This window comes from Corynebacterium sp. HMSC067D03 (genome assembly GCF_001811185.1).
Lineage (GTDB): Bacteria > Actinomycetota > Actinomycetes > Mycobacteriales > Mycobacteriaceae > Corynebacterium > Corynebacterium coyleae.
This window is the reverse complement of sequence record NZ_KV803804.1, coordinates 1-51,724: the sequence shown is the minus strand read 5'-3', so window position 1 is coordinate 51,724 and position 51,724 is coordinate 1. Positions and strand designations below refer to the sequence as shown.

The following is a 51,724-nucleotide window of genomic DNA, read 5'->3' as shown; positions in this document are numbered from 1 at the left end:
ACCGCGGGGCAATGGACCAACTCTTCGGCTAGTGCTCGTCGTGCCGCTCAGCGCGACGGAGCAATTTCAGCGCGGCAACAAACAGTACTGCGCCGCCGATGAGCGCCATGATGCCAACACCAATCGCGAGGCCAGCCCAGAAGCCGCCGGCCGTCGCGGAGTTGCTCGTGCCTTCGACGGGCTGCGCGGCATGAATCCCGCTGCCCGAAGCATCGGACGCAGACTCAGGTGAGGGCTCCGGCGAAGGGGCGGAGGTTGTGGCGGGGGCGCTAGTGCTCGTCGATAGTTGCGATGACGCTGCACGGCTTGCCTGCGCACGCCTCGTCGGAGACTGCTTCGCCGAGGATTGAGCCGCCGCCTGACTGCGAGGTGCAGCCTGTGCAGCACGCGCAGTACTCACCGATCGAGCCGACTGGGCCGACTGGGCCGACTGGGCAGTGGTTGCCGGGGCCGCAGGTGCAGCGGTGCGCGAGGGGCGCGAAGTTGCCTGGTTGCTCGGCCGTGTCGTCGGCCGTGTCGCCCGCTGTGTGGTTGCCTGCGCAGACGGCTTCGTGGACGGTTTTGCGGCGGGCGCGATGGCGTCGCCAAACTTCTTGATCTCCTTCTCCACCTGCCGCAGACCCGCCGCCAACGCCTGCGGGACGTTCAGGCTTTTGCCCGCGTTGCCCGTGCTGCCTGCGCTATCGGTGTCATCGGGATTGGTTGGGGCGTTGGTGATGGCGTCGTCGCCAACTGCAAACGTTGCGACGAGTTCCTTCTCAAACGCCTCACCGTCACGCGTGGTGCCGGAATACACGAACGTCGCCGTGTAGATGCCCGGCTCGGTGAACCCAAAGCCCTGGTGGTCGTGAGCGTTAACCGGGTATTGGAGCGTTTTGGAAGGGTCGCCCGAATCCAGTTCGATGCGCAGGCCTCGCAGATCCTCGTGCCATGTCATCAGGCGGCCCGGACCGGTGACGTCGCGCATGCTTACCGTGATCCGGCTGCCTTCCTCAATCGCGCTCGCGGGCACTCCCGTGGTGGAAAAGCCCAGCCATGGCAGGTTCTTGTCCTGTGCTTGCGGCAGGATCCACATCTGCGCTGGGCTGCCAGGGAAGCTGTCGCGCACGCTATCGGGCAGGTCGGTGCGCGCACTGTCGGGCACGGCGAAGATGAAGCTGCCGGAGGGTCGGTGCGCCGGGTGGAGGGGGTCGGAATCATCGATGAGCACTGTGCTTAACGACGACCCCTCCCCCACCAAGGCCATATCCATATGACCCGCCTTGATTAGCGCGCGCTCCTTCGCTGCGGCGTTGGGCGTGGAGGTGCCTGGTGCCGGCTTGGGCTGCGTGCTGGTTGGCTGCGCCGACGTGCTAGACGACGTGGAGGCCTTTGGCGAGGTCGGTGTCGGCGCAAGAGTTGGCGCGGTGGTTGGCTGCGCCGACGTGGAGGCCTTTGGTGAGGTCGGTGCCGTGGTGGTCGCCGTGGTGGTCGCCGTGGTGGTCGCCGACGTGGTCGGTTGCGCGTCAGTGGGTGTGGATGCCGATTTTGGGGTGCGCAGCCCCGTGGTGGTGCCTTCGGGGAGGCCGACGGTGGCGTCGTCGCCGACAAGCCAGTATTGGGTGATGGGTTCGGAGCGTTCGGTGGTGCCGTCGGTACGCTCGGCTCTGCCTTGCCACGTCAGCGCGTAGATGCCTGGTTTGGAAAACGTCCAGGTGAAGTGGCCGTGGCCGCCGACTTCGTAGGTGATGGTGCGCATGTCTGGGTTGGAGGAGTCGAACAGTCGCTCCGGTTCGTAGACGCGGCTGGTGAACATGACGTTGATGTCGCCGGGCGCATCCATGTCGACGAGGTCGAAGTGCATGACGTCGTCTTTGAAGTTGGTGGGGATCGACGTGGGGTCGAGTTCGTGGGCGGGGTCGAATGCGCCGAGGCCTGACCAGATGGGGCGCCAGTTGTCGGTCCAGTCCACGCTTTGTGGCGCTGCCCACACTTCGCTGCCGCGGAGGCCGAGGAAGTCGAGGGTGCCGTCGTCGGGGATGGTGAGTTTGGACAGGTCGTTGCCGTCGGCGTCCGCGTCTGGGGCGAGGCGGAAGCACACCGAGTCTTGGGAGGTGACCTGTTGGCCGTCGACCGCCATCACCGCTAGCTTGCCGCCGGAGCGCGTGCCGTAGAGGGCGTCGTTGTGGGAGTGGTAGAGCAGTTTGCGGCCGGCGCACGGGTGGTCGACGTCCGCGTCGAGGGTCACGCTGTGGCCGGGGTCGCCGGGTTTGTGCTCGCTGCTCGCCTGCGCCAGTGGTGCCACAGCAAACGCAAGCGTAGCGACGACCAGCGTCACAAGTCGGTTCAACTTCATGCCCGCACCACCTTCGCGAACACTCCGCGACGCGGCGCGAACAGCCAGCTCAGTGCGAACAGGGCGGTGACGGAAAGGACGATCGTCGCCCCGGTTGGGGAATCGTAGGCCCACGCCAGCCACACGCCCAGGACGCTGCCAACCACGCCGAATGCGGCGGCGATGAGCATCATCGTGTCGAGCCGGTCGGTGAACAGGCGCGCGGCGGCAGCCGGGGTGATCAGCAGTGCGACGACCAGGATGTTGCCCACGGTCTGTACGGCGAGCACAACGGCGAACGTCACGCTGAGATACAGCGCGAGGTCCAACGCGGCGACGGGCAGGTTCATGGCGCGGGCGGTTTCGCGGTCCAAAGCGACGGCGGTCAGCCACGGGCGCAGGACGACCACAATGGCGACGATGATGGCGCCAGCGACCGCGTTGACCACCAGTTCGCGCACGCCAACGCCGGTGAGCGAGCCGAACAGGAACGAGCTCACGGAGGCGGTGTAGCCCTCGACCCGCGAGATGATCACCAGGCCGATGGCAAACGCGGCGGTAAACACGATGCCGATCACGGAGTCTTCTTTAATGGTGCGGCGTTGCGACATCACCGCGATCAGCACCGCCACCAACGCCCCCGCCACCGCGCCGCCGAGCAGCACCGAGGTCTGCAAGGCGAAGGCGACGGCGATGCCGGGAAACACCGCGTGCGCAACGGCGTCGCCGATGAACGCCATGCCGCGCAGCACCACGAAGCACCCGACCACCGCGCAGAGCACCGCAGCGATCACGGCGGCGCCCAGCGCACGTGGCAGAAATGCCAGTTGTGGGTTCGCCATGTCGGCGAGGAATTGCAGGAAGGAAATCTCAGGCATGGGCGGCCTCCAGGTGTGCGCGCACGCCTCGTAGCCACGGTGAGTCGGGGCCGACGGAGAAGGTGTGCATCCAGGGGGTGTCGTCGTTAAGCAGGCGCGTCGGGCTATCCGCCACGATGCCGCCTTTGAACAGGATGAGACGGTCGCAGGATTCGACGGCCTCGACGATGTTGTGGGTGGACATCACAACGCCCAGGCCCTTATCGACGAGCTCACGAAACAGCCCGAGCAAATGTTCCGTGGTGGGGATGTCGAGGCCGGTGAAGGGTTCGTCGAGAAGCAGCATGCGCGGACGGCGCACCAAAGCACGCGCGATGAGCACGCGTTGGCGCTGGCCGCCGGACAGGTCGCTGATGGGGCGGTCGGCGAGGTCTGCAAGGTTCACCATCTCAAGCGCACGCTGCGCCCACATGCGGTCGCGTTCGCCAGCGCGGCGGTACCAGGGGCGCTTCCCAAGCGTGGCGTTGAGGGTGGCGGTGTAGACGTCGATTGGGAAATCCCACGCGACGTTGTGGCGTTGAGGCACATAGCCGACGACGTCGCGGATCGGACGCGAGTCGGTCGTCTCGACGGTGCCTGCGTCGGCGGGTACGAGCCCGAGCATCGCACGCATCAGCGTCGTTTTGCCTGCGCCGTTCGGCCCGAGCAGGCCGGTGAATTCGCCGCCGTTGAGCGTGACGTCCACGCCCTGAAACACTTCACGTCCCGGGTAGGACACGGCAAGGTCGCGGATTGTGATCACTTACGACGCCCCCACACCACCGCGAACGCCACCAACGCCAGGACGAGCACACCCAAGCCTGCGAACAGGAGCACATTGCTTGACGACGACGCCCCCTCCCCGGCGCCCGCAAACTCCGCGTCGAACGCCTCCTGCGGGTCAACGCCGACCGCAAGGCGTAGCACCTGCTCGTCGGTGTGCACCTGGCCGTCGGTGTCCTCCACCTTCGCGCGCACCTTGATCAGGTGCACGCCCGGCTCGGTGAACACCCAGTTGGCGTGGGTGTGGGTGTTGGGTTCGACCCACATGGACTGGTCGCCTTCGGTGCGGGAGTTCCACAGTTGCTGCGGTTCGTGGAAGCCGCCGGGTTGGACGAAGAGGGAGAAGTCGCCAGGGCCGTCGTGGCCGGCGAATTCGAGGCTCATGCCGGACGTGGAGCGCTCGAGCAGCGAGGGGGCTTGGGAGTTCCAGCCCAGCCATGGCACGCCTGCGACTTCGGTTTGGGGCACGACCCATACGTCGGAGCCTGGTTTGGCGCCGGTGAAGTCGAAGTCGTTGGTGTCGGGCAGGGTTTGCTTGGCGGCGTCGCCGACGGCGAAGACGACGTCGTTGAGGTGGCGCCACATGGCGGGCTCATGGGTGTCGTCGCGAACGAGGAATTGCAGTTTGTCGTCCACGAACATGGGGCCGAGGTCGACGTGGCCTGCGTCGATGACGGTGCGCTCCCCTTCCGGGGCGATCGCTTCGTTGGCGTCAACGACTTGTTGCAGGGCGGGGTTGTTGTCCTGTACCTGGGCGGTTGCTGCGGGTGCGGCCGCGATCATGGCGGCGGTGATGAGGGCTGGAATCTTTTTCATTGTTGTCCTTTCAAGCAGTTACTAATCGACGACCCATTGGCCAGCACAAAGTCCACATACGTTTGCGCCGGCCCCTGACCGGGCGGGTCGAGAGAGTCGCCCCAGATCGGGCACACGTTCACCCCGTGCTGGGCGGCCGTTTGGGTGAGCACAGGCGTTTCTTGTTCGCTGCCGTACTCGACGAACACGGCCGGCACGTCGAGGTTGTCCAAGGTGCGCGAGAGTGCCAGCAGGTCGCGGGGGCTCGGCTCCACGCTCGGGTTCGGGGTGACAAAGCCTGCGATGCGCAGCCCGTAGGCGCGGCCGAGGTAGGCGTAGCCGTGGTGGGTGGTGACCAGGTTGCGGTTGGTTTCGGGGATGGAGTCGTACATGGCGCGGACGGTGCGGTCGGTGTCGTCGAGAAGCGACTGGTAGCGCTTGGCGTTGTCCGCGAACTGGCTGGCGCGTGACGGGTCGATGGCGGACAGTTCGTCGCGCACCACGTCAACCACCGCTTTCATCGCGGCCGGGTCGTGCCAGATGTGCGGGTCTAGCTCGCCGTGCACGTGACGGCCGAGTACCGCCTGCGGCAGCAGGTAGGTCTCGTCGTCCGGGTTGCCGAGGAAGCGGAACTCGCGCTGTGGCGGGATCGGCTGCAGGGTGGTTGTGGGTACGACAACGACGGCATCGGCGGGGTTGATGTCGGTGTGGCCGGGGTGGCTGTGGTCGTCGGTGCGAAGCGTCAGGTGGGTGGTGGTGTCGTCGACAAGCGTGGCGATGTCCACGTGACCATGCTCGATCGCCACCTTCCCAGGCGCGACCTGCGCCGGGTCCTGGCCGACAACCACCGTCACGGTTTGCTCGGCGGAGCTGCGCTCCGGCGCATCGACCGCGTCGCGCACCGACGCGCGCAGCCGCAACTCGTACACACCCGGCGCTGAAAAGGCCCAACTCACGTGCGTGTGCGCACCCGCCGGCAGCATGGTCGAGCCGCCGTCGGAGTCGAAGAGCAACTCAGGTGTGCCAAACGTGCCGAGGATGAAGGCGAAAGCTTTGCCGGGGCCGGTGGCGTCGACAAGCGAAAGCTCGGTGACGGCGGTGGCGGGGAGGTCACCCTCGAAGCGCAGGCCCAACCACACGGTGTCCAAGCTCGCGTCCTCGACCAGCGGGATCGGGGCGTAGCCGTAGCGCTGCGTCTGCTCGGCGAGCGCCACCACACGCGCGTCGGGTCGCGCCGTCGACTCGATCGTGCGGCTCAATGCTTGCGGCTCCAGCAACAGCCCGTTGGTGAACACGGCGTCCGCATAGGCGATGTCGCGCGTGGCGTGCAGGGTCGGCTCATACGAGTGCGGGTCGGCGCCGCGACGCATCAACGGGGTGACGTCAGCGGCATCGCCGGCGACATTCTGCACGACATCCGCGAGAATGCTTGTCGACGCCACCACACGCAGCCGGCCATCATCCACCGCATCGTCCGCCTGCGCGCAGCCCACCAGACCCGCAACCAACCCGAGGGCCGCTATAGCTTTGGCGCGCTTCACTTCGAGGCTCCTGCGAGGGCGATCAGGCGGCGTCGCAAGGCAGTGTCCAGCGTGCACATCGCCGCGCCGAACACCGCGACGCCGAGGCCCAGGATGGCGAACGGCACGGTCATCACTGTGGTGCCGGTCTCTGCGAGGTCACCTGAGCGTGCGGCGTCGCTGCCTTGTGCCGTTGCAGCTCCGGCGCTGCAGCTGCCTTCTGGGTCAAACATGGAGCCGAAATCGAAGTGGCCGCTATCGGCGTTGCCGGTCTCGCCGACATTGAACGTCAGCGTGGCCTCGCCGGAGACCTTCTCCCCGCCTTTTGTGGTGGCGGTCTGACGGATGGTCACCTTGTACGTGCCGGGTGCCCCGAACACCCAATTGGGGTGCACGTGCGAGTTCGCCGGGATCGTGTGGCTGCCGGAGCCGCGACCATTCTCTGCGGTGAACCACTCCTCGCCCACCACTTGCCCCAGGCCGCCCTGGGTGAACACGGTCATTGGGCCGGGGCCGTTGAAGTTTGTTACTTCCCAGGTGACCTCGCCGGTGGTGTGTTCAATGAGCGACTCGTGCTGCGTGTTCGCACCCAGCCACGGCACGTTGTCCTGCTGTGTCGCACCAATCATCCACGCTTTGCCGGCAGGCACTGGGCCGACCGCCTGGGACAGGTCCGCCTCCGCCGCGTTGCCAAGCCCGAACACAAGGTCTTCCGGACGCTTCCAGGTGGCGGGCACGTTGCGGTCGTCCTTGATCATCGGGCGCAGCGCGGGTGTGCATTTCTTCGCCGCAGCTGCAGTGGTCGCGGGCGCCGGCTTGGCCGCGGGCGCTGCTGCGGGCGCCGGCTTCTGGGCTACCGGTTTCGAGGCAGCGGGTGTGGAAACCGCGGCTGCGCTGTTGGTTGCGTCGTTGTGGGACGTGCCGGTGCTCGTGTCGGCCTTGGTTTCGGCGCTGGCGCGGTCTGTACCGGTCTCGGCGCTCGCGTCGCCGACGTGCCACGTGTACACCGCCTCGTTGGACTCGGCGCCGTCCGCGGTTGCCACAACCTTCATGGTGTACACGCCTGGCTGGGTGAACAGCCAGTTCGCGTGGACGTGGGACGGGTCGTCCTGAACAATGCGGGATCCTGAGGAGAGCTGCGGCTGGTCGCTATCAAGCACGGGCTGGAAGGAGCCGAAGCTTCCCGTCTGGAACAGGTAGACGGATCCTGGCCCGGAGACCTCGCGGAACTCGATGTCGACGCGACCGAAGCCACCTTCGCGCACGCCCTGGGTGTCCCACCCGGGCCACAGCAGGTCGGCACGTTGGGTCTGTGGCAGCAGGTAGCCGGGCTCGCCGATCTCTGGGACGTTGGCGGTTTCGTCGGTGTAGGCCGCCTCGCCGACAACCAAATCGACATCCTCGGGTGCGCGGCGCACGTGGGAGCCGGTGACGTCCTCCTGCAGGTCCAAAGTCAGGCTGCCACCGTCGGCGGTGACGTTGAAGACATCGATGTGGCCCCGATCAAAACGGGCGGGATCCGCCAGTGCCACGCCACACGTCAACAGGGTGAGCAAGGCGGCGAGGCAGACAACCACAAGACTATTGGTAACCGTTTTCAACACTTAACGAATACTACTTCCATTAAGCGTTGCGACAAAGCACTACCCCCAGACACGAAAAAGCGCCCCGGTGAACCACCGAGGCGCGAAATCGTTGCGGGAAGACTATGCCTTCTTGGCGTAGTCCTTCTCCACAGAGGTATCAACCGGAACGCCCGGGCCCTGGGTTGCGGACACGGTGATCTTCTTCAGGTAGACACCCTTGGCGGAAGACGGCTTGAGGCGAACGACCTCGTCGAGAAGCGCGCCGTAGTTCTCAGCGAGCTGCTCCGGGGTGAAGGAAGCCTTACCGATGATTGCGTGCAGGTTCGATGCCTTGTCCACGCGGAAGGCAATCTTGCCGCCCTTGGAGTCCTGGATCGCCTTAGCGACGTCCGGGGTGACCGTACCGGTCTTGGGGTTCGGCATCAGACCACGCGGGCCGAGCACGCGAGCAACGCGGCCGACCTTAGCCATCTGGTCCGGCGTAGCGATAGCCACGTCGAAGTCGAGCTGGCCAGCGTTGATCTGCTCGATGAGCTCGTCGGTGCCGACGATGTCAGCGCCTGCTTCCTTCGCCTTGGTGGCGTTCTCGCCCTCAGCGAAGACTGCGACGCGGACGGTCTTACCGGTGCCGTGCGGCAGGTTGACGGTGCCGCGGACCAGCTGGTCGGCCTTGCGCGGGTCGACGGACAGACGCATCGCAACGTCGATGGTTGCGTCGTACTTGTCGGAAGCGGTCTCCTTTGCCAGGGTCACCGCATCCAGCGGGTGGTAGAACGCGTCGCGGTCCACCTTGGCGAGCTGCTCAATGTAGCGCTTGGACTTCTTAGCCATGTTTGATTCCTTTCAGGAGTTGTGGTTGGCGGGCCTGGCTGAAGGCCCTTCCACGTAAAGCGACGAGGTGCGCTTTACTTCTCGACGTCAATACCCATCGAACGTGCGGTACCAGCGATGATCGCGGCGCCAGCCTCGATGTCGCGGGCGTTGAGGTCGTTCTTCTTGGTCTCGGCGATTTCCTTGCACTGCTCCCAGGTGACCTTGCCAACCTTGTCAGTGTGCGGAACGCCGGAGCCCTTCTGCAGGCCTGCAGCCTTCAGCAGCAGGGATGCAGCCGGCGGGGACTTCAGGATGAAGTCGAAGGAGCGGTCTTCGTAGACCGTGATCTCCACCGGGACAATGTTGCCGCGCATGGATTCGGTCGCAGCGTTGTATGCCTTGGTGAACTCAACGATGTTGACACCGTGTGCACCAAGTGCCGGACCGACCGGCGGGGCCGGGTTTGCCATACCAGCTTCGATCTGAAGCTTGATCAGGCCAGTGACCTTCTTCTTAGCCATCGCAATTACCTCCTAGTTACAGCCTCGCCACCGCGATGAACAGCGGTAAGGCTTCCGGATGCCGGGTTTTTCCCAGCCACCGGGGATGAGAAAACGAAAACGTCGCGTGTGCGCAAAACACACGCGACGAGATAGGTTACGCCAGGGCGTCGTCGATAAGCAAAATGCGCTTACATGATGCGTTCGATCTGATCGGCGGTGAGCTCGACTGGGGTCTCGCGGCCGAAGATGGACACGAGCGCCTCGATCTTGCCGGTCTCCGGGTCGATGGCGTTGATGGTGGCGGACACGGACGCCAGTGCACCGGAGAGGATGGTGACGGCCTCGCCGACCTTGTAGTCGTGGGTGACCTTGTTCGGCGCCTCCTCCGCCGACGGCACAACGGTGTCGCCCTCGGCGTCGACCTGCGGCTTCGCGCCGGCCGCGGCGGACTTCGGCAGCAGGAACTTGGCGACGTCGCGGTGCTTCACCGGGGTGGCATTGCCCTCATTACCGACGAACGAGGTCACGCCCGGGGTTTCACGCACCACGGACCATGCGGCGTCGTTCATGTCCATGCGCACGAGGACGTAGCCCGGCAGGAGCTTGCGCTTGACCAGCTTGTTCTTGCCGTCCTTGTTCTTCTCCAGCGCCTGCTCGACAGGCACGACGACCTCGTAGATGGAGTCTTCGACCTCGAGGGTCTGGCTACGCATCTCCAGGTTGGTCTTCACCTTGTTTTCGTAGCCGGAGTAGGACTGGATGATGTACCACTCGCCCGGCTGCTTCTTCAGTTCGCGGGTGTACTCGCGCAGGCGCTTGCGGTATTCAGCGTCGAAGTCGGACGTAGCCTCAGCGTCCTGGGCCTCAACGCCCTCCGCGGCCTCAGCGCCCTCTGCCTCCGGCGCTTCCGCGCCCTCGGTCGCCTCGGCGTTGTCATCCTGCTCGTTGGTGCCGGCCGGGTCGGAGTCGCCGTGGATGACCGGGTCGGTGGAGGGGTCGACGGGCGCGCCTTCGTCGATCATTTCCTGCTCGTTGTTTTCGATCGCGCCGTTGACGTCCTCGTTTACCTCAGTCATGGTTGTTCTCCTCGTATGTTCGCGGGTGTGCCCCAAGGTTACCGGGGCAAAAAGTATCCCGCCTTCCCTCGGTGTTCGAGGAGGCGGGAAACGTTACGCGTGAAATTGTACTTATCGGATGAGAATCCAACGAATCCCCATGGAAGCCAGGGTGTCGGTACCCCAGACAAGGATGGTGAGCACAATGAGGAACGCGAATGTGATCAGCGTGTAGTTCAGCATCTGCTTGCCGGTCGGCCAGATGACCTTGCTCATCTCGGAGACGACTTCGCCCGGGAAGGTTGCGATGCTGGTGGTCTTTTCCTCGGCCTCGTCGGCATTGACGGGGGTGCGCTTTGCTTCGTACCCGTCGGAGGACACGGGCGAGACCCCTCGCAGTTGGCGCTTGCCGGTTGGCTGTGCGGCATTCTGACCGTTGGGGTTAGTCACGAAAACTCCTCCAGGTTGTTTTGGCAGGGGCGACAGGACTCGAACCTGCAACCTACGGTTTTGGAGACCGTTGCGCTACCAATTGCGCCACGCCCCTAGGGCACCTTATTCGGTGCGCCTAACCCTACCACGGGCGCTTGTGGCGTCCGTTTGAGGTGAGTAGCGATGGAGAGAATTGAACTCTCGACACAGCGATTATGAGTCGCTTGCTCTACCACTGAGCTACACCGCCATGTGTTCACTGACGCTCGCACGAAGTGCAAGGACCCCAGCAAACAACAGAGCCCCCTGACAGAATCGAACTGTCGACCTTTTCCTTACCATGGAAACGCTCTGCCGACTGAGCTAAGGGGGCACAGCCTCTTTGTTGTGGATCTTGCGACCCGCTCCGTTGAAGCCTTGAGAAGATTAACCCGATATCGTTTATAAACACAAATCGCCAGTACAGCCCATGTTTTTGCACATGCTTATCGACGACATAAACCGCTCCATAACCTACGCCATAGGCCATCACTCCCTACCGCCCTGCAGCCGCAGAACCACAGCACCGCACAGCGAAAAACCCCGCCGATCCGTGATGGGGATCGGCGGGGTGTGCCTGTGCCAGGTAGAAGATTCGAACTTCTGAAGGCGAATGCCGGCGGATTTACAGTCCGCTCCCTTTGGCCGCTCGGGCAACCTGGCGTGCACGTTTGAAGTGCGGGGATTACCTTACATCACGCCACCGTAATGTAGGCAAATCGCCTGGTTATCCTACGCGTTCGACGGTGAGACGTGTCATAGTGCGCAGCGCTTCGCGGGCGGGAATGTCGGGCAACTCGTCGAGTTCGCGCTCGACGATGTCCAAGTATCCGCGAGCGGTTTCGAGGGCGCGTTCACGGCCGCGTGTCTGACCCAGGAGGTCGAGGGCGCGGGTGACGTCGGCGTCGTCGGTAAGCGGGCCCGTGAGGAGCCCTCGAAGGGCTTCGCCGGCCTCGGAGTCCTCTTCGAGCGCGTAGAGCACTGGCAGGGTGAATACGCCTTCGCGCAGGTCGGTGCCTGGGGTCTTTCCGGATTGTTCGGGGTCGGAGAAAATGTCAATGATGTCGTCGACGATCTGGAACACCATGCCCACGGCGTCGCCGATGCGCGCGCAACGCTGGACCACCTCGTCGGACGCGCCGGAGTGCCGCGCGCCCAGGTAGGCGGCGGACGCGATGAGCACGCCGGTTTTCTCGTCGATGACCTTCAGGTAGTGCTCAACCGGGTTGGTGCCTTGTGCGCCGACGGTTTCGCGCATCTGGCCGGTGACCAGTTCCTCGAAGGTGTCGGCGAAGTGCTCGACGGTGGCCAGGTCCATTCGGCTCATCAGGCGTGAGGCGTGGGCAAACAGGATGTCGCCTGCAAGGATGGCGACGGTGTTGCTCCAGCGCGCGTTGGCGGACTCAACGCCGCGGCGGCGTTCAGCTTCGTCCATGACGTCGTCGTGATACAGCGTGGCCAGGTGCACCATTTCGGTGACGGTGGCGCCGTTGATTACGTTTTGGGCGCGCGGGTTGGGGCCAAACTCGGCGCACAGCAGCGCCATCATGGGGCGGAAGCGTTTGCCGCCGGCTGCGGCGAGGTGGGTGACTTTGTCGGTGAGGAACTTTTCGCCGCGTGAAAGTTCGGCCATGAGGAGGTCCTCCACCGCTTCTAGCCCGGTGTTGAGCCGGGTGTTGAGTGCGTCGTCGCCAAGGTCAATCTTGAATCCGTGGCGGGGTGACGGGGTGGTGCCGTACGTCATCGATAACGTCCTTGCAGGTTGGAGGGGCACATGGATAACGCACCTACCGTAGCCCACATGCCCTTGGTTCTGTAGCAGCGGGTGGCGCTGGCACAATCAGTTGCGTGACTGAGTATTTCGACCTTGTGGTTGTGGGTGCTGGACCGGCTGGTTCGGCGGCGGCGATTGCGGCGCAGCGTTCGGGTTTGCAGACTTTGCTTCTCGACGCCCAGGGTCCCGGCCGCGACAAAACTTGCGGCGATGGGTTGACCCCGCGTGCGGTGGAGACGCTCGAGGCACTCAATCTGGAGGTACCCGCGTATCGCAACAAGGGGTTGAAGTTGCACGGCTACGGCGGCGACGTCGAGGCGCCCTGGCCGCGCGGTGAAGGCTCTGCAGCTCCTCGGACGGTGTTTGACGCAATGCTTGTCGACGAAGCCCGCACCGCCGGCGCCACCATCCGCCAGAACTGCGCCGCGACGGGTGTGGAGTTTTCCGGCGGCGCGATCAGTGCTGTGAAGACGGATCAGGGCTCGGTACGCGCGAAGTGGGTCGTGGTTGCCGACGGCGTGCGCTCCCCCTTTGGCAAGAAACTGGGACGCGAGTGGCACAAAGGGGAGGTATTCGGGATTGCGGCACGCTCGTATTGCGAATCGCCGTTTTCGGACGAGCCGTGGATGCATTCGCACGTGGAGCTGCGCGACGCGGATGGCGTGATTCAGCCTGGTTACGGCTGGATCTTCCCGCTTGGCGACGGCACCGTGAACCTCGGCTGCGGAGCCTTATCCACCGATGCGCGCCCGGCGAAGGTGAACACGAAGAAGTTGCTCGCCGACTATGCCGCACAGCAGCGCGAGGCGTGGAACCTCGGCCCGGAGCAGGCGGTGACCTCTGCGCTGCTGCCGATGGGCGGAGCGGTGTCCAGCGTTGCGGGCCCGAACTGGGTGCTTATCGGCGACGCCGCCGCGTGCGTGAACCCGCTCAACGGCGAGGGCATCGACTACGGGCTGGAAACCGCAGTGCTGGCGGTCGAGTTGATCAACGCGGGTGGCGACCTCACGCTTGCGTGGCCGGCGTTGCTGCGCAGCCACTACGGCGACGCGTTCACGCTGGCTCGCACCCTCGCCCGTCTCCTGACCTACCCGCAGTTCCTACCGCTGGCTGGCCCGGTGGCGCTGCGCGGTCTGGGCGGCCGCTACCTCATGCCTGCAGCGGCGCGCCTGATGGGCAACCTGGTGCAGGAAGACGACCGCGACCTGGTCGCACGCGTGTGGCGCGCGGCAGGTCGCGTGGTGCCGAAGAACGCCCCGCTCTGGGACGTCGCTTAGCGCGGCTTAGTCGAGCGGCTTCACGGCGCTGTGGAGCGCCACAATACCGGCGGTGAGATCTTGCCAGCCGGCGTCTTCCCAACCGTTGGCGTTGATCGCCGCGGCAAGCTCCTCCTGGTTGGGCCATGCGCGGATGGATTCCGCAAGGTACTCGTAGGCCTCCGCGTTGGAGGAAAATACCTTGGCCAGCGCCGGCACAGCACGTGGCAGGTATTCCTTGTACACGGTGCGGAATCCTGGGATGACGGGGGTGGAGAACTCGTTGACCACAAGGCGCCCGCCGGGCTTGGTCACACGCGCCATTTCGCGCAAGCCGGCCTCGAAATCATGGACGTTGCGCAGCCCGTAGGAGATGGTCACCGCGTCGAAGGTGTTGTCGGCAAACGGAAGGTACATCGCGTCGCCGACCACCTTGGGCACCTTACGGTCCTTGCCGGCGGCCAGCATGCCCTGGGAGAAGTCGCACGCCACGACCCACGCGCCGGATTTACCTAACTCGACGGTGGATACGGCGGTGCCGGCGGCGAGGTCGAGCACCTTCTCCCCTGGTTTGAGTTCGAGGCGTTCGCGGGTGCGTCGTCGCCAGTATTTGTCCAGCCCGAACGACAACACGGTGTTGGTCTTGTCGTAGTTCTTGCCCACGTCGTCGAACATTCCAGCAACGTCGAAGGGCTTTTTCTCCAGATCCGCCTTGGCCATGGTTGGTCAGTCTACTTCGGTCTACTTCGCCACCCACAAAAGTAGGCTGTACGCCCTTACGCCACTTGCCAGTTCGGCATACCGAACTTTATTATTCGCCAGCGTGGGCACACAGATTGCCTGCTCCCCTCCACGCTCCCAACGCAAAGGAACGACATGATGAAAACCAAAGTGCTTGCGCTCGTCGCTACGGCTGCTCTCTCCCTCGGCCTGGCGAGCTGCTCTGAAGAAAGCACTGATGCAGCAGGCGGCAAAGACACCCCTGTCGTGCTCACAACGTTCACCGTGATCCAGGACATCGCCGCGAACGTTGCGGGCGATCACCTCAAGGTGGAATCCATCACCAAGCCTGGTGCGGAGATCCACGGCTACGAGCCCACCCCCGGCGACATTTCTCGTGCCGCCGACGCGGACCTGATTTTGGATAACGGCATGAACCTGGAGAATTGGTTCGCCCAGTTTGTCGCCGATCTGGATGTGCCGCACGCCGTGGTCAGCGAGGGTGTCGAGCCGATCGACATCGCCGAGGACGCCTACGCCGGCAAGCCCAATCCGCACGCGTGGATGAGCCCGGTGAACGTGCAGAAGTACGTGGACAACATCGTTGACGCGTTCAGCGAACTCGACCCGGAACACGCCGCAGACTTCAAGGCCAACGGCGAGAAATACAAAAACGAACTGCAGGCTGTGCAAGACGAGCTGGAGACCAAGCTCGCCGCCGTCCCCGACAAGCAGCGTGCCTTGGTGACCTGTGAGGGCGCGTTCTCCTACCTGGCCCGCGACGCGAAGCTAACTGAGCGCTACATCTGGCCAGTCAATGCTGAGCAGGAAGCCACCCCGCAGCAGATCGCCGGCGCGATCGAGTTTGTGAAGGAAAACAACGTCCCAGCGGTGTTCTGCGAATCCACAGTCTCTAACGCCCCGATGATGCAGGTCGTGAAGGCCACCGGCGCGGAGTACGGCGGCACCCTCTACGTCGATTCGCTTTCTGAGGAAAACGGTCCGGTGCCGACCTACCTGGATCTGATTCGCCACGACACGAAGGTGATCATCGACGGTTTGAACGGGGGCAAGCAGTGATCCCCGCAATCGCGGTTGACGATGTTGCGGTGCGCTACGGCGACGTCGTCGCGCTCGACGGCGCAACTTTGAGCGTCCAACCAGGCCGTATCTGTGGGCTGATCGGGATGAACGGCGCGGGCAAATCCACGCTACTCAAGGCGATCATGGGGTTGGTCAAGCCGGATCGCGGCACGGTTCGTATCAACGGCATCGACCCCATGCGCGCCCGCAAGACGCAGGTGCTGGGCTACGTCCCGCAGAGCGAGGACGTGGACTGGCAGTTCCCGGTCACAGTGCGTGATGTGGTCATGATGGGCCGCTACGGCCACATGGGCTTTACCCGCCACGCGCGTGCGGAGGACATTGCGGCTGTGGATCGCGCGCTTGAGCGCACCCACCTTGAGTCGTTCGCAGACCGCCAGATCGGTCAGCTTTCGGGTGGCCAGAAGAAGCGTGCCTTCATCGCCCGCGGTATCGCTCAGGGTGCGAGCATCATGCTTCTCGACGAACCCTTCGCCGGCGTGGACAAACATTCCGAGGCCACCATCACTGAGCTGCTGCGTGACCTCGCGGCAGAAGGCACCACTATTTTTGTGGTGACGCACGATCTGGTCGCCCTGCCGCAACTCGCGCCGGAGACGGTGCTGTTGAACCGTCGGGTGTTAATGCACGCCCCGACCGAAGTGGTGTTAGAGCCGGACAATTTGGTGCAGGGCTTCGGTATGGGGGTGTCAGCATGATTGCGCTGCTTACGGAGCCGTTTGGTTACGAGTTCATGATGCGTGCGCTTGCGACCTCGCTGGTGGCGTCGATTGTCTGCGCGCTGTTGTCGTGCTGGCTGGTGTTGGTTGGCTGGTCGCTGATGGGCGATGCGGTAAGCCACGCTGTCCTGCCCGGCGTGGTGCTGGCCTACATTCTGGGCGTGCCGTTTGCCGTCGGCGCGGTGGTGTTCGGGTTCCTTGCGGTGGCACTGATCGGGCTGGTGCGCGATACGTCCCGGGTGAAGGAGGATGCGGCCATTGGCATTGTGTTCACCACCATGTTCGCGCTGGGGCTCGTGCTCATTTCGGTAACCCCTTCGCACACGGATCTGAACCACATCATCTTCGGCAATCTGCTTGGTGTGTCCCGTGGGGACCTGCTGCAGGTGGCCATCCTGGGAGCGATCGTGTTGAGCGTGCTGGTGCTCAAGCGGCGCGACTTCACCCTCTACGCGTTCGATCCCACCCATGCACACGCGATTGGGTTGAATCCGCGTCTGCTCGGTGCGGCACTGCTGGCGCTCCTGGCACTGACGTCCGTTGTGGCGCTACAGGCTGTGGGTGTGATCCTGGTGGTGGCGATGCTGATCATCCCGGGCGCGACCGCCTACCTGCTCACCAACAAGTTCGGCACAATGCTCATCATCGCCCCGACCATGTCGGCGGCGTGTGCAATCGTGGGGTTGTACTGCTCCTACTACCTAGACACAGCCTCTGGCGGCATGATTGTGCTCGCCCAGGGTGTGGTGTTTGCCGTGGTATATCTGTTCGGCCCGCATGGGGTGCTGCGCGGTCGTCGTTACGCATCTACGCGCACGAAGACGGAATCTGTGGCTTCCTCGCCGAGCGGCACCGCCTCCGCCGCGCCGGCAAGCCGCACCGCCACCGCGCCGGAGTAAGGGGCACCCTCTCCCACCTCGAGGGTTGCGCCGACGACGAGCCCGTGACTGTCGAAGAATTGCAGCAGTTTCGGGTCGTCGTCGGCAATGCGTTCAATCGTGGCTTTCTGGCCCGGCTGCACGCCGGTCAGTGGGACGGCCTCGGGGGCATCAACACGCCCGCTGGCTGAGGGGATGGGGTCACCGTGGGGGTCGCGGGTGGGATGGTCAAGAAACGCGTCGATGCGCTCCACCATGAAGTCGCTCACGGAGTGCTCGAGATTTTCCGCCTCGTCGTGCACTTGGTCCCAGGTGTAGCCGAGGGCTTCCACCAGAAACGTTTCAATGAGACGGTGGCGGCGGATCATCGCCACCGCATACGTGTGGCCGAGTTCGGTCAGTTCGATCGTGCCGTAAGGCTTGTGTGTGACAAGCCCCTGCTCGCCAAGTTTGCGCACCCCGTCCGACACCGTGGATTTCCGCAGCCCAAGGTGCTTTGCCACTGACGACGACGTCACCGGCGCATCCGACCACTCCGAAAGGGCCCAAATGCCTTTGAGGTAGTTCTGAGTGCTGGTAGACAGGTCGCCGACAGACATGCCCGTCAGTCTACTTTGCGCTTCACCGGCACCCAGCGAGGCAGTGCAACATCGCGGCCGAACAGGTGGATCACCTTGCGCTCGTAGGAGCCAAGCACCTCGGTGTAGTAGCTAAGGAGTTGCTGCCCAAGCGCCTCCCAGGTCTTATCTGCCACGGACTCCCGGGCGGTGGTGGTGAGTTCGGGGTGGCGGGTGTCGTCGAGAAGCCAGCGCGCTGCGTCGGGGAGCTCCTCGGTGAAGGTGGCCACGTCGAGCAGCAAACCGTTGACGCCGTGCTCGATGAGGTCAACGGGGCCGCCAGCGCGGGGGCCGATCGTGGGCACGCCCGAGGCTTGAGCTTCCTGGATGGCCTGGCAGAAGGTTTCAAACTCGCCGGTATGCACGAACAGGTCGAGCGATGCATACGCGCGGGCGAGCTCCTCGCCAGAAAGCGGGCCGGTGAACACGGCGTTGGGCAAAACCTCTTCAAGCGCCTCGCGCTCCGGGCCGCCGCCGACGATGACCAACTGGATGGACGGGTCCGTAACCAGCGGGGCGAGGCGGTCAACGGACTTCTCCGCGGCGAGGCGGCCGACGAACCCGACGATCTTCTTCGTACCGGTCGGGTCCCACGAACGGCGCAGGATGTCGGAGCGCTTCGACGGGTGGAACAGTTCCGCATCCACGCCACGGCCCCAATGGCGGATATTTTTGATGTTGTGCTCCTCCAGCGCCTTGATCGTTTCCGACGACGGCGCGAGCGTCATCTCGCACATGTTGTGCACGGTGCGGGTCCAGTCCCACGCCATGGTAGCCAGGGTGGACAGTTGGTACTTCGTGGCAAAGCCAGCCACGTCCGTCTGGTAGAGCGCGACCGCGGGCACACCGAGTTGGCGGGCCGCGAACGCCCCCGCTCCGCCAAGCACGAACGGGCTGGCCAGGTGGATGATGTCCGGCTTGAACTGCGACAGTGCTGCTGTGACGGTGGTGGTGGGAACGCCGATGGGCAGCGAATCGATCAACGGCACCATAACGGTGGGCACCCGAACGATCTCAAAGCCAAGGTAGTCAGGAACTTCGTCCTGGAACTCGCGGGCGCCAGGCGCGATCACGATCGCGTCGTGGCCCTCCCGTTTGAGGTGCTCAAGGACGCGAAGGACGGAGTTGGTCACTCCGTTGACGTTGGGCAGAAAGGACTCGGCGACGATTCCCACTCGCATGCTGTTTACTCTCCCAGTTGACGTGAAACTTCGGTCGAATTCCGGCTGAACCGGACGTGAATTTTTCCTACGGCGAGCCAGGCCAGGGCGGCGATAATCGTCGCCACGGCCAGCACCGACAGGGCGGGGATGAGCGAGAGCGCCCACCCGCGGCCTTCCACCTTGACCAGCTCGGTGTTGTTCTTGGCGTAGGTCACCCACACCTGTTGGCCGGGGCCAAGCCCGGTGGGATAGAGCACCCCGTCCCTCGGCGAGACGAGCCGGCCGTCTTCGGTTTCGTACTCCACGTAGGTGCGGAGTCGGGTTTGGTCGGTGACGGTGGCTACGCCGCGGCCGGGGTTGGCGTGGATTTGGGCGTCGTGAAGCGCGGGCCCTGCGACCATGGCGACACAGCCGAGCACGGCGCATCCGTAGAGCGCCATGACGGCTTGGTGTGCGCGTCTGCGCCAGCGCATTACTTGGCCAGTCGCTGCGCAAGTGCGCGGCGGGTTTCGCGGGTGGTCACGGCCTCCACAATCGTGATGCCGTCGGGCTGGGCCTCAAGTTCAAGCAGCACCTCGTGCAGCTCTGCAAGCGATTCGGCGCGGCGGTAGTTCGCCCCATACGCGAGCGCTTGCTTCTCGACGACCACCCCATGCGGCGTCCCAAACGCCCGCTCAAACACGTCGCGGACCGGCTCAGCGGCGGGCTCGAGGGTCTCAAAAATGCCGCCGCCGTCGTCGTTGGCCACGACGATGGTCAGGTTGCCAGGGCGTGGCTCGTCGGGCCCGATGAGCAGGCCGTTGATGTCGTGCAGGAACGTCAGATCGCCCAGCAACGCGACGGTGCGCGGTGCGCGGATCTCGTCCGCACGCAGTGCCTGGGTGGCAAGGGCGATGCCGACAGCTTGGGAGACGGTGCCATCGATACCCGCGGCACCGCGGGCGGCGTAGGTGTCCACGCCGTCGAACGGCATGCCGACAAAGGAGGCATCGCGCACCGGGTTCGACGCGCCGAGCACCATCGTGTCGCCCACCGCGAGGGTGTCGCACACGGCGGCGGCGACGTGCAGGCCGGTGAAGCCGAACTGCTCCTCGGCGAGGGCTTGGCGCACGGTGTCGGCGCCGACCTCGCCGGCTGCCTCACAGATCTTGATCCAGGTATCCGTCGGCTGGCCCGTGGCGTTGACGCGCGAGCCGCGCAGATCCGGCTGGCCGGTAAACGTGTCCGTGCGCGACAGGCCAATGACTGTGATGTCCGGATCCGCCAGCAGCGCCATGACGTCGCGGTGCAGCGTCGGGTGCCCCACCACAACGACCTGTTCCGGCTTGGTGGACGCGGCGAAGTCACCCCCGTCGTGGGAGATGGCCACCTCCGACTGCGCGAAGAACCGCGCAGCCAACGGGTGGACCTGGTGGAACGGGGTCGGCGCCGTCGGCTCAGCGATGGTGGGCACGTGTTCCAGGCCGGGTACTTCCCAGGCCTCGTCGCCGGCGATGACCAGCGTGTCGCGGGTCAGGTCGATGTCCACGACTCCATGGTCGACGAACCCGGCGCCCGAGCCTGCGAGCGCACCGCGTGCGAGGACGCCCGGGCCGACCCGGCGCGGCTCGCCAACCGGCTCTAGCAGCGCGTCCGGCACGAGCGGGGTGTCCAGCGCAACGTTGATGTGTACTTGGCCGGCGTCGAACGAGATCGCTTCCGCCGCCGCCTCGTCCGCCACCTGTTGGGTCTCGGCGTAGCGGCCGAAGATGCCCTGCTGCCAAATGGTCTGGCTGGCACCGGTGCCCACGAGGCGCTCCGGGCGGTCGGCGCTGATCACGGCAAGCGGCGTGTGCGACATATGCGCCTCGATCATCGCCGGGTACGCGTTCGCCACCGCCGTGCCCGAGGTCATCACCACGCCAACGTGTCGGCGCTGCACGCGTGCGAGGCCGAGGGCGGTGAAGGCGGCGGAGCGTTCGTCGATACGCATATGCACCGTGATGTCGCGACGCGCGAGCAGCGCGTACGCCAGCGGCGAGTTGCGCGAACCCGGGCTCATCACCACATCAGTGCAATGCTTTGCGACGACCCCCGCCACCGCCGTAGCCAATTCCATAGCCGTTGCCATCTACCTACTGCTCCTGGAGAAACTGGTCCGCGCCGTCGCGGATCTGGTCGAGAATATCGCGGGCACTGTCCCGAACATCGCGCGGGATCTCAACATCATCCGGCAGCGGCTCCGGCGGCAACATCGAGGTTGCTTCCTCGCGGTCGCGGAAGATCGACGGGAACTTCGTCGTCGTCGTAGTCGTGGTCTCCGTCGCGGTGGTCGTCTGGGTGACCGTCTCCGTCAACGGCTGCTTTTTGGCATCCGCTGCCGCCCCTTGCCACAGGAAAAACAGCACCACAGCTGCAATGAACGCCAACGCTGCGAACACACCCAGCGCAATCGACGCGGCACTCGAGCCCTTCTGCGGCTCCGGCTGGTACGGCTCCTGATACTGGGGCTCGTACGGGGGCTCGTACTGCTGGTATTGCGGCTGGTAGTACTGATCGTCGTACTGGGCCTGTTGTTCGGACTGGTCCGGGAAGTACTGCCTCGGGCGCGGGCGCTGCGGCTCGTCGCCTGGACGGCCGTACTGTCTCGTCTCGTTATCCATGGCAAATAGACTAGCGCCCCGGCAGGAGAACTGCCGGGGCGCGTCGTCGATAAGCAGAATGCTCCTAGAGCACCAGCCCAAACACAGGTACTGCGATGAAGTACGTAGCCAGGGAGATGAGCACCAACGCAATCGCGTTGAGCCACACACCACCCTTGATCATCTCGCCCATGGTGACGTAACCGGACGAGTAAGCGATCGCGTTCGGCGGAGTTGCCACCGGCAGCATGAACGCACACGTTGCAGACAGCGCAACAGGGATAGCCAGCAGCAGAACGTTCATCTCGGTCGCCTCGGTCAGGCCGATACCAACGGCCACACCACCCATGATCGGCAGGAAGGTCGCAGCCGTTGCGGTGTTGGAGGTCAGCTCCGTCAGCAGCAGCACCAGCGCAGCGATGGCGAAGATGAGCAGGAACATCGGCAGGCTCGCCAGGCCCTTCGCCTTCTCACCGATCCACAGCGACAGACCGGTTGCGGTAAACATCGCCGACAGGGACAGGCCGCCACCGAAGAGCATCAGCACGTCCCACGGCATCTCATTCGCCGTCTTCCAATCCAACAGACGCTTGCCGTCAGAGGTACCCGGGATGATGAACATGAGCATGCCGGCGATGATGCCGACGATCGCGTCATCGTACGGGAAATCCCAACCAAAGTGATTGCGGCCCAGCGGGATGAAAATCCAGGCAAGCGCGGCGACGAGGAAGATCACACCCACAGCAACCTGCGGGAAGGTCCAGGCACCGAGCTTCTTCAGCTCATCGTCGATCAGCTCCTTGCCGCCCGGAATGGTGTCAACCTCCGGCTTGAACACCGTGATCAGCAACCACCAAGCAATGAAGGTGAACACAACCGCGACCGGCAGGCCGACCAGCATCCACTGACCGAAACCGATAACGATGCCGTGGGCCTCCTCCATGTAGCCCTTCAGCAGCGCGTTCGGCGGAGTACCGATCAGCGTTGCCAGGGAGCCAATGGAAGCCGAGTACGCGATAGCAAGCATGAGCGCGGTAGCGAACTTCTTCTGGTTCTTCATGCCACCAACCGTGTCCGCGGTCAGCATGAGCACCGACGTACCAATCGGCAGCATGACCACAGCGGTAGCAGTGTTAGACACCCACATGGACATAAAGCCAGTGGCCAGCATAAAGCCCAAAATGATGCGCTTCGGCGAAGTACCGACAATCTTGACCACCACCAGAGCCAGACGGCGGTGCAGGTTCCAACGCTGCAGACCCAGCGCCATGAGGAAGCCACCCATAAACAGGAAGATCGTCGCCGAAGCGTACGGCGAGGACACTTCCTTAAACGGAGCCACACCTGCGATCGGGAACACCGCAATCGGCACCAAGGCGGTGGCGGCCAGCGGGATGGCCTCCGTCATCCACCACGCACCCATCAACACAGTGGTGGCAGCGACGATGCGCATCGTGTCCGCGGAGTACTCCACCCCCTCCTTCGCACCGGAGGACTGCAACACCGTCTCAGCAGCGTTGGCAGGGAACAAGAAATACACCAAAACAGCCAGCACCACACCGGTGATCAGGCCGATAAGTTGGCGGCGCCACTCGCCAGGTTCGGGCGCTTTTGCCAGTTCGCCTTCTGAAAGCGAGGCAGATTCGTGCATCACGGGAGTCGACATGGGCGAAAGATTAGCCGACTGCCCCCGGATCCCACATGCGAATGCAACAAGAAATCGGACAATTACACCCGGAAAGAGGGATCCCGCTCCAGCACAGCCATGCACGCACGGACCCTGGCGAACCACCAATCCCTGCGCTCACCTGGGGCGCGAAGCCCGTGGAGGCGTTCCGGATCGGGGGTAGTGCGGGTGATAGCAAGTTCGCCGTTATCCATGACGCGGGGCTCCGCAACGTCCTCCACGAACAGGCGCTGGGTTGCCAGCCCCGCCGCACGCGAACCGGTGAGCTTCGCCGCGATCAACCCCGCATCCATCCCAACAGCGGTATCCAAGGCGCTAGCGACAGTGACATCGAGGTGCAGGTCGCGCGCGATGGTGACCAGGTTGGCCACTCCCCCAAGCGGGGCGACCTTGCACACCGCCACGTCCGCCGCGTTCAGTTCAGCCACGCGGTACGGGTCGGCGGCACGCCTGATCGACTCGTCCGCAGCAATCGGGGTGCTGGTGCGGCGGCGCACCTCCGCAAGTTCCTCCACCGTGGCGCACGGCTGCTCGATGTACTCCAACTCGCCGAGCTTCTCCGCCGCTTCGACGGCTTGGTCGACGGTCCAGCCACGGTTGGCGTCGACACGCAAACGCGCGTCGGGGCGGAGGCGACGGACCGCGGCGACGCGGCGGATGTCGTCGTCAAGCGACTGCGAAGGCTCAGCGACCTTGATCTTGAACGTGTTAACCCCCGGGTAGCGCGCGAGCACAGGCTCGACGTCCTCGACCGCGGGAATCGTGCCGTTGACCTCCACAGTGCCGTGGGCTTCGGGCAGGCCGGTGAACGCCGCCTCGAGCCCGGCGCGCAGCCAGGCGGCGGACTCCTCGGGTGCATATTCGATGAATGGGGAGAATTCGCCCCAGCCGGCGGGGCCGTCGATAAGCAAGGCCTCACGCGTGGTGATGCCGCGGAACTTCACAGCCATGGGCAGCGCGACAACGTGGGCGCGCTCGAGGATCTCGTCAACGGATGGGGTCATGGGTGCTTTATACCTCTTTATAGGTTGGGGTAGTTATAAAGAGGTATAAAACGTCAACCACGAGCCTCACGCTCCTGCCCGCCCCGCTCGTTTCTCACGAATTCGGCGAACCCCGGAACAGTGAACCTCAAGTAGCCGAAACCACTTTCCTCGATTAATCCCTTGTCAAGCAAAGATCTACGGACCATGCTGATTCCGGTTGTAGGTCGGCCCATTCTCTCGGCGATATCGCCTCGCTTCACCTGTGGCTCTAGATCCTCAGCCATTGCGCTAATGAATTCCCTCTCCACGTCGGTAGCTTTGTGCCACCGGGAGCGGAACATGGTCAACTGAGTTTCTTGGAATCGATCCGCTACATGTTTGAGGTTTGCTAGGCCAATAAAAGTGCCAGGGTCCGGAAAATCGGCCGCTTGCCACACCAGATCGCCTACAACCTGAATGAAATACGGGTAGCCGCCTGCTAAACGGACAGCTTCCTGGAGCGTGGCCGGAGACCAATTCACGCCCTTCTTCTTCGCCGGTTGTACTAATGCTTCCTCAGCGTGTTCTCGGTCCAGAGATTCAAGATGCACATAACTAAAGCGCTCTGCAAAACTCACAGCATCGGTAATCACATCCTGACTATGACTGAGCCCAGCTGCAAAGATGGCGAGAGGGAGCTCAGCATTTTCTGCCTGCATCTGCTGCCACGCGTACGCAAGCGAGCGCAGGCCATCTGCATCAGCCGACTGAATCTCGTCAATACAAACAACCATTCCACTAGCCCTGCCCCGGATCGTTTCCGCTGCATCAACAAGCGCGCGCTGCATTTGGTCTCCATATCCCGACGCATCTGGCCTCAGGCCTTCAACTGGTTGAGATCCTCCAACCGAAACACCAAACGCTTCAACCCGCAGCGACGACAACAGCCCGAGCAGCTTTTCTCCAGCCTCATCCTTCCAGCTGCGAGCAATCTCGCCGATTTTGTCCAAAAGGGCATTGAAAAGTGGCCGGTCCCCCGCTGTAATCCAGGCGGTTTCAAAGCCTTCAGCCTTAGCTTCTGCTTCAACTGCTCGAAGCAAGCTGGTCTTTCCTATGCCGCGGGGTCCCACGTAGACCTTCACCTGCCCCATCAGCCCAGGATCATGAGCCATAAAGAAAAGCTCGCGCTTCGCCTCCCTAAGAACTTGGTCTCTGCCATAAATGGTGGAGGCCACCACGCCAGGTGTGTACGGACTGCGCTGAACCATAGCCTCTTTATACCTCTTTATAGGTTGGGCTAGTTATAAAGAGGTATAAAGCGGACGCGTGAGTACGATTACCCCCATGCAGTACTCCACCGCCCAGCCCTTCGACCCCAGCCAGTGGCGCGAGGTCGAGGGCTTCGATTTCACGGACATCACCTACCACCGCCACGTGGGCGACACGCGTGCCGACGGCACCGTGCGCATCGCATTCGACCGCCCCGAAGTCCGCAACGCGTTTCGCCCCCACACCGTGGATGAGCTCTACCAGGCGTTGGATCACGCCCGGCGCGATCCGTCGGTAGGCGTGGTGCTGCTGACCGGCAACGGGCCTTCGGAGAAGGATGGCGGCTGGGCGTTCTGCTCCGGCGGCGACCAACGCATCCGCGGCCGCTCCGGCTACCAATACGCCGGCGGCGAAACCGCCGAAACCGTCGATGAGGCGCGCGTGAAGGCCGAGGGCGGACGTCTTCATATTTTGGAGGTCCAGCGCCTGATCCGCACCATGCCCAAGGTAGTCATCGCGGTGGTCAACGGCTGGGCCGCCGGCGGCGGACACTCACTCCACGTCGTATGCGACCTCACCATCGCCTCACGCGAGGAAGCCCGGTTCAAGCAGACCGACGCGGACGTGGGCTCCTTCGACGCCGGCTACGGCTCCGCCTACCTAGCCAAGATGGTCGGCCAGAAGTTCGCCCGCGAAATCTTCTTCCTCGGCCGCACCTACTCAGCCGAGGAGATGCAGCGCATGGGCGCGGTCAACATCGTTGCCTCGCATGCTTCATTGGAAGAAGAGGCGATCCAGGTCGCCCGCGAAATCAACGGCAAGTCCCCCACCGCGCAGCGCATGCTCAAATTCGCCTTCAACCTTGTCGACGACGGCCTCATGGGCCAACAAGTCTTCGCCGGCGAAGCCACCCGCCTGGCCTACATGACCGACGAAGCCGTCGAAGGCCGCGACTCGTTTTTGGAGAAACGCCCGCCACGCTGGGACGACTTCCCCTTCTACTACTAGGCTTCTTGGGGGTACGGCGGTACTTTGCCGGGCTGGCGGCCCGGCGGCCCTGCGGCCCCCACCCAAAATAGTTCCCCGCTCGGGAACTATTTCGGGTTTTTGGCTCCACCGCGGCGGCGTTCTCCCAGGTCGGCTGTCTTGGGAGGCAAGAAAGTTCCACATCCCGGCCCAACCACGGGAACTATTTTCGCCGGCCCCCTCTTCCACTGACAGATTCTGCAGAATCTGTCAGGGGCGATTTCTGACCAGGCGCGATGCCGGCGACTGACAGATTCCGCCGTGATCTGTCAGGAACGCGCCGCCACGCTTGCCTCAGCCAACCTCAACTAAGCCAAGCTCAGCCTCGTCTCCGGAGACTCCAACCCGCTCGTCAGCAGCCAGGGGAACAGGTTCTTTTTCGGGCGTCGTAAATGCCGTGCGGCGGCGGGCCAGCAACCGATCGGCAACAAGCATCGCGGCGAAGGTAAGGCCGAGTAGCGGCAGAAACAGGCCGACCGGGATCGCTACGACGGCGAGGATGGCCCAGTCGCGGCCGGTGAGATCAGCCTGACCTGGGACGCCGGCGATGGCGTTCTTTGTTGGGCGGCGTCGCCACCAGAGGATGTAGCCCATCACGACCATGGCGCAGATCGCGAGCGCGCAGATAGCGAGCAGGATCTGCAGAGGCAGGCCGAACATGATGCCCATGTGCAGGTAGATGCCCCAGCTGGTCAGTTTTGAGAACAGTGGCAGTTCAGAGAATGGGAGCTTGTCTACAAGGTCACCGTTTTGGCCGTTCACGCTCACGGCGTCGGAGGTGGTGCGCCACGGCACCCAGCGCTCGCTGGCCTGCCACGCCTCGTCGGTGTTCTTGGGGACGAAGAGGCGCACTGATCCGGTGAGGCCTTCGGCGCGGGCGGTTTCGAGGACGGTGGCGGCTTGGTCGGCCACCTCGTCCTTGGTCAGGCCTTCGGCTCCGTGTGCGCTGGCGGGGTGGTGGTCGGCGTGCTCGTCGGCTGGGGCGGCTTCCGCGTCGGCGACCAGGGAGGTTTCGATCGGTTCTGCTTTGCCGCCCAACCAGGTGATTGTGCGGTCGACGTTTTCGCCGGCGAATACGGACCAGGTGATGCCTGTGGCGGACAGTCCCAGCATGGCCACGAGCAGCCAGGTTCCGGCTACGCCGTGCAAGTTCAGCACTTTACGACGACGCCCCGTCGCATTCTCCAACCCAACCAGGGCTCGCTTCCGGGCCATCCGCCACCACAGGTACAGGCCGCCCAGGGCGACGACCCACAGCCAGCTGGCTGCCACCTCTGCGTAAAGCTCGCCGACCTCGCCGAGGTGGAGGCTCTTGTGTAGCGACGAGATCCAGTAGCGCAGCGGGAGTTCGCCGAGGCCGGAGTAGGTTGGCTCGTCGCCAATGACGTCACCGGTGTGGGGGTTGACGAAGATGCTGCGGAGTTGGTTTGTTTCGGTGAGGGATTCGTCGATAAGCAAAACGCGCGTTGCTTCATCGGGTGTCGACGACGGCCACACCTGCGCCACATCCATGTCCGGGTGTGTGTCCTGCGCGGCCCTGATTTGGCTGGCCAGCGGGGCGTTGGTGTCGGAGGCGGGAACGGTCAGCACGTCTTTGTAGACGACGTTTTCGAGCGACGGAGCGACCGCGTAGAGAGCGCCACTTAGCGCGGCGACAAAGATGAACGGGGCAATGAACAGGCCCGCGTAAAAATGGATTCTTCTGGTCAGCGCGGGCAGGCCGCTGCGCCGTTGGACAGTACTGGACACACATACACCTTTCGGTTGATACAGGGACGCATTTTTAGTCGGATGCGTTGGCCCGCCAGTTCCCAACAGATGTCGATTTTCCAAAGCGCCTGGCAGATCCTGTCCTGATCTGTCGGATAGCCCAAAAGACGATATCGGGTTTTAGCACCTTTCCGACGCCGTTTCCCCAGGTCGTGCTCCGGCGAGAATGCCAAATCCCGATATCGTCTTTTGGGCTTTCGGTAGCGTGGTGCCATGAAACGTCACGTACCGATCCTCGCCACCACTCTCCTGCTGGCTGCCTGCGGCACGGAGACCGAACCAACCCAAACGCCTGCACCGGAAACAACGACGGTCGTTTCTCACGAGACGGTCAGCGCACCGACTAGCGCACCGGCCAACGAAACGTCAACCGACGCGACCACGGCGTCAGCGACACCGACCGCTTCGATCCGTGACCTGTACGCGGAAGCGATCGCAGACCCGGCGCGCTTCTTCGCGGACCTCGCGGATCTCGACGGCACGTTCACCTACGACGTTTTGGACATCAACGGCGATCTCGAACCCGAACTGCTGCTCCGCGCAGGCGTCAGCGCAGCCCCAGACGCAGCCCCAGACGCAGGCGCGGCCAACGGCAACCCATCGCCGGTGCGCGTGCTGCGGGCCCAGAACGGCGAGGTCACCTGGACGAAGGACTACCTCGTCGACTCGGACGAGCCCTACCCGACAGTGTTCACCAACGGCACGCAGCCGGGCTTGGACCAGTACGAAACGGACGGTCCCCGCCTCAACGTGACGCACTTCGAACTGCGGGGTCAGCGTCTGGAAAAGGTGTGGGGCCCGGAGGAGACGGTCGTCGGCAATCCGCTCAGCGATGTCACACGGATCACCTGGCACCCGACGACGGACGCGGCGGCGCTGGACAAAATCGGCAGCGCAACACTGCGTGGTCCGTTGGAGGGCACGATGGGGCAGGTGTCCAAGGTGGAGCACCTGCAGGGTGAGCAGTTCCGCGTCCGGTTCGAGCCGACCGCCGACGGCATCGCGGTGACGTACCCGGACCTTGGCTGCGCGGGCCACCTCGCGAAAACCGAGGATGGCTTCCGCGAGACGATCACCGAGGGCACCTGCGATAACGGCGGCACGTGGCATTTGCTTATCGACGACAACCACGCCCACGCCTTCTACAACTCCCCCGATGGTCGCTACACGGCAGATGGACGCCTGACCCCGGCGGGTTAGCGTCGCACTGGGCGCATGCCGCGCAGCACCCGCATCAGCGCCGCGACAACGACTGCCAGCAGCGCTAACCCCACCGCAGCCGCAATCCACACGCGTGCACCGGTGGCGGTGATTGGCCATGCGGGGACGGCGAGGATCCATAGTGCGGACTGTGCGAGGACGTCGCCGCCGATCGTGGCGGAGACGATCGTGACCAGGATCGTCGTGGCCAGCGTCCACGCCACGCCGAAGCGGACGGTGATGGCAAGTGCGGTGAGGGCCAATACGCTGCCTGCGAGGAACGCGAGGAGTCCGAAGCGCGCGTCGCCAACCACGGCCGCTCCGAACGCGCACACGAGGGCGACGACTCCAACGCACCAAGTGGCCAATGCGGCGCGGACGTGTGGGTGTTCGACCTGCATGAGCGCCCAGGCGGGACGCAGTTTCGGCCACACGAGGGTGGGCAGCACGCCGGCCCCAACCGGCAGGATGGCGTAGGCGAACAGCGCCTCGCGCACGTCCACCGGGTATGCCAGCGAGAACAGCAGCACCAGGGCGGTGAGCAGGAGCAAGACGCTTATCGACGACACCCTCGCCGCCATCGCAACCCCCTTCACCGCAGCCACGTATCCGGTGGTTTCGGGGCGCGGCGTTGCCGGCCCTGCGGCCAGCGGTGCGGTGACGTGGTGGACTCGGCGGCGGCGCAGTATGGGTCGGGTGCGCGGTGGTACGAGGGCGGCCACTACAAAGCCAATTGCTGCGAGTAGCAGTGTGAGGGTGAGGGCGGGAATGGGAGATTCCCCCGCCATGGGGTCGGTGGCGTCGAGGGGTAGCAGGTTGAAGTGCAGGCCCATGGTCGGCAGCGCCAACCGGGTTGGCCAGGCGCCGGGGTTTATCCACCACCAGTCGCGCTCGGCGAAGTAGCCGAGGCCGATGGTGAATGCGAAGCCGAGGATGATGGTTGGCAGGATCCCGATGCGTCGCGTGGCAGCGGCGGCGAGGCCTGCGGGTCCGAGCATGCCCAGCCACACAAATAGGCCGACGAGTGCGATCGAGGCCGTGTTGTCCAGGTTGAATACGAGGCCGGCGGCAAACGGCACGACAAAGTCGAAGGCGACGAACGCGGCCAGCGCCAGCCACACCACGACTATGCGGGCGGCGCGGGTGCGCATGGGTGAAACCGGCCGCCACAATGTGCCGCCGCCGCGGGCGTCACGCTCGCGGGTTTCGGCCAAACCGGCGAACAGTGCGGCGGCGGGCGCAGCCATGCCGGTGACTAACAGGCCTTGCGGGTAGAGCAGGTTCGTCGCGGTCTCGACGTTTCCGGCCAGGGCGAACAACGTCAGCAGCACGCCGACCAGCAGGCCTGCTCCGGCGAGCCACCACAGCATGGAGCCGCGCGCACGGATCCATTCGGCGTGTAGGAGGTTCATCGGTCACCACCGGAGGTGAGCCGGAAGAACGACTCTTCTAGGTTGGGGCCGAGTTCCGCGAGCTCGCCTGCGAAGCGGACGCCGCCGCCTGCGATCACGGTGGCGTCATCGGCCATGTGGAGTACTTCGCCGAGTTGGTGGGAACTGACCAGGACGGTGCGTCCAGCTCGCGCGTATTCGCGGAGGTAGTCGCGCAGGTGGGCAATGCCTTCAGGGTCGAGGCCGTTTTGTGGTTCGTCGAGAATAAGCACCTCTGGCTCGCCGAGCAGCGCTTGGGCGAGCGCAAGGCGGCCTTTCATGCCGGTGGAGAAACTGCCGGCTTTCTTCTTGCCCGCGGTTTGGAGACCGACCAGTTCGAGGACTCGGTCGGCTTCGCTGTCCGGAAGTCCCAAGAGCGTGGTGTGGACGCGGAGGTTGTTGCGGGCGCTGAGGTGGCTGTAAAAGGCGGGGTCGTTGATGGAGGCGCCGACATGGCGCAGTGCCGAACGGTCAAACGGCTGCCCCATCAGTGTCACCTCGCCGGCATCGGGTTCGATCAGGCCGAGCAGCACCGACATCAGCGTCGATTTACCCGCGCCGTTGGGGCCGAGCAGTGCGTGGACTCGGCCCGGGGTGGTGGTCAACGACACGTCGCGAAGTACATGGTGGTCCCCGAAGGACACGACCACGCCGCGGCAAGCAAGTTGGGTATCAGTCATGGCATTCATGGTCGTCGCCGAACAAGGCGACCACATCGGCCGGCGGGACCACACTGCCTCCTCCTCTAGGAGGAGATCCCGGCGCGCTGGGCGATCAAGGCAAGCGCCACCCGGTCGCGCGCGCCAAGTTTGGAAAGCAGGTTGGAGACGTGCGTTTTCACCGTGGTCTCTGCGATAAACAGCGTGGCGGCGATTTCTGTGTTCGTCGCGCCGCGGCCAATCTCCGCGAGCACGTCGCGTTCGCGTTGCGTCAGCCCCTCCAGCGCAGCTGCTGATTCTGAGGTGGCTCCCCCGTCGCGGACCCACTCCATCACGCGGCCGGTGACCCCGGAGGCTAGGACCGATTCGCCGCGGGCGACGGCGCGTACGGCGTTGGCCAGGACGTCGGGGTCGGCGTCTTTGAGGAGAAAGCCGTGCACGCCGGCGTCGATAGCTGCATGGATCAAGGTGTCGTCGTCGAAGGTGGTCAGCATGATCACGCGTGGGCCCATCTCCATGATCGTGCGGGCGGCGGTGATGCCGTCGAGCACCGGCATGCGGATGTCCAGCACCGCCACGTCGATGCGGTGGGCGCGGGTTTTCTCCACGGCTTCGGCGCCGTCGGCGGCGGTGGCGACGACGGTGATGTCGTCCTGGGCGTCCAAGATGGTGCGGAGGGCGCTGAGGAGGAGCGGTTGGTCGTCGGCAAGAAGCAGGCGGATCATGCTGCCAACTCCGCCCGCACGGTAAACGTCTCCCCGGACTGCCATGTCTTCAGCGTGCCACCGGCGCTCGCCGCGCGTTCACGCAGCCCCTCCAGCCCGACGCCGGTGCCTGGTTGGGGTCGAATCTGGCCGGTAGAAACGACTTCTACCACCACGGTCTCGCCCGGTGCGACCCGAACCGTCACAGTGGGATCGACTTGGTGGCGCGCCGCGTTTGCCAGTGCCTCAGCCACGATGCGATAGGTAGCAAGCGAGGTCACCGGGGAGACATCCACTGCTGGTGCTTCCAGCGATACTTCCACGCCGGCGTCGCGGTAGCGCTGCACCAACGACGGCAGGTCAGGGATCCCCGCCGCCGGGGAAAACGCATGGTCGCTCTCACGCAAACCGCGCACAAGCAGGCGAATCTCCGACAACGACTGCCCTGCGGTCTCGTTGATCTGCTGCAGCGCCTCCCGCTCCTGCCCCACCGCCAAACCAGCATTGGCCTGCGCTTTGATCAGGGTCAGGGAGTGGCCGAGCAGATCGTGAATATCGCGGGCAATGGCGCGGCGTTCCTCCTCGCGCGCCGCTGCGAGGCGCTGCTCTTTCGCGTGTGCTTCTCGACGACGCACCTCATCCTCAGCCGCCACATTCGCCCCCAGGAGATACCCCACCGCACTCGCACCCCAGTGCAGCGCAAGCGTGATCCCGAGATCGACCCCGTGCCGGTAGAACAACACAAAGTTGTCGTCCCACGTCCACATGAACGGTGACAGCAGCGCCCACCCGCACGCGGCGGCGAGGACAACTAGCGCGAAGCGTTTTCCTGTAAACCGCCCGGCGATAAAGGTGGCCACCGGGACCGCCAACACCCACGGCGAAAAGCCAAGGTTTACCGGCGCGGCCAGCCACATCGTCGACCAGGCAACATTCAGCGCGATAAGCGCAACCGAGGAGAACTTCGGCTTGCTCGTGAGCACCACGCACACCGCGACAAAGCCCCACGACAGCACGGCCTGGCCCCAACCTGCCGCGTCTATGGGTTGGGTAAACGCACTCGCGGTGTACACCGCCGCCAAAATGGCGACAGCGACCGCGAGCACAAGGTCACCCGGTTTGTAGCGCATGGGCGTAAGCCTATCGACGACCCCCGCCCCGCACCTCCTCCCCGAGGAGGAGATCTACTTGTTCAGGCCGGGGATCTGGGGCAAGTCCGGCACGTTGAAGCCGGCGGTCTTCAGCAGGGCGAACAGGGCGCCCAGTGCGGTGAGCACGGCGGCGATGATGCCGATGATCTCTGCAAGCTTCGCGTCGAAGGTCTTCGGCTGCTCCGGCGTAGGGGTGTCAGGCGCAGGGGTGCCCGGAGTCGGCGCCGGCTTATCCGGATCGGCAGGCTTGCCGGGCAGCGTGTTCTTCAGCTCCGGTGCGGCGGGCAGTTCCGCGTTCTGCATGCTGAAGAGCAGCGGCGGATTGTCGTCGCACTTCTTTGCCCTGCTCAGCGGGTGGTAGTAGCGGGACTCGAGCGAGTCGAAGGCTTGACCGAAGTAGGTCTTGGACATGTTGGAGGCGAACGCGTTTCGCTGCCATTCGGGCATGTGTTTGAGGAAGCGGGCGGTGTTCGCGCCGGTGCGGCCGAACTCGTAGTCCGGGCCAAGGTCGTTTACTTCTGGCACGGAGCCGTCGATGCCGATGTACCAGCCCGCCGAGCCCTTCAGCGCCTTGCCTGCTGGTGAGAGCGGGATCTGGGAGCCCTGCTTCATGTCCAGGTAGAAGTCGGCGTCGGTGGAGGTCAGGCCTAGTTCTGCCAGTTTGGCCTTGGTGGCGGCGCGGGCGGCGTCGTAGTCGGGGCGGGCGCCGGGTTCCTCGCCTGCCAGGCGGATTTCCTGGACGGCGATGATGGCCGGTTGGGTGAGGTGGTCGTCGCCAAGCGGCTTGAGCCCCTCGAAAGTTGCCTCGAATGCTTCGGTGACGGCGGTGGCGTACATGCCGTGGGTGAGGGTTTTCGCGATGCGCTCGGCTTGCCAGGCGGGGCCGCGCTCCGCGTCGTTGAGGGTGACGCGGCACTGGCCGTTGTCCGCAGGCGTGAGCGTGGCGGCGTGGGTCGTAGGGACAGTGACGGTGAAGGCGGTCGCCGCGGCGACGGCCGATGCGATGAACTTCTTCATGCTTGTTCTATCGGTGGGCTCGCAAACAGGTGTTACACGTCACGGCCTTCGCGGCGCGCGGAATCCCACCGGCTACGCTCGTACGCTGTGACCAACCTGCTCGAACTTCTGCCCGTCGATCCCGCGAATCCGCTGGCTATCATGCCCGCGCTCGAGGAGGCGTTGACCGGCCAGCGCACGCTTTTGCCGGTGCCGACGAACGACCCGGCGCGCACGAACCTGCTGCGCAACACGTTGGAGCCCGGCGCACCTATCGACGACGACATCGCCCTCGTCGTCTCCACCTCCGGGTCCACGGGCAAGCCGAAGGGCGCGATGCTGACCCCGGCGAACCTGATCTCGAGCGCGGACGCGACCCACCAGGCGTTGGGCGGCGAAGGCCAGTGGCTGCTGGCCATGCCGGCGGCGTACATCGCGGGCCTGCAGGTGCTGGTGCGCAGCATGGTCGCGGGTGTGGAACCGGCGTTTGTGGACCTCACGAACGGTTTCGATGTCGCTGAGTTCGCCCACCACGCCCACGACCTGGCCAGCACCGGCGAGCGCACCTACACGGCGTTGACCCCGATGCAGCTGGCCAAGGCGACCTCGACGCTCAAGGGCATCGACGCGTTGCGGACCTTCTCCGCGGTGCTGGTCGGCGGGGCGGCGACCAACCCGCGCCTGCTCGAGTCGGCAAAGAAACTGCGCATCAACGTGGTCACCACCTACGGCTCGTCGGAAACCTCCGGCGGCTGCGTCTACGACGGCGTGCCCATCGCCGGTGCACGCGTAAAAATCGTCGATGGTCGCATCCACCTCGGCGGCCCCATGGTCGCGCGCGGCTACCGCGGAGCCGGGTTGCAGGCGCCCTCCGATGATCTCAAGGACGGCTGGTTCCTCACCTCCGACGCGGGCTCACTTATCGACGACCACCTCACCGTCCACGGACGCATCGACAACATCATCGACTCCGGCGGCCTCAAACTCCACCCCGAAGTGCTGGAGACGTTCCTGCTCAAGGTGGATGGGGTGACGGGTGCGTGTGTCGTCGGTAAGCAAGATGCGCGCTTCGGCGAACGTATTTGCGCTGCGTACACCGGGTCTGCGAGCGTGGCGGACATCATGGACGCGTTTGCGGACGCCGAGGACACCGGTGAAATCGCACGCTGGCAAGTACCGAAGGAACTCAAGGTTGTGCCGGCGCTACCCCAGTTGGGTCCGGGCAAGGTCGACCGGGCTGCGGTGCGGGAGCTGTTCTAGCGGTTAGGCAGACTGGTCGCGGGGCTGAATGATCGGCCCGGGTGGCTCGTCAGGGGTGCCGTAGTTTGCAACCCAAAGCAGAAACGGCGACAACTCGCCGTCGCTTCTTCCCTGCTCAATCTGTTTGACCAGAAATCGCGCAGCGGCAATCTCTCCCATATGTGGCGGCCGCGAAATGCTCACACCGTCGAGAGATTTCAACTCCTCGTACCTAGGTCTCATCGTGCGCACTCCTTTCCGCAATGGGATCAATTTGGTTGAAAAGGCCACCTACAACAGCCTCTCCAATCCTGTTGACCATGCTAGCTTGCTCCGAATTGAGAAACCTATGCTCGCTGAGCTCATCAAGCACCGACGTGCCAATCGCTACCTCTAGTGGCTTCTCCGAAACACACAGCTCTGATGCCCACCTCAGGTCGTGATGCCATTCCTTGGCTGTGTCCTGCACCCGCGTGTTCATCACTGTGTGGGAAACACCTGCCCATGCAATGAGTGCTGCACCCACTGGGCCGATAACCTTTGCAGAAAAGTCCAGTACAGGCACGGTCATATTTGGTGGCCCCAGAGCAAGCACAATTGCATACCCCACTGATGTGGCGACAGCCAACCCTGTAAGCAGCCACGGTAAGTAGATCGAGTTCTTCATATTGAGTTAGACGTGACGAAGCCGCCTACGGTTCCATCGCAGCCACCTCAACCTCAAACTCGTCGGCACGAAGTCCGGACTGGAACGCAATTGCTTCGCGCATTTCCGACTCAGCCTGCTCCAAGTTCTCGGTTTGAGAGACCACGCCGAGCTCCTTGCATCCGAACACCCGACCGACTCCCCACCTGACCGCGTCGGCGCGTGCCTTAGGTTGATGGTGGCGTCGAAAATCGCGCTTACACAGTTCGGATATAAGGAGCAGGAATGGACCGGCAGCACGGGTTTGCGGTGGTCGATCTGGAGACGACGGGGTTGAGCAACCTCGATCGCATTGTGGAGATCGGCGTGGTGCTGCTGCGTCCCGACCTCACGGTGGAGGGCACGTGGGAGACGTTGATCCAGCCGGAGCGTGATATTCCGAACAGTTACATCCATAAGATCACGGCGACGGACGTCGTGGATGCGCCGGTGTTCCGCGACGTCGCCGCGTATCTTGGTGCGCTGCTGAACGGCCGCACGTTGGTGGCGCATAATGCGTCGTTTGAGCGCCGCTTCCTGGCCAACGAGTTCGCGCGCGCCGGCGCTGAGGACGGCATGTGTGAGTGGTTGGACACGATGCGCCTAACCAAGCAGCACCTTGGCGTGGGCAAACTCAGCGAGGCGCTTACCATCGCGCAGATCCATAACCGTTTCGCGCACTCTGCGCTTGCGGATGCCCAGGCCACCGCCGATCTCCTCGCGTACCTGCACGCGAACCACCACGCGGACATCGCCCACTATCCGGCTGCGCTGTTTACCACTCCCGCGCCCGAGGTCCGCACGCTTCCCCGCGGCGGCGCACCCTCCTGGGCGGGCCAGCTTTCGCGTACATTGCCGACGACTGGCACCAAGGATGAAGCCGCCTACCGTGCCGAACTGACCCGCGCGCTTGTAGACCGCGAAATTTCCCGTACCGAAATGCGCCAACTCGAATCCACCGCCATCGCCGCAGGCCTAAGCGCCGATGATGTCGAGGCCATCAACGAGGAGTTCATCCCGCCAACTCGCCGTCGAAGCCTGGTCAGACGGCATAATCACCGACGAGGAACGCGCAGCTCTGCTCAGCATCGCAGAAGCGCTCGGCGTTGATCCCGCTCTCGTGCATTCGCTTCTCGACGACCCCCTCACCGGCCCAACCCCTTCCACCTTCACCCTGCACCCCGGCGATCGCGTCGCCTTCACCGGCGCCCTGACCATCCCGCGCGATACCTGGGCAGCGCGGGCTGCGGTGCGGGAGCTTTTCTAGCCGGAGTGCTCGTCCTGACGTCCCAAACCGTATATATTACGTCATATATACGAGGAGGTGTTCATGACTGAGGCTGCAGCAGACTCCGTCGAAACCACGGTCTTCATGTCGGGCAACAGTCAAGCAATCCGAATTCCTAAGGACTTTCGTTTCGATTCTGAAACGGTTTGGCTGAAAAAGATTGGGGGTAAGCTTTACGTCTCCCCTGAGCCGCTCTCGGCTCTCGATGTGCTCGATGTGATCACTGCCGATTTACCGGATGGGTGGGCGGACGAGTTCGAAGAACCCTCTGATCTCCCCTTAGATCCGATCCCAAAGTGGGATGAATGATGCGCTTCCTCCTAGACACAAATGTGTGGATCGATGCCCTTCGTCGCAGTAACGCAAATATCCTCGAACGCATGCGCGTAACTCGAGCCGACGACATCGTGCTGTCTTCCATTGTCCTTGGAGAGCTGCGGGTTGGTGCGGGTAAGTCAACGTCGGTTCGTCGGACCGATGCTGTCAAGCAACTCGAGCAGGCGTACCAGGTAGTCGGAACCGGAGCGCCCGAGGCAGCTCTTTACGCTGACATCCGTTTGGAGCTAGAGGCGATCGGACAGCCAATCGGTCCCAACGATTTGTGGATAGCAGCTCAGGCACGGGCAAACGACTGCGTTCTCGTTACCGCCAACACCCGGGAGTTCTCCCGTGTCCCATTGCTACAAGTAGAGGACTGGCGGTTGTAACCCCGCGCACCGTTTCCGAGGGGCAGCTCCGCTTAACGACGACACCGTCTCCGGTCGATCTAAGATTTCACGCATGAAGCGCACCATGATCGCCGCCCTAGTTCTGACTACCGTCCCCACTGGTTGCGGCGACTCCGACAAGGTCACCGAGACCCCAAGCACGACGGAAACGACGCCCGTTGCAGAATCCGCTCCTGCAGGAGAGCCGACCGTCGTCGAGTGCCTAGCTGGCACACCGGGGGCCACACGCTGATCCGACGGCAGCGTTTCGTACTCCGAGTGGTGTTTCAACCAAATGGGCGGCGCGACCTATCTAGAAGAAGAGAACCCTCCTGGGGCTCCGCAAGGCGCTGCAGTAACCGGCTACGGCACTGCGCCGAACGGTGCACGAAACCCCAGCTCAGGCGAACTACAAACCCAATGGGGATGCCGGCAGGGATACATTGACGACCCCGCGCTGTGCGACGCAGTGGAGGAAGTCATCCACTCCGCAGATCCAGAAGGCGAGATCTACCAATAGCCGGCAGCGCCCAAACATCTCTTTTTTTATACGCCGCGCGCTGCGTCAATGAGGCGCATCAATTCGCTCACAGGAACAGTAGCCCCCTCGTCACCATGCCGGTCGACACCTACTTCAATAAGCTTCCGCAGCACGTCGTTGGTAGAAGTTCCTTCCTTTGCAGCAATACGCGCCGCGACCGCAGCAAGACCCCACCGAACTGTCCCCAGAAGAACTGCTCGCCGCAGCGCATGCCCCGCGCTACACGCCGGTTCCCGCCACTCCTACGCAGTACAACGTCGCCCCGATGGAACCCTCTACCCCACTGCGGAAGCGCCCCAACCCATCCACAGTGTTCAAGTGGTCTGCCGCCATCGCCCTGGCGTCGTTCTTCCTCTTCGGCCTTTGCACTGAGACGTTCGATCCAGACGCTAAGTCCTTCATCACCGGTGTGTTCGCTATGGGATTCCTCATGGGAGGGCTGACCGCTGCAATTTCTGGCGTTATGGCTTTGATCAGCAAGTTCCGGAGGTAGGTCGTTCGTCCCGAACAGCTTCAACCCTTGTGCGTGTCTGATATTCAGTTAGACTTAGCCACGACATGACCTCCACTCATGTCGGCAAAAACGGTTGAACCCCTGCGCGGGCTGGTTTACCAGCGCAAGGGTTCGGCGAGACTAGCTATCTGGCCAGTCAATCAACTTGCGGATCAAATCCGCAAGCAGTCTGGCTAGCAGCCCGCCTAAGGCTCGGATTGTGATCTCTTCCATCACTTTCCGGGCCTTTCGCTTGTCCGGCTGGTTACCGGAATCAGCTTCTACAGTTTTGGAAGTTCAAATCGAAGTCGCGGGTATTGCCACGGTCATCCAAACGACACGGCACAATAAGCCCCATGTCGTCATTCAGCGAAGTCCTCGATCAGCTCCGTGAGAATCAGCCCCAGGGCAAGTACGGGATCGCGTTTGAGAAGTTGATGGTCAACTTCTTCAAAACCGATCCCGTTCTCTCTGCGCAGTTCGATGAGGTTCAGCGTTGGGATAAGTGGCGCTACAACGGTGGCAAGGCCGATACGGGCATTGACTTGGTTGCGCGCCGCAAGGATGACGGTAAATGGGTGGCAATCCAGGCCAAGTTCTACAAGCCGACCACGAGCATCCAGAAGCAGCACATCGATTCGTTCTTCGAGGCCTCCGGCCGCTCGTTTGAGACTGAGTCGAGCGTCGAACACTTCGTTCACCGCTACATCATTTCGACGACCGATAAGTGGTCGAAAAATGCGGAGGACGCTCTAGAAAACCAGCAGATTCCCACAAGCCGTATCGGCTTTAATCAGATCGCAGAATCACCCGTGAACTGGGATGTTGTGTTCCCCGGCTCCGAGATGCAGGTTCGCCTCACCCGGCGCGAAACCTTCGAGCCGCGTCCGCACCAGCAGCAGGCGATCGAGAACGTCATGGCTGGGTTCAATACGCATGACCGCGGCAAGCTCATCATGGCCTGCGGCACAGGCAAGACGTTCACTGCGCTCCGCCTAGCTGAACAAGTTGCAAAGGACAAGGGGGGGGGCCGCGCCCGCGTCCTCTTCCTCGTTCCTTCCATCGCACTGCTCGCACAGACACTTCGCGAGTGGACTGCGCAGGCTCGCCTAGATCTGAAGAGCTTCGCGGTTTGCTCCGATAACAAGGCCAGCCGCCAGGCCGAAGACATTGCCTCGTACGATCTCGAGGTTCCTGTCTCCACTGATGGCGACGACGTCGCTACTCTTTTCTCGCAGGGTAAGCGCGCCAATGGTCTGCACGTCGTCTTTTCCACCTACCAGTCCTTGCCCGCTGTTCATGATGCTCAGGCGAAGGGTCTCGACGATTTCGACCTCGTTATCTGCGACGAGGCTCACCGCACCACCGGCGTCACACTCGCCGGAGCGGATGAATCCAATTTCGTTCGAATCCATGATGCCGACTACATCAAGGCTGCTCGTCGTCTGTACATGACCGCGACACCACGGCTTTTCGACGACTCCGTCAAAACCAAAGCCGAAGAACACTCAGCCGAACTGGCTTCCATGGACGACGAGGCCATCTACGGTCCAGAGTTTCACCGACTCGGATTTGGTGAAGCGGTGGATAAGGGCCTGCTCACCGACTATCGCGTCTTGGTGATGACCGTGGACGAGGACGTTGCTGCCGAAGCACTGGTTCGGCACACGCAGGAAGGCATGAACCTGACCACCGCTTCAGCGATGATCGGTGCGTGGAACGCACTCGCAAAGCGCTCCGGCAAGTTGCAAGGGCAAAAAGGCGGATTTGAGGAAGATGCTGCACCGATGCAGCGCACCGTTGCCTTCGCGAAGGACATCAAGACTTCGAAGCTGATCGCGGAAACGTACCCGGGACTCATCGCAAGCCACCAACAAACGCTTCGCGAGCATGCTGCGACCAACGATGTTTCTCTTCACAACGTGGATTTGTCCGTCGCGGTACAGCACGTCGACGGCAGTATGAACGCGATGGAGCGCGGCAACAAGATCGCATGGCTCGAGGCATCCATGGAGCCGGACGAAACTCGCATCCTCACCAACGCGCGGTGTCTCTCTGAGGGCGTTGACGTGCCTGGTTTGGACTCGGTGATCTTCTTCAACCCGCGCAATTCCATGGTCGACGTGGTTCAGTCGGTCGGCCGCGTGATGCGCAAGTCGGAAGGCAAGGACTACGGCTACATCATCCTCCCCGTCGCGGTTCCTCCAGGGAAGTCACCATCCGAAGCGCTGAACGACAACGTTCGTTTCAAAGTGGTTTGGCAGATTCTCAACGCACTGCGTGCGCACGATGACCGCTTCAACGCCAAGGTGAACTCGATCGGTTTGAACGGTGACAAGCCTGATGAGCTCCCGATCGATGTCACTCACGTCGAAGTCGAAAAAGCAAAGGCAGAGCTCGATAAGAACGACTCCACCCCTGGTTATGAGACCTCGGAGCTCACCTCCGAGCAAGTTGCACTCTTCTCCCTAGAGAAGTGGCAGGAGGCGATCTACACCAAACTCGTGGACAAGGTTGGTACCCGAACCTACTGGGAAGACTGGGCCGACGATGTGGCGGTGATCGCGGAAAACCAGATCACCCGTATTCACAAACTGCTGGAACACGCGAGCCCGAAACTCCAGCGCGAATTCGAGACCTTCGTGGAAGGCTTGCGCGGCAATCTCAACGACTCGATCTCCGAGAACGAGGCGATCAGCATGCTCTCCCAGCACCTGATCACCGCCCCGGTATTTGACGCGCTGTTCAGCGATCACGATTTCGCAGCCCATAATCCGGTCTCCCAGGTCATGCAGCGCATGGTTGATGCCCTCGACGATAGTGACCTGGATGCCGAGACTGATTCGCTGGAGAAGTTCTACGCCTCGGTGCGTGTGCGCGCTTCTGAGGTCACCAGCGCGTCCGGGAAGCAGCAGGTGATCAAGGAGCTCTACGAGCGATTCTTCCAAAAGGCGTTCAAACGCGACGCTGACAAGCTGGGCATTGTCTACACCCCAGTCGAGATCGTGGACTTTATTCTGCGCGCTGCCAATGACGTGTCGAAGAAGCACTTCGGCCGCGGGCTTACGGACGAGAGCGTGCACATCCTGGAAACTTTCATGCCACGACGGATACAAACGCGCGCGAACTACGATTTAGCTGCCTGACTGGTTCACCGACGTAACCTCGCGCTTCATTGGACGTCGAAAGTCTTCGACTGTTTTTCATTATCTTCGACCCAGTGAACGGTTAGCTTTGTGCCTGCGGTGCCCATCGAATACGAGACTGGCACTTTCCAGATGACCCCAGGTTCCAGCGTGATTGGCTGATCATCCACAAGGAGTCTCATAAGGCCCGATGCGGCTTGGCCTTCGAAGGTCACCGCTTCAGCAGCGAGATCACCAGTATTGGTAACCTCAAACCAGTGTTTCGTTTCCTATTTGATCTTGCCGCGCTTGTCAATTTCCTTTTCGTGTCGCTCGCTCTTTGACTCGACGCGGAAGCGGACGCCGAGCGGCTCATGGCGCACCCCGACCACGGAGAGATCGATTTTGACTAGGTCATGCTCGACGGCAGCCCAGACTTGGTTCTCCAGTTGGCGGATGTCATCGAATTCTCCGAGCAGTCCCCGCTCCTTGATTTCATTCTTGAAATTTCGGAGACCCTCGAGTTGCGCAGTATCGACGTCATGAGGCAGTGGGGCTCTTGAGAAAAACAGGTGTACCGGTTTCCCGCTGTTTACTGCTCGCTCAATCTCTTCAACTGTTCCCGACACTGCATCTGGTGTTGGTGAGCCGAGTCGGCTGCCGAAGAGCGCGACCACGATGTCGGCTCCGTCGACTCCCTGGGTGTTGATGATCTCCTGAGAGTGACCTCCGAGCAGCGGTACAGAATTGGTCTCCCACCGCCACGGCAGTAAGACTACATTCCGAGTCGTCGCGTGGAGTCGATTCCATGAGTGCAGAGCGCCCTCGACTGCATCTCGGGCATCGGGTACGTCGGATGGGGAGGCGACGAGAACGCGCAGAACGGTTGCCGGAAAGCTCATGACTTTATTCAACGTGTCTAACTGCCCGGGTGACGAGAGGAGAGTCCTAGGACCACAAGGAACTGGTCGCGATTGTCTGTTCGCTGCCGTCGCGGCGCAGGCCCTGTCGCGCGCGGCCAAGGCGGGCGATACCTCTCCCGGGGCCGTGACGGCGGCGATCAAGACGACGGCCGAGTGGCTACACAATACGCCGGCGATCGCGCGCGATTCCTATATCAATCCGCGGGTGATCGAGCTGTTTGAAAAGGGCACGGTCATCTCGGGTAAGGCGACCGACGCGAAGGTGCGGGCCCTGCTGACCTAGGCTTCGTCGCTCTCCGGCCACGTGATGGGCGTGGGCGACACATCGCGGGCGGCGAAGCGCTCCGAGCCGATTCCGGCGGCGACGACGAGCACGATGCCAAGGACCTGGATTGGCAGCGGTACTTGGGCGAGGACGATCGCGCCGATAAGCACGCTGATCGCGGGCTCCAGCACATGAGGGTGCCGAAGGCGGCCGGGGCCATGGCACGCAGCGCGACGATTTCGAAGGCGAGAGGGATGACCGGCATCAGGAGTGCGAGCCCGAGCGCCGTGGCGATGACCGGCAGGGACAGGTACGGCAGCGCCTCGGGTAGCCCGATGGGCGCGTAGGCGATGGCGACGATCGGGATGGTGTAGGCGAGGGCGCTGATGCCGGAAAACCGATCACCGACGCGTTGGGTTAAGACTATATACAGCGCCCACCCGAGCCCGGAGCCGAGGGCGAACAGGATGCCGACGACGTCGACGTTACCGATCCAGGGCCGGGTCAGTAAGACGACGCCGATCATGGCGAGGGCGGGATAGGAAAGGGCGCGCCGCGAGGTGCTTGTGAGCGCGGCAAGGACGAGTGGGCCGAGGAATTCCAGAGCCACGGCGGTGCCGAGTTAGATGCGCTGGATTGCGGCAAAAAGAAGAAAGTTAGCGAGCCGGTGGTGACGCCGAGGGCGGTGACGAGACCGGCGTCACGCCAGGTCATACCGCGCAGGCGCGGGCGCGCGATTGCCAGGATGAGGACGGCGCCGGCGGCCACGCGCAGCCAGGCAGCCCCGCGCGGCCCGACGTCGTTGATCAAGCCAACGGCGAAGGCTTCCGAGAGTTGGACCGAAAGCATGGCAAGGACGGCGAGTAGCCAGGGCGGCACCTCGGCCGCACGGGCTTGCTGCTTGTCGCGCCATAGGCTCACCCTTCCAGGCTAAACCCTGCCTTGGCCATTGCCCACGCCTGCGGTTCAATGGTGCTATGACCCGACCCACGATCATGTTTGTGTGCGTTCACAATGCAGGCCGTTCCCAGATGGCGGCGGCTTTTGCCAAGACGCTGTCCGGCGGACGCATTGAGGTCCGCTCCGCGGGCTCCGCCCCCGCTGATTCGATCAACCCCGTGGTACGAGAGGCGATGGCGGAGGTCGGGATCGATCTAGCCGCGGCGCGCCCGAGGGTGCTGGTGGCTGAGGACGTGCAATCCTCCGACGTCGTCATCACGATGGGCTGCGGCGATGCGTGTCCGTTTTTCCCGGCACGCGCTATGAGGATTGGCAGCTGGCCGATCCGGCTGGGCAGGACCTTGCCACCGTGCGCGTGATCCGCGACGAGATTCAGGCTCGGGTGCGCGAGCTGGTGGCGAGCCTGCAGCCCTAGGCGCCGCGCCGACGCATTTGACCCCGCCCTCGACTTAGGTTAGGCTCACCTCAATTTGTGGTGCGGCGCAGGAGGGAATGCACATGGCGAAACGGGGTTTTGAGGGCGTGCTGACGCGCGGATTTGGAGCGCGCGACCACAGCGCAACAGTCACGGCCGTGACCTACCTCGCCCCGCATTTCGTGCGAATCCACCTGGTGAGTGCAAGTCTGCTTGCCGAGGTCGTTCTCGCGCCCACGGCCTGGCTGCGGTTCTGGTTCCCCGATCCGGACGGCAGCGACCAGGAACATCAGCGCGGCTACACCATCGTCGAGGCCGACCCGGATACCGGTGAGTTCGCGATCGACGTGGTGCTGCACGAACCTGCCGGGCCGGCCTCCAGCTGGGCAAGCCAGGCACAGCCGGGCGATACCATCGCGGTCACTACGCTCGGCTCGACGGGTTTCGTCCTGCCCGAGGAACTACCCGACGGATACCTCGTCATTGGTGATGCCGCGTCGCTGCCCGCCATCAATTCAATCCTCGAGGTGCTTCCATCCGAGCTGCCGGTCGAACTGTACCTGGAAGAGCACACGCTCGATGACCACATGCTGGAAATCCGCACGCATCCGCGCGCGCGAGTGCATTGGGTGCCGCGCGTCGATGAGGCGAGCCTGGCGGCGGGACTGGCTGCGCGGGACTGGTCGAACTGGAGCGCGTGGGTGGCGTGTGAGTCCGACAGCTTGAAATATGTGCGTCGCCGCCTGATGAACGATTTTGGCTTCCCGAAGTCCGAAATCCAAGCCCGCGCCTACTGGTGTTATGGGCGGGCATTCGGCAAAAAACGCCCCAAGGATCTGCCCGAGGCTGCCGCCGCGCAGGTACCTGCGGCCGGCGAGGCTGCGCCTATCAGCGGGACGTGGCGGGCTGAGGCCGGTCGGCGCCTGCTCGCCCCGCTGCGCACAACCTTCATCCTGGCGGCGATCGTGCAAGCGCTGGCCACACTCGCGCAGCTGGCCCCCTACGTCCTGCTCGTCGAACTCGCCCGGCTGCTGCTCGTCGGCGCCGGCACCGACGCGCTCATCCGCCTGGGCTGGTGGGCCGGCCTGGTCCTTATCGCGGGCGCGCTACTCACGACCGGGCTGATGACCTGGCTGCACATCGTCGATGCGCGCGTCAGTCAGGACCTGCGCACCCGACTGCTGATGACGCTCGGACGCGTGCCCCTCGGGTTTTTCGATACCCGCAGCGCGGCGCACATCAAGCAGCTGGTGCACGATGATCCGCTGGCGATGCACTACCTCATCACGCATGCGGTGCCCGATGCGGTCGGCGCCATCGTCGCGCCTGTGGCCGTCTTGGGCTACCTGTTCGTGATCGACTGGCGGGTGGCGCTCACCCTGCTGCTGCCGGTGCTCGCCTACCTGATCGGCATGTACATCATGATGACGCAGTCGGGCCCGCGCGTAGTGCAGGCGCCGCAGTGGCGCCAGCAGATGGCCAGCGCTGCTGACGCCTACCTGCAGGGGCAGGCCGTCGTACGCGTCTTCGGGGGTGCAGCCGCCGCGCCCTTCACCCGGAGCCTGCGAGACTACCTCGATTTCCTGCGATCCTGGCAGCAGCCGCTCAGCGGCCGCAAAACCTTCATCGATCTGGTCACGCGCCCCGCGACGTTCCTGTTCCTCAGCTGCGTGGTGGGCACCGCGCTCATCACCGCGGGCATGATGGATCCGATCTCGCTGCTGCCCTTCCTCTTTCTTGGCACGACGTTCGGTGCGCGGCTACTGGGCGTCGGCTACGGTCTGCAGGCGCTGCGCGACGGTATGCTCGCGGCACGCCGAATCCAGGTCATGCTCGACCAGGAGCAGCTGTCCACGCTGCCTGAGGTCGAGCATGCGGCGAGCGCGCCGAGGCCCGCTGGTCTCGTCGAGTTCGATGATGTGAGCTTTGGCTACGACGCGTCTACCCCCGTGCTGTCGGGCGTCTCGCTGCGCCTGGCGCCCGGTACCATCACTGCGCTCGTGGGCCCGTCCGGTGCGGGTAAATCCACCCTGGCGAGCCTGCTTGCCCGGTTCTACGACGTGACCGACGGCGCAATCCGCATCGGCGGCCACGATCTTCGTACGCTCGAGGCATCACAGCTGTATTCGCGGGTTGGCTTCGTCTTCCAGAATCCGCAACTGGTGCGCGCCAGCGCCCACGAGAACATCGCGCTCGCCCGCCCGGATGCCAGTCGGCACGAGGTGGAGCAGGCTGCCCGCGCCGCTCACATTCACGAGCGCATCCTCGCCCTACCGGACGGCTATGACACGATCCTGGGCGCTGACATCGCCCTATCCGGCGGTGAACGCCAGCGCATCACCATCGCCCGTGCGCTGCTGGCCGACTGCCCAATCCTCGTGCTGGACGAGGCGACGGCATTTTCCGACCCCGAATCCGAATACCTCGTCCAGCAGGCGGTCAGCCGCCTGACCGCCGGACGCACCGTGCTGCTCATCGCTCACCGCCTGCACACCATCACTGGCGTCGATACCATCGTTGTGCTCGATGGCGGCCAGATCATCGAGCAGGGTCGGCACGAGGAACTGCTCGCACGCGGCGGTCGCTACGCCGAACTCTGGGCAGCCGCCGAGACGAAGGCCACCTCATGATCCGCACGCTCATTAACCTGCTGCCACCGGCCCAGCGCCGCCATATCACCCCCTACCTGGCGCTCACGGCGCTAAGTATCGCGCTACGCGCCGCAGCGGCGCTCGCCCTCATTCCGCTCATCTCGGCCCTGTTCAGCTCGCAGCCGGGTGATGCCTGGCGCCCTCTGGCCATGATCGCGATCGCTACGGCGCTTGGCTGGGGGTGCGATAGCGCCGCGGCCCGCCACGCCTACGCTGTTGGCTTCGTGCTGCTGGATCACGCTCAGCACACCGTCGCCGAGCGCATCACCACCATCCGATTGCAGTGGCTGACCGGCGATAACCTGGCCACCACGCGTCAGGCGGTCGCTGCCACCGGTCCCGAACTCGTCGGGTTGATCGCCTACCTGGTGACGCCGCTGCTGAACGCCCTTATTCTTCCGGCCGCGATCGGCATCGGCCTGCTGTGGTTTTCTCCGACGCTCGGCGCTGCAGCGCTGGCGTTCCTGCCGCTGCTGCTTGGCGCCCTCGTCCTCTCGATGCGCCTGGCGCGCAGCGCCGACGCCGCCGCGGATCGCGCCCACGCCCAGCTGTCCGAGCGCCTCCTGGAGTTCGCCCGCACCCAGCAGGCGTTGCGCTCCGCCCGCCGCGTCGATACCGAGAGCAGCCATGTCGGCCAGGCACTTGCCGCGCGCACTCATGCGATGAGTCGACTGCTCGCCTACCGCGCGCCCGAGCAGCTGGTTTTCACTCTGCTGACCCAGCTCGCCCTCATTGCGCTCGGCGCCCTCGCGGTCAGCCGCGCCGTCACCGGCGAGGTTTCCCCCGCCGCCGCGATCGCGCTCATCGTCGTCATCGTCCGCTTCTTGGAGCCCCTGGCGCTCGTGGCCGATATCACCGCCGGCTTGCAACTGACCACGAACGCACTGCGCACCATCCACGCCGTGCTTGCCGCACCGCGCGAGCACCCCGGAACCGCGACACCAACCCTCTCAACCGCTCCCCAGATCGAGGTCGCCGACGTCACCTTCGGTTATGACGCCACGCGCGAGCGCCCCGTGCTTGACGGCCTGAACCTCACCTTCCAGCCGGGCACCACAACCGCGATCGTCGGGCCTTCTGGCTCGGGCAAATCCACCCTGCTGTTCCTGCTGGCCGGGCTCCACCAGCCCACCTCCGGAAGCATCCGTATCCAGGGCACGGACCTCGCCGAGCTCACTCCCGCCGCCCGCCGCGCCCTCATCGCCGTCATCTTCCAAGACCCGTACCTGTTTGACGGCACACTGCTGGACAACATCTCCATCGGTAATCCCCACGCCACCGGCGAGCAGATCGAGCGCGCCACCGCACTCGCGCGCGTGGATGCCGTTGCCGCGCAACTCACCGACGGCATGGCCACAATGGTCGGCGACGGTGGCACGCTGCTATCGGGCGGGCAGCGCCAGCGCGTCTCGATCGCCCGCGCCCTGCTCAGCTGCGCCCCCGTGCTGCTAGTCGATGAGGCCACCAGCGCGCTCGATACCGAAAACGAACGCGCCGTCGCCGCTGCCCTGAGCTCGGAGACCACGCCCCGCACCCGCATCATCGTCGCGCACCGCCTGTCCTCCATCCGCCAGGCCGACCGCGTCATCTTCTTCGATGCCGGCCGCGTCATCGAGGACGGCAGCATCGAGGACCTGCTCGCCCTTGATGGCCGCTTCGCCGCATACTGGCGCCAGCAGCAGGCCGCCAGCGCTTGGCGCGTGCGCTAGTGCTCCCGCCAAGCCCTACGGTAGATTCAACGCCCTAGCCTACGTGACCCAGCTCACCGCCGGGTTGAAAGGATGGCATCAAGAAACGCTGTGCAGCAATGGCTCTGGTTTTTGCAGCTACGCTCGCCGGTTGTGGCGACGAGACCGCACCTGAGAGTTCGGCCTCGCCTGCCACGAGATCACCCCCCGACCACCTCAGCTCCTTCCATCAGCGCAAAGCTCAGCGTTGACAGCACGGATAAGCCCCTGACATCTGCCGCGTGCGCCACGATCGACGGGGAATCAACGATGTCATTCGAAACACCGGATCAGCCGCAGTCGTTGCTCACCGTCAAGGTTGCCGATGGCGCCGTCAAGGATGTGATATGGCAAGCCGGCAACACCCTGCACTCCTGGGGAGGCGACTACTTTGGACGTGACCCGCTCGTGAGTGTTGACGCAGACCGCTGGCGGATCGAGGCCTCCGTGCGTGAAATCAGCGGCGACGGTGCGGCCGAACTCAAGGCTATGGAAATCCAAGCGGAGATCGACTGCACGTCTGACGAGAGCCATCATCGCGACGACCCGTATCAGTCGGTAGCCAACGGCCAGTACGCACCGAGCCCTGAGCGCAAAGCTCAGCTCGAGCCACTCGATGCTCTATTCGCCAAGACTCAAAGCGAGGTGATAATCGACGGGCAGGCAGCGACCGTCACGAAAACGTCATGTGACCCCAGCTTCGTCGCTAAAACCAATGTGAGGGCCGATCTTGAGATCGGCGGAGAATCAGCATCCCTATCGTGGGACTTCACCGATCCCGCCGTGCCAAAAGCCGTGGAGTTGCGTCTAACGGGCAACCAGCTTGGCTGGCAGCACGAAAAAACGTCCTACCCGCACACCGGGTCGAGGGCAAAGCCCACGCACTGCGCGGCACGGTCTATTCCGATGACCTGTCCAAAACCAGCACCATCGAGCCCGTCATTTTCTGCGAAGCAAAAGTATGGACACATCGTCTTGGGAACCTACTGCTGCTCAATCGCCGGAAAAACTCCAGTGCTTGCAATTATGACTTCGATGTTAAGAAGGAGAGGTACTTCAAGTCGGGGAAAGGCGTGGCGGTGTTCGCACTCACCACGCAGGTACTTGGAGAACCGGTGTGGACTCCGAGTGTTATCGAGCGACGTCAGAAAGAGCTTTTGGAGATCTTGATTAAGGAGTGGCAACTCTAATCACACCCTGGCGCCTGCCCAATGTCCGCCTTGATGGCTACTACTTGGGTGCTGCCGTCGCGGAAGTGGAAAGTCACCGTACCGTCGATGTTAACGGTGCCTTTGTCGAGCAAAGCTACGCAGAGGTATGGGTTGAAGGCCAACTGTTCAAGTTCAAGGTTGGCGGTCTCTTGCCTGTAGTAGTGGTAGGCGGCTAGTCGGTTGTGCTTGTTGTGGATTTCGTCGACCACGGCAGCGTGCTCAGCTAACAGCGCCTGGTGCTGTTCGTGGCTAGCGTTGAACGCCTTCTCGTAAACCTGTTGGTCTTGCGCGACGCGTGCGTTGTGGGTGATTAGTGATTCGAGCTTTTTCGCTACCTGGTCGATCTGGGCGATCAGTCCGGCTGCTTCGACTTCGAGGTCGCTGGTGTCGAGCGCGTCGAGTACGGCGTGGTTGACGGTGTCATCGGCAGGTGAGCCGAAGCGGAGGCGGATAGCCTCGAGGAACATGTACTTGAGTCGTTGATCGCTGATGTGCCCGGTGGCGCATTTTTCCTGGCCTGCGTATTTGTGGCCGCACCGCCAGATGACCTTTTCGTACTTACTGCCCGCGTGCCAGGTTTTCGAGCCGAAGAAGTGCCCGCACTGGCTGCACTCCAAGGTCGATGAGAAGGGCCTGGTGCGATGCTGGGTTCGCTGATCTCTAGCCCCTTTAGCTATTTCGGCTTGGACGAAGTCCCACACTGCCGGGCTGATGATCGCCTCATGGCTGGCGGTGACGTAGTACTGGGGTACTTCGCCTTGGTTGATGACTTGACGTTTCGTCAGGTAGTCAGCGACGTACGACTTCTGCAGGAGAGCGTCACCCTTGTATTTCTCGTTGGTGAGAATCGCTCGTATGGATCGGTAATACCAGGTCTTGTTGCCTGCGGCGGTGAAGGTCTCTGGTTCGTCGGTGAGGGTGCGGGCGATCGTTCCGATGGACATGCCACCTAAGTACATGTTGTAGATCCGGCGCACGAGTTTGGCTTGCTCGGGGTTGATGACGAGGCTGCCGTCTTCGCCTTTGTCGTATCCGAGGAACCGAGAATATGGGACGGTGGGCTGTGTCAAATTTTGTGGACGGGTAAA

The 51,724-nt window shown here is 63.5% G+C and carries 49 protein-coding genes, 4 tRNA genes and 2 pseudogenes; 19 read left to right on the top strand and 36 right to left on the bottom strand.

The features are described from left to right. Positions 1–28: 28 nt before the first annotated feature. The 15 genes from HMPREF2785_RS03390 to HMPREF2785_RS03320 form a co-directional block, all read right to left on the bottom strand. The gene (locus HMPREF2785_RS03390) at positions 29–2,335 is read right to left on the bottom strand and encodes a choice-of-anchor M domain-containing protein (RefSeq protein ID WP_070614258.1); all 2,307 of its coding nucleotides are present in this window, start codon (positions 2,333–2,335) and stop codon (positions 29–31) included. Further along, on the bottom strand, positions 2,332–3,192 hold the full coding sequence (locus HMPREF2785_RS03385) for an anchored repeat-type ABC transporter permease subunit (RefSeq protein ID WP_070452416.1): 861 nt from the start codon (positions 3,190–3,192) through the stop codon (positions 2,332–2,334). Before HMPREF2785_RS03385 ends, HMPREF2785_RS03390 begins: the two co-directional genes overlap by 4 nt. After that, positions 3,185–3,934, bottom strand: coding sequence for an anchored repeat-type ABC transporter ATP-binding subunit (locus HMPREF2785_RS03380; protein WP_070482140.1), 750 nt, complete (start codon positions 3,932–3,934; stop codon positions 3,185–3,187). Before HMPREF2785_RS03380 ends, HMPREF2785_RS03385 begins: the two co-directional genes overlap by 8 nt. Beyond that, the gene (locus tag HMPREF2785_RS03375) at positions 3,931–4,770 is read right to left on the bottom strand and encodes a choice-of-anchor M domain-containing protein (RefSeq protein ID WP_070614257.1); all 840 of its coding nucleotides are present in this window, start codon (positions 4,768–4,770) and stop codon (positions 3,931–3,933) included. The genes HMPREF2785_RS03380 and HMPREF2785_RS03375 overlap by 4 nt, the downstream gene beginning before the upstream one ends. Continuing rightward, a complete protein-coding gene (locus tag HMPREF2785_RS03370; RefSeq protein ID WP_070614256.1) occupies positions 4,767–6,290 on the bottom strand; it encodes an anchored repeat ABC transporter, substrate-binding protein in 1,524 nt (507 codons plus the stop codon). Before HMPREF2785_RS03370 ends, HMPREF2785_RS03375 begins: the two co-directional genes overlap by 4 nt. Beyond that, a complete protein-coding gene (locus HMPREF2785_RS03365; RefSeq protein WP_070614255.1) occupies positions 6,287–7,873 on the bottom strand; it encodes a TIGR03773 family transporter-associated surface protein in 1,587 nt (528 codons plus the stop codon). Before HMPREF2785_RS03365 ends, HMPREF2785_RS03370 begins: the two co-directional genes overlap by 4 nt. Positions 7,874–7,975: 102 nt before the next feature. Continuing rightward, the gene (rplA, locus tag HMPREF2785_RS03360; protein WP_070452428.1) at positions 7,976–8,686 is read right to left on the bottom strand and encodes a 50S ribosomal protein L1; all 711 of its coding nucleotides are present in this window, start codon (positions 8,684–8,686) and stop codon (positions 7,976–7,978) included. Between the two features lie 74 nt (positions 8,687–8,760). Then, positions 8,761–9,189, bottom strand: coding sequence for a 50S ribosomal protein L11 (rplK, locus tag HMPREF2785_RS03355; protein ID WP_070421765.1), 429 nt, complete (start codon positions 9,187–9,189; stop codon positions 8,761–8,763). Between the two features lie 170 nt (positions 9,190–9,359). Beyond that, the gene (gene nusG, locus HMPREF2785_RS03350) at positions 9,360–10,247 is read right to left on the bottom strand and encodes a transcription termination/antitermination protein NusG (RefSeq protein WP_070421764.1); all 888 of its coding nucleotides are present in this window, start codon (positions 10,245–10,247) and stop codon (positions 9,360–9,362) included. Between the two features lie 111 nt (positions 10,248–10,358). Then, the gene (gene secE, locus HMPREF2785_RS03345; protein ID WP_070421763.1) at positions 10,359–10,676 is read right to left on the bottom strand and encodes a preprotein translocase subunit SecE; all 318 of its coding nucleotides are present in this window, start codon (positions 10,674–10,676) and stop codon (positions 10,359–10,361) included. Between the two features lie 21 nt (positions 10,677–10,697). Next, positions 10,698–10,773 (bottom strand) — tRNA-Trp (locus tag HMPREF2785_RS03340). 63 nt (positions 10,774–10,836) lie between these two features. Then, a tRNA-Met gene (locus tag HMPREF2785_RS03335) sits at positions 10,837–10,908 on the bottom strand. 50 nt (positions 10,909–10,958) lie between these two features. After that, a tRNA-Thr gene (locus HMPREF2785_RS03330) sits at positions 10,959–11,031 on the bottom strand. Positions 11,032–11,277: 246 nt separating this feature from the next. After that, positions 11,278–11,360 (bottom strand) — tRNA-Tyr (locus HMPREF2785_RS03325). Positions 11,361–11,424: 64 nt separating this feature from the next. Beyond that, positions 11,425–12,441, bottom strand: coding sequence for a polyprenyl synthetase family protein (locus HMPREF2785_RS03320; RefSeq protein WP_070614254.1), 1,017 nt, complete (start codon positions 12,439–12,441; stop codon positions 11,425–11,427). Positions 12,442–12,536: 95 nt separating this feature from the next. Between HMPREF2785_RS03320 and HMPREF2785_RS03315 the strand changes: the two genes are divergently transcribed. Then, positions 12,537–13,748: a geranylgeranyl reductase family protein gene (locus HMPREF2785_RS03315; protein WP_210386089.1), complete on the top strand. Its 1,212-nt coding sequence runs from the start codon at positions 12,537–12,539 to the stop codon at positions 13,746–13,748. A 6-nt stretch (positions 13,749–13,754) separates the two neighbouring features. Here HMPREF2785_RS03315 and HMPREF2785_RS03310 read toward each other — a convergent pair whose 3' ends face one another. Next, positions 13,755–14,447 (bottom strand): demethylmenaquinone methyltransferase, encoded by a 693-nt coding sequence (locus HMPREF2785_RS03310; protein WP_070452438.1) that lies wholly within the window; start codon positions 14,445–14,447, stop codon positions 13,755–13,757. 159 nt (positions 14,448–14,606) lie between these two features. Here HMPREF2785_RS03310 and HMPREF2785_RS03305 point away from each other — a divergent pair, with 159 nt between their 5' ends. Genes HMPREF2785_RS03305 through HMPREF2785_RS03295 form a run of 3 tightly spaced genes read left to right on the top strand, consistent with a single transcriptional unit; the run spans position 14,607 to position 17,169 of the window. Beyond that, a complete protein-coding gene (locus HMPREF2785_RS03305) occupies positions 14,607–15,527 on the top strand; it encodes a metal ABC transporter substrate-binding protein (protein ID WP_371325693.1) in 921 nt (306 codons plus the stop codon). Beyond that, positions 15,524–16,249 carry a metal ABC transporter ATP-binding protein gene (locus tag HMPREF2785_RS03300; RefSeq protein WP_034997179.1) on the top strand — a complete coding sequence of 242 codons (726 nt, stop codon included), beginning with the start codon at positions 15,524–15,526 and terminating at the stop codon, positions 16,247–16,249. Before HMPREF2785_RS03305 ends, HMPREF2785_RS03300 begins: the two co-directional genes overlap by 4 nt. After that, positions 16,246–17,169 carry a metal ABC transporter permease gene (locus HMPREF2785_RS03295; protein WP_070452444.1) on the top strand — a complete coding sequence of 308 codons (924 nt, stop codon included), beginning with the start codon at positions 16,246–16,248 and terminating at the stop codon, positions 17,167–17,169. Before HMPREF2785_RS03300 ends, HMPREF2785_RS03295 begins: the two co-directional genes overlap by 4 nt. On the opposite strand, the gene HMPREF2785_RS03290 is transcribed toward HMPREF2785_RS03295, so the two are convergent. The 8 genes from HMPREF2785_RS03290 to HMPREF2785_RS03255 all read right to left on the bottom strand — a co-directional run bounded on the left by HMPREF2785_RS03290 (position 17,070) and on the right by HMPREF2785_RS03255 (position 25,469). After that, positions 17,070–17,747, bottom strand: a complete 678-nt coding sequence (locus HMPREF2785_RS03290; protein WP_070614252.1) for a metal-dependent transcriptional regulator — start codon at positions 17,745–17,747, stop codon at positions 17,070–17,072. The two genes, HMPREF2785_RS03295 and HMPREF2785_RS03290, sit on opposite strands and share 100 nt — an antisense overlap. A 5-nt stretch (positions 17,748–17,752) precedes the next feature. Next, a complete protein-coding gene (locus HMPREF2785_RS03285; RefSeq protein ID WP_070614251.1) occupies positions 17,753–18,946 on the bottom strand; it encodes a glycosyltransferase family 4 protein in 1,194 nt (397 codons plus the stop codon). A gap of 5 nt (positions 18,947–18,951) precedes the next feature. Continuing rightward, positions 18,952–19,368, bottom strand: coding sequence for a DUF3592 domain-containing protein (locus HMPREF2785_RS03280; protein WP_246815457.1), 417 nt, complete (start codon positions 19,366–19,368; stop codon positions 18,952–18,954). Between the two features lie 32 nt (positions 19,369–19,400). Continuing rightward, a complete protein-coding gene (gene menD, locus HMPREF2785_RS03275) occupies positions 19,401–21,038 on the bottom strand; it encodes a 2-succinyl-5-enolpyruvyl-6-hydroxy-3-cyclohexene-1-carboxylic-acid synthase (protein WP_070614250.1) in 1,638 nt (545 codons plus the stop codon). A 4-nt stretch (positions 21,039–21,042) separates the two neighbouring features. Further along, a complete protein-coding gene (locus HMPREF2785_RS03270; protein WP_070421753.1) occupies positions 21,043–21,570 on the bottom strand; it encodes a hypothetical protein in 528 nt (175 codons plus the stop codon). A gap of 64 nt (positions 21,571–21,634) precedes the next feature. Next, positions 21,635–23,215 carry an SLC13 family permease gene (locus tag HMPREF2785_RS03265; RefSeq protein ID WP_070614249.1) on the bottom strand — a complete coding sequence of 527 codons (1,581 nt, stop codon included), beginning with the start codon at positions 23,213–23,215 and terminating at the stop codon, positions 21,635–21,637. Positions 23,216–23,277: 62 nt separating this feature from the next. Then, positions 23,278–24,240: an o-succinylbenzoate synthase gene (locus HMPREF2785_RS03260; RefSeq protein WP_070614248.1), complete on the bottom strand. Its 963-nt coding sequence runs from the start codon at positions 24,238–24,240 to the stop codon at positions 23,278–23,280. A gap of 53 nt (positions 24,241–24,293) precedes the next feature. Continuing rightward, positions 24,294–25,469 (bottom strand): AAA family ATPase, encoded by a 1,176-nt coding sequence (locus HMPREF2785_RS03255; RefSeq protein ID WP_070614247.1) that lies wholly within the window; start codon positions 25,467–25,469, stop codon positions 24,294–24,296. A gap of 76 nt (positions 25,470–25,545) precedes the next feature. On the opposite strand from HMPREF2785_RS03255, the gene HMPREF2785_RS03250 reads away from it, so the two are divergent. Beyond that, positions 25,546–26,478, top strand: a complete 933-nt coding sequence (locus tag HMPREF2785_RS03250) for a 1,4-dihydroxy-2-naphthoyl-CoA synthase (protein WP_070614246.1) — start codon at positions 25,546–25,548, stop codon at positions 26,476–26,478. Positions 26,479–26,790: 312 nt separating this feature from the next. Here the strand turns inward: HMPREF2785_RS03250 and HMPREF2785_RS03245 are convergent, their stop codons facing one another. After that, entirely contained in the window at positions 26,791–28,245 is a 1,455-nt protein-coding gene (locus HMPREF2785_RS03245; protein WP_070421748.1) for a PepSY-associated TM helix domain-containing protein, read from the bottom strand. 234 nt (positions 28,246–28,479) lie between these two features. On the opposite strand from HMPREF2785_RS03245, the gene HMPREF2785_RS03240 reads away from it, so the two are divergent. Continuing rightward, positions 28,480–29,466 (top strand): hypothetical protein, encoded by a 987-nt coding sequence (locus tag HMPREF2785_RS03240; protein WP_070614245.1) that lies wholly within the window; start codon positions 28,480–28,482, stop codon positions 29,464–29,466. Here HMPREF2785_RS03240 and HMPREF2785_RS03235 read toward each other — a convergent pair. From HMPREF2785_RS03235 to HMPREF2785_RS03215, 5 genes are all read right to left on the bottom strand, one after another. Beyond that, complete coding sequence (locus tag HMPREF2785_RS03235; protein WP_070614244.1) at positions 29,463–30,878, bottom strand: ABC-2 family transporter permease; 1,416 nt, start codon at positions 30,876–30,878, stop codon at positions 29,463–29,465. The two genes, HMPREF2785_RS03240 and HMPREF2785_RS03235, sit on opposite strands and share 4 nt — an antisense overlap. Further along, complete coding sequence (locus tag HMPREF2785_RS03230) at positions 30,875–31,576, bottom strand: ATP-binding cassette domain-containing protein (protein ID WP_070452480.1); 702 nt, start codon at positions 31,574–31,576, stop codon at positions 30,875–30,877. The genes HMPREF2785_RS03235 and HMPREF2785_RS03230 overlap by 4 nt, the downstream gene beginning before the upstream one ends. A 65-nt stretch (positions 31,577–31,641) precedes the next feature. Then, positions 31,642–32,280 carry a response regulator transcription factor gene (locus HMPREF2785_RS03225; protein WP_070614243.1) on the bottom strand — a complete coding sequence of 213 codons (639 nt, stop codon included), beginning with the start codon at positions 32,278–32,280 and terminating at the stop codon, positions 31,642–31,644. After that, entirely contained in the window at positions 32,277–33,389 is a 1,113-nt protein-coding gene (locus tag HMPREF2785_RS03220) for a sensor histidine kinase (RefSeq protein WP_070614242.1), read from the bottom strand. Before HMPREF2785_RS03220 ends, HMPREF2785_RS03225 begins: the two co-directional genes overlap by 4 nt. Positions 33,390–33,443: 54 nt before the next feature. Continuing rightward, positions 33,444–34,427 (bottom strand): hypothetical protein, encoded by a 984-nt coding sequence (locus HMPREF2785_RS03215; RefSeq protein WP_070614241.1) that lies wholly within the window; start codon positions 34,425–34,427, stop codon positions 33,444–33,446. An 87-nt stretch (positions 34,428–34,514) separates the two neighbouring features. Between HMPREF2785_RS03215 and menE the strand changes: the two genes are divergently transcribed. Further along, complete coding sequence (gene menE / locus HMPREF2785_RS03210) at positions 34,515–35,666, top strand: o-succinylbenzoate--CoA ligase (protein WP_083284858.1); 1,152 nt, start codon at positions 34,515–34,517, stop codon at positions 35,664–35,666. Positions 35,667–35,669: 3 nt separating this feature from the next. Here the strand turns inward: menE and HMPREF2785_RS03205 are convergent, their stop codons facing one another. After that, on the bottom strand, positions 35,670–35,888 hold the full coding sequence (locus tag HMPREF2785_RS03205; protein WP_070421742.1) for a hypothetical protein: 219 nt from the start codon (positions 35,886–35,888) through the stop codon (positions 35,670–35,672). Next, positions 35,878–36,312: a hypothetical protein gene (locus tag HMPREF2785_RS03200; RefSeq protein WP_070614240.1), complete on the bottom strand. Its 435-nt coding sequence runs from the start codon at positions 36,310–36,312 to the stop codon at positions 35,878–35,880. The genes HMPREF2785_RS03205 and HMPREF2785_RS03200 overlap by 11 nt, the downstream gene beginning before the upstream one ends. Before the next feature lie 264 nt (positions 36,313–36,576). On the opposite strand from HMPREF2785_RS03200, the gene HMPREF2785_RS03195 reads away from it, so the two are divergent. The 7 genes and pseudogenes from HMPREF2785_RS03195 to HMPREF2785_RS03175 form a co-directional block, all read left to right on the top strand. Next, on the top strand, positions 36,577–37,440 hold the full coding sequence (locus HMPREF2785_RS03195) for a 3'-5' exonuclease (protein ID WP_070614239.1): 864 nt from the start codon (positions 36,577–36,579) through the stop codon (positions 37,438–37,440). 10 nt (positions 37,441–37,450) lie between these two features. After that, complete coding sequence (locus HMPREF2785_RS11935) at positions 37,451–37,597, top strand: hypothetical protein (protein ID WP_168164674.1); 147 nt, start codon at positions 37,451–37,453, stop codon at positions 37,595–37,597. Positions 37,598–37,660: 63 nt separating this feature from the next. Further along, the gene (locus HMPREF2785_RS03190; protein ID WP_070421738.1) at positions 37,661–37,927 is read left to right on the top strand and encodes an antitoxin; all 267 of its coding nucleotides are present in this window, start codon (positions 37,661–37,663) and stop codon (positions 37,925–37,927) included. Beyond that, positions 37,924–38,325, top strand: coding sequence for a type II toxin-antitoxin system VapC family toxin (locus HMPREF2785_RS03185; RefSeq protein WP_210386086.1), 402 nt, complete (start codon positions 37,924–37,926; stop codon positions 38,323–38,325). The genes HMPREF2785_RS03190 and HMPREF2785_RS03185 overlap by 4 nt, the downstream gene beginning before the upstream one ends. Before the next feature lie 73 nt (positions 38,326–38,398). Further along, a complete protein-coding gene (locus HMPREF2785_RS11790) occupies positions 38,399–38,578 on the top strand; it encodes a hypothetical protein (RefSeq protein ID WP_141750634.1) in 180 nt (59 codons plus the stop codon). A gap of 424 nt (positions 38,579–39,002) precedes the next feature. Continuing rightward, positions 39,003–39,359: a hypothetical protein gene (locus HMPREF2785_RS11785; RefSeq protein WP_101732407.1), complete on the top strand. Its 357-nt coding sequence runs from the start codon at positions 39,003–39,005 to the stop codon at positions 39,357–39,359. Between the two features lie 356 nt (positions 39,360–39,715). After that, positions 39,716–42,457 (top strand): annotated as a pseudogene (locus HMPREF2785_RS03175) (DEAD/DEAH box helicase family protein); the annotation flags it as partial. Positions 42,458–42,774: 317 nt separating this feature from the next. Here HMPREF2785_RS03175 and HMPREF2785_RS03170 read toward each other — a convergent pair. Beyond that, entirely contained in the window at positions 42,775–43,386 is a 612-nt protein-coding gene (locus tag HMPREF2785_RS03170; RefSeq protein ID WP_198531366.1) for a hypothetical protein, read from the bottom strand. Between HMPREF2785_RS03170 and HMPREF2785_RS03165 the strand changes: the two genes are divergently transcribed. Then, positions 43,385–43,690, top strand: a complete 306-nt coding sequence (locus HMPREF2785_RS03165; RefSeq protein WP_070614236.1) for a hypothetical protein — start codon at positions 43,385–43,387, stop codon at positions 43,688–43,690. The genes HMPREF2785_RS03170 and HMPREF2785_RS03165 overlap by 2 nt on opposite strands. Here HMPREF2785_RS03165 and HMPREF2785_RS12180 read toward each other — a convergent pair. Both HMPREF2785_RS12180 and HMPREF2785_RS12175 read right to left on the bottom strand, forming a co-directional pair. Beyond that, positions 43,687–43,863, bottom strand: a complete 177-nt coding sequence (locus tag HMPREF2785_RS12180; RefSeq protein ID WP_244268670.1) for a hypothetical protein — start codon at positions 43,861–43,863, stop codon at positions 43,687–43,689. The two genes, HMPREF2785_RS03165 and HMPREF2785_RS12180, sit on opposite strands and share 4 nt — an antisense overlap. Before the next feature lie 331 nt (positions 43,864–44,194). Then, the gene (locus tag HMPREF2785_RS12175; RefSeq protein WP_246821139.1) at positions 44,195–44,521 is read right to left on the bottom strand and encodes a DMT family transporter; all 327 of its coding nucleotides are present in this window, start codon (positions 44,519–44,521) and stop codon (positions 44,195–44,197) included. A 128-nt stretch (positions 44,522–44,649) separates the two neighbouring features. Here HMPREF2785_RS12175 and HMPREF2785_RS03155 point away from each other — a divergent pair. The 4 genes and pseudogenes from HMPREF2785_RS03155 to HMPREF2785_RS12170 all read left to right on the top strand — a co-directional run bounded on the left by HMPREF2785_RS03155 (position 44,650) and on the right by HMPREF2785_RS12170 (position 50,615). Continuing rightward, a pseudogene (locus HMPREF2785_RS03155) lies at positions 44,650–45,047 on the top strand (arsenate reductase ArsC). An 83-nt stretch (positions 45,048–45,130) separates the two neighbouring features. Next, positions 45,131–47,677: an ABC transporter ATP-binding protein/permease gene (locus HMPREF2785_RS03150; protein WP_070510587.1), complete on the top strand. Its 2,547-nt coding sequence runs from the start codon at positions 45,131–45,133 to the stop codon at positions 47,675–47,677. Beyond that, positions 47,674–49,407, top strand: coding sequence for an ABC transporter ATP-binding protein (locus tag HMPREF2785_RS03145; protein WP_070614235.1), 1,734 nt, complete (start codon positions 47,674–47,676; stop codon positions 49,405–49,407). The genes HMPREF2785_RS03150 and HMPREF2785_RS03145 overlap by 4 nt, the downstream gene beginning before the upstream one ends. A gap of 779 nt (positions 49,408–50,186) precedes the next feature. Beyond that, positions 50,187–50,615, top strand: coding sequence for a GmrSD restriction endonuclease domain-containing protein (locus HMPREF2785_RS12170; RefSeq protein ID WP_070491109.1), 429 nt, complete (start codon positions 50,187–50,189; stop codon positions 50,613–50,615). Here the strand turns inward: HMPREF2785_RS12170 and HMPREF2785_RS03135 are convergent. Continuing rightward, on the bottom strand, positions 50,612–51,724 hold a 1,113-nt coding region (locus HMPREF2785_RS03135), incomplete at its 5' end, for a recombinase family protein (protein ID WP_070614234.1). The two genes, HMPREF2785_RS12170 and HMPREF2785_RS03135, sit on opposite strands and share 4 nt — an antisense overlap.

Coding starts and splice junctions, on each gene's coding strand:
- HMPREF2785_RS03195 (WP_070614239.1), top strand. CDS start 36,577: ATGGACCGGCAGCACGGGTTTGCGGTGGTCGATCTGGAGACGACGGGG.
- HMPREF2785_RS03150 (WP_070510587.1), top strand. CDS start 45,131: ATGGCGAAACGGGGTTTTGAGGGCGTGCTGACGCGCGGATTTGGAGCG.
- HMPREF2785_RS03235 (WP_070614244.1), bottom strand. CDS start 30,878: ATGAACCTCCTACACGCCGAATGGATCCGTGCGCGCGGCTCCATGCTG.
- menD (WP_070614250.1), bottom strand. CDS start 21,038: ATGGCAACGGCTATGGAATTGGCTACGGCGGTGGCGGGGGTCGTCGCA.
- HMPREF2785_RS03255 (WP_070614247.1), bottom strand. CDS start 25,469: ATGGTTCAGCGCAGTCCGTACACACCTGGCGTGGTGGCCTCCACCATT.
- HMPREF2785_RS03295 (WP_070452444.1), top strand. CDS start 16,246: ATGATTGCGCTGCTTACGGAGCCGTTTGGTTACGAGTTCATGATGCGT.
- HMPREF2785_RS11790 (WP_141750634.1), top strand. CDS start 38,399: ATGAAGCGCACCATGATCGCCGCCCTAGTTCTGACTACCGTCCCCACT.
- rplK (WP_070421765.1), bottom strand. CDS start 9,189: ATGGCTAAGAAGAAGGTCACTGGCCTGATCAAGCTTCAGATCGAAGCT.
- HMPREF2785_RS12175 (WP_246821139.1), bottom strand. CDS start 44,521: ATGCTTTCGGTCCAACTCTCGGAAGCCTTCGCCGTTGGCTTGATCAAC.
- HMPREF2785_RS03230 (WP_070452480.1), bottom strand. CDS start 31,576: ATGACTGATACCCAACTTGCTTGCCGCGGCGTGGTCGTGTCCTTCGGG.
- HMPREF2785_RS03215 (WP_070614241.1), bottom strand. CDS start 34,427: ATGAAGAAGTTCATCGCATCGGCCGTCGCCGCGGCGACCGCCTTCACC.
- HMPREF2785_RS03185 (WP_210386086.1), top strand. CDS start 37,924: ATGATGCGCTTCCTCCTAGACACAAATGTGTGGATCGATGCCCTTCGT.
- HMPREF2785_RS03220 (WP_070614242.1), bottom strand. CDS start 33,389: ATGCGCTACAAACCGGGTGACCTTGTGCTCGCGGTCGCTGTCGCCATT.
- HMPREF2785_RS03390 (WP_070614258.1), bottom strand. CDS start 2,335: ATGAAGTTGAACCGACTTGTGACGCTGGTCGTCGCTACGCTTGCGTTT.
- HMPREF2785_RS03205 (WP_070421742.1), bottom strand. CDS start 35,888: ATGAGACCTAGGTACGAGGAGTTGAAATCTCTCGACGGTGTGAGCATT.
- HMPREF2785_RS03285 (WP_070614251.1), bottom strand. CDS start 18,946: ATGCGAGTGGGAATCGTCGCCGAGTCCTTTCTGCCCAACGTCAACGGA.
- HMPREF2785_RS03170 (WP_198531366.1), bottom strand. CDS start 43,386: ATGAGCTTTCCGGCAACCGTTCTGCGCGTTCTCGTCGCCTCCCCATCC.
- HMPREF2785_RS03385 (WP_070452416.1), bottom strand. CDS start 3,192: ATGCCTGAGATTTCCTTCCTGCAATTCCTCGCCGACATGGCGAACCCA.
- HMPREF2785_RS03280 (WP_246815457.1), bottom strand. CDS start 19,368: ATGGCGCTCTACGGATGCGCCGTGCTCGGCTGTGTCGCCATGGTCGCA.
- HMPREF2785_RS03310 (WP_070452438.1), bottom strand. CDS start 14,447: ATGGCCAAGGCGGATCTGGAGAAAAAGCCCTTCGACGTTGCTGGAATG.
- HMPREF2785_RS03260 (WP_070614248.1), bottom strand. CDS start 24,240: ATGACCCCATCCGTTGACGAGATCCTCGAGCGCGCCCACGTTGTCGCG.
- HMPREF2785_RS03240 (WP_070614245.1), top strand. CDS start 28,480: ATGAAACGTCACGTACCGATCCTCGCCACCACTCTCCTGCTGGCTGCC.
- HMPREF2785_RS03265 (WP_070614249.1), bottom strand. CDS start 23,215: ATGTCGACTCCCGTGATGCACGAATCTGCCTCGCTTTCAGAAGGCGAA.
- HMPREF2785_RS03190 (WP_070421738.1), top strand. CDS start 37,661: ATGACTGAGGCTGCAGCAGACTCCGTCGAAACCACGGTCTTCATGTCG.
- HMPREF2785_RS03250 (WP_070614246.1), top strand. CDS start 25,546: ATGCAGTACTCCACCGCCCAGCCCTTCGACCCCAGCCAGTGGCGCGAG.
- HMPREF2785_RS03165 (WP_070614236.1), top strand. CDS start 43,385: ATGACTTTATTCAACGTGTCTAACTGCCCGGGTGACGAGAGGAGAGTC.
- HMPREF2785_RS03290 (WP_070614252.1), bottom strand. CDS start 17,747: ATGTCTGTCGGCGACCTGTCTACCAGCACTCAGAACTACCTCAAAGGC.
- HMPREF2785_RS03270 (WP_070421753.1), bottom strand. CDS start 21,570: ATGGATAACGAGACGAGACAGTACGGCCGTCCAGGCGACGAGCCGCAG.
- HMPREF2785_RS03375 (WP_070614257.1), bottom strand. CDS start 4,770: ATGAAAAAGATTCCAGCCCTCATCACCGCCGCCATGATCGCGGCCGCA.
- HMPREF2785_RS03200 (WP_070614240.1), bottom strand. CDS start 36,312: ATGAAGAACTCGATCTACTTACCGTGGCTGCTTACAGGGTTGGCTGTC.
- HMPREF2785_RS03225 (WP_070614243.1), bottom strand. CDS start 32,280: ATGATCCGCCTGCTTCTTGCCGACGACCAACCGCTCCTCCTCAGCGCC.
- HMPREF2785_RS03305 (WP_371325693.1), top strand. CDS start 14,607: ATGAAAACCAAAGTGCTTGCGCTCGTCGCTACGGCTGCTCTCTCCCTC.
- nusG (WP_070421764.1), bottom strand. CDS start 10,247: ATGACTGAGGTAAACGAGGACGTCAACGGCGCGATCGAAAACAACGAG.
- HMPREF2785_RS03320 (WP_070614254.1), bottom strand. CDS start 12,441: ATGACGTACGGCACCACCCCGTCACCCCGCCACGGATTCAAGATTGAC.
- rplA (WP_070452428.1), bottom strand. CDS start 8,686: ATGGCTAAGAAGTCCAAGCGCTACATTGAGCAGCTCGCCAAGGTGGAC.
- HMPREF2785_RS03145 (WP_070614235.1), top strand. CDS start 47,674: ATGATCCGCACGCTCATTAACCTGCTGCCACCGGCCCAGCGCCGCCAT.